Genomic DNA, 57671 nt, shown 5'->3' on the forward strand with positions numbered 1-57671 from the left:
CATTGCTGATTGAAACGTCGCTTGCCTCGGAACATCTACCGATGATGGTCGACCAGGGAGACGCGGATGAATTCTTGATTGAACAACTGAAAACCGAGCGCCTTATCGCCGCCTGTGAAGCAGCGAACTACCCTGCCCAGATCAGGATGCGTGAAGGGTACGATCACAGTTATTTTTTTATCAGCACCTTTATCGAAAACCATCTGCGTTTTCACGCAAAAGCACTGGATTCCCGATGACCTTTCGATGATTCGGGCAACCTGATGACTGGGCAATTGACTCGCAAAACCGCATCAGAGTTTTTTAAATGCTGTCGCGGCGCGTTTGCTGCCGCTTCACATTCCAAGCCCGGCAGGGAATGCCTTCTCCGCTTACTGTATAATTCATCCTTTTGGAAATGTCCTTCTATGGAAGCGGAACAACTTAACACCATTGCCAACCAGCTTACCGATCTCGATAACCGGGCGGCAGAATTGCGGAGGTATCTTTGACTTCGATACCAAACAGACGCGTCTGAACGAACTCACCCGGTTGACAGAAGATCCCGCGATCTGGGACGACAATAAACGTGCGCAGGAATTGGGGCGCGAGAAAAAGATGCTGGAAGACATTGTCATCGGCCTGGAAACCATCGGACGCCAGCTGCACGATGCCCGGGACTTGTTCCAGATGGCAAAAGAAGAGAATGACGATGCCACGCTGGAAAGCATCGACAGCGACATTGCGCAATTGGAAAGAACCGTGGCGGAAATGGAATTCCGCCGAATGTTCTCCCACCCGATGGACCCCAATAACTGCTTTGTGGATATCCAGGCCGGTTCCGGCGGCACTGAAGCCCAGGATTGGGCGGCGATGCTGGAACGCATGTATCTGCGCTATTGCGAACGGCGTGGCTATGCCGCGGAAGTGATGGAAGAATCACCCGGAGAGGTAGCGGGCATCAAGAGCACAAGTATCAAAATATCAGGTGATTACGCCTATGGCTACCTCCGCACAGAGACGGGCGTGCACCGGTTGGTACGCAAATCTCCGTTCGATTCCGGCAATCGCCGCCATACCTCTTTTGCCAGCGTGTTTGTCTATCCCGAGGTGGACGAGACCATCGAAATAGAAATCAATCCGGCGGATCTGCGCGTCGATACCTTTCGCGCGTCCGGCGCGGGCGGCCAGCATATCAACAAAACGGACTCGGCGATTCGCATCACCCACAACCCTACGGGTATCGTGGTGCAATGCCAGAGCGGTCGCTCCCAGCACCGCAATCGCGCCGACGCGATGGCCATGCTGAAATCGCGCCTGTATGAGGCGGAATTACGCAAACGCAATGACGAAAAGCAAGCAATCGAAGACACCAAAACCGACATCGGCTGGGGACACCAGATCCGCTCCTACGTGCTGGACCAGTCGCGCATCAAGGATTTGCGCACCGGCGTTGAAAGCGGCAATACCCAGGCGGTACTCGACGGCGGATTGGACGATTTCATCGAGGCAAGCTTAAAACAAGGCATATAAAGGAGGCCTCATGGGGACGGATGGGATTTCGGAGAATGGCCTGGACGAGACATTCAGCCGCGTCGATGCGGAGGTAAAGCTCGTTGACGAGCGTCGCGCCAAGCTGGCCGCGCTGCGTGAAACCGGGGGCGCCTTTCCCAATGATTTTCGCCGTGACGATTTTTCGTTGGATCTCCACCGGCAATACGGCGAACATTCCAACGAAGTTCTGGAAGCAGAGCCGAAGACCGTAAGCGTAGCGGGGCGCATGGTATTGAAGCGCGTGATGGGCAAGGCGAGCTTCGCCACCATTCAGGACATGCGCGGGCGTATCCAGCTCTACATCACTAACGACAATGTCGGCGCATCGGTTCACGAAGCATTCAAGCATCATGATCTCGGGGACATACTAGGTGCCCAAGGTACGCTATTCAGAACCCGAACTGGCGAGCTGTCGGTGCGGGTAACGAATTTGCGGTTGCTGACAAAGTCTTTACGCCCGCTACCGGAAAAATTCCACGGTCTGACTGACCAGGAACAGAAGTATCGCCAACGTTATCTCGACCTGATCACCAACGAGGATAGCCGCAAGGTATTCCTCACTCGATCACGCGTCATCCAGTCCATTCGCGAGTTTTTTGTCGCGCACGGCTATCTGGAAGTAGAAACGCCGATGATGCATCCCATCCCTGGCGGCGCCGCAGCACGGCCTTTTACCACGCATCACAATGCGCTGGATATGGGCTTGTATTTGCGTATCGCCCCGGAGCTTTACCTGAAACGGCTGGTCGTCGGGGGAATGGAAAAAGTATTCGAAATCAATAGGAATTTCCGTAATGAAGGGATATCCACGCGGCACAATCCGGAATTCACCATGCTGGAATTTTACGAGGCTTATCAGGACCATATCTATCTGATGAACTTTACGGAAACCATGCTGCGGGAAGTGGCGGTAAAAGCTCTGGGCACCACCAGGCTAACCTATCAGGAGCGGGAATTTGATCTCTCACGCCCGTTCGAGCGGCTCACCATCACCCAGGCCATTCAAAAATTTCACCCGCAATATACGGATGGATTACTTAACGACCGCAACGCGCTGGTCACCGCGATGGCATCGAGAAACATTATTTTCAGGCCGGAAGACAGCATTGGCGGATTACAGCTTTCACTGTTTGACGCTACGACCGAGCATCTCCTGTTTGAACCGACCTTCATCGTCGATTACCCGGCGGAAGTGTCGCCGCTGGCGCGGCGTAATGATATCGATCCTACGATAACCGACCGTTTCGAACTCTACATCGCAGGGCGCGAGATCGCCAACGGCTTTTCCGAATTGAACGACCCGGAAGACCAGGCTGCACGTTTTATGGAGCAAGCCAACGCCAAGGAAGCGGGGGATGCCGAGGCGATGCACTATGACGCGGACTACATACGCGCACTGGAATATGGCCTGCCTCCCACCGCCGGAGAAGGTATTGGTATTGACCGCCTGGTAATGCTGTTTACCGATAGCCCAAGCATCCGTGACGTCATCCTGTTTCCGCAATTACGTCCTGGAGACTGAAAACACGGCTGTTTTCGCGCACGTGCTGACGCCGCATGTTCCGCGGTTTCGCCTTCTTACCTGCCGGTGACGCTGCAAACGGGGCCTGATGCCATGCCATGAGGCGATCATGCCAAGCCCGTCACGACAGGCTCCAATGGCCGGGCTCAGGCAATAATGGGCCCCGACATTTCATTGCGCACCCTTCCGGCTTCGATCAACTTGTACTGCTGTAACCAGGCTGCCACGGTTACCCCATGCGTTACGGATATACGACAAGACCAGCGCGATCTCTTCGTCATGCAAGACTTGCGCAAAGGGCGGCATGCCGTAAGGACGCGGGTTGCTTGCGGTGACCGGGGCATAGCCACCGTTGAGGATGCTGCGAATTGCGTTGACTGGAGAAGCCAATGTGACGCCCCGGTTGCCGGCGAGCGCCGGATAAACACTCGGTGCCCCTTGTCCCAAGCTTCCATGGCAATCCTGGCAATGTGTCTCATAGATCTCGCCGCCGCGCCGGAGCTGGCCGTCCACCTCATCGGTCAACTCAGGGGCTACCCCTCTTGAATGCGGAGCGCTTCCAGGCAATGATTTGAGATAGGTTGCCACGGCGCGCGCGTCACTCGCCGCCAAGTGCTGAAGACTTTGGCTGACGACATCAGCCATCGGCCCGGTTGTCACTGCCCGGGATGACAAGCCTGTGGTGAGTAGTTGAACAATCTCCCCGATCGGCCAGTCCGAGGTGCTGGCTTCCTGGAGGGAGGTCAGTGAAGGCGCATACCAGTTCGAGCCCATGATCTGTCCTCCTCCCAGTATATTGCCCTGGCTTGCACCTAGCGGATTCCGGGTTGTGTGGCAGGCGTTGCAGTGCCCGAGCCCTTGCACGAGATAGGCGCCGCGGTTCCATTCATCACTCTTTGCAGGCTCGGGCTGATAAACGCCCTCAGTGAAGAAAAGGACCCGCCAGAGATACAGGAGCGGGCGAACATTGAACGGAAAACTGATCCGGCTGGGCGAATTGCGCTGCTTGACAGCTGGAAGCGATTGTAGATAGGCAAAGATCGCATTGGTGTCCTCGCGTGTGACTTTCGTATAATCCGTATACGGAAATGCGGGGTATAAGGGGCTCCCATCGCGCGCTTTGCCATCATGCAACGCCCGCCAGAAATCCTGTTCATTCCAGAGGCCGATACCGGTTTCCTCATCGGGTGTGATATTAGGTGTGATAAAGGTCCCGATGGACGTGGCGAGGCTGTGTCCCCCAGCGTATGGACGGCCCCCCTGTACAGTATGGCACCCCATGCAATTACCGACTTGCGCGAGATAGGCGCCTCTTGTTTGCTGATCCTGCGCTTGCTGGTTTGCAATGCTGCTCGTCTTTCCCGCTAGCGATTCTTCGCCCATGGGATCAGGAGGCGGGCTCTTCGGTACCAGGTATATGCCGAGACTTATGAGCCCGGCAAGCGCAGCAACGGTAAAGAGTTTCACTGAGCCCCCCCGGGTTGCAGAACGATGCTGCTGCAACGCCTGGCCAGTTCGGCGGGGAGGACTGCTGCCGGGCCCGAACGCTTTAGAAGGGCTTCCGAAACCGGCTGCGCAGCCAGCCATGCGGCAATGGCGATTGCCTCGTCGGTCGTGAGCTGTCTTGCGATTTCCGACATGCAGTCCGGTGTCTGTCCCCGCATCAACCCGCCGTGCTGCCAGTTACCGAACTGAGCCATTATGTAGGCGCGTGGCAGGCCCAGCAGGCCGGGAATAAAAGGCGCTATTCCCATCAGATCCTTACCATGACATTCAACGCATGCGGGGATTTTCCGTTCGGCATCGCCCCGGGTTATCAGCGTGCGAGCCAGCTCCACTTCAGCAGGTGAAGAGTTCATGGGCTCGGGCGGAGGAAAGACCTGGTTCAGTGAAGCGAAATAAGCGGCCATTTCCCTCAGGTATTGATCGGGTAGACCTTCGAGCAGTAAAGCCATGGGCCGGTAATGACGACGGCCGTCGCGAAAATTGCGCAGCTGGTTGTAAAGGTAGCCTTCCGGCTTGCCCGCGATACGCGGATAGTAGGCATCTCTTCCCTCCTTGTCCTCCGGGCCGTGACAGGCGATACAGGCTTTTACCCGTTCTGCCATCGTGTCGGGAGCGTCCACCGGGGGAATATCAGCGGCGACGGAGGGCCCGCTGAAAAACAGGAAAGCGATCAGCGCGCATCGTCTCATCAGGTCCATTCGTTCTCTACCATTCGTCATCACGCGGCGCGCAGTAGCCGTCTTGAACTGTGGCGCTTGCGGCAAGGCTATCGTGCAAATTTCCGTACGACCGCCATCAATTCATCGATTGCTTCATCTCCATTGCCGGACTTGATCGCCCCTTGCATGCAGCCATGGGTATGGTTCTCCAATAACAGCATGGCAACGGCGTCAAGCGCGGATTGCAGTGCGGAAACCTGGTTCAGGATGTCAACGCAATAACGGTCCTCCACAATCATTTTATTGACACCGCGTACCTGGCCTTCGATGCGGTTAAGACGCTTTATCAGCGCTTCCTTGTCCGGCTGCACCACGGTCTGGGGCGCGTGGCATGATTGCTTGCTAGTTGGCGATTTCAAAACCGGCATCCTCGATAGCGTTCTTGAACTGGTTTACGTCGGTTGTTACGGCGTCGTACTGGATCATGACCTGTTTTTGTTCCAGCGAAACGTCCGCACTATCTACTCCAGGTATCTTCTCCAATACGTTCTTCACGCTGTTGACGCAACCCGTGCAGGTCATGCCGTTAACTTTTATGACTTTTGTTTGCATATCATGACTCCTTTGATAACAATAGTATTTAGCGGATCAAGAACCAGACCGCCACCTTTTCAACAACAACGAATTGCTTACCACCGATACCGAACTCATTGCCATTGCCGCCCCTGCAATGACAGGATTAAGCAATCCTATCGCCGCCAGCGGTATTCCCAGCACGTTGTAGATAAAGGCAAAGAAGAGATTCTGGCGAATTTTTCCCAGTGTTGCGCGTGAGAGCGAGATCGCATCGGCCACGCTCATCAGGTCGTCACGCATGAGGGTGATGTCGGCGGCTTCAATCGCCACGTCGGAGCCCCCGCCGATAGCGAAGCTCACATCGGCCGCAGCCAGCGCCGGAGCATCGTTTATGCCATCGCCCGCCATACCGATAAATTTACCGCTCACTTTCATTTTTTTTATTTCGGCCGCCTTGTCTTGTGGCGGCACCTCGGCACGATAGGCGGTAATGCCCGCCTGCTTCGCAATAGCGGCGGCGGTGGCAGCGTTATCGCCGGTCAGCATGATTACTTCGATACCCATGGATTGCAGCCGCCTTACCGCCTGCGCGGAAGTGCCTCGCAACCTGTCGGCAATGGCCAGATAGCCGAGAACTTCAACAGTACCGTTAGAAAGAACCGCCACACCTACAACGGTTTTGCCCTCGGATTGGAGAACAGCTATCGAATTATTATCAATCGAAGCGCCATGTTCCCGCAGAAACTTGGGTGAGCCAAGTATGTATTTCATGCCATCGATGCCGGCGATGATTCCACTGCCGGCGACGGCAGCGAAATCGCTGACGGTTTGCGGCCGGATTTTCATTCCTGTGGCATGCTCCATTACCGCTTTTGCGAGAGGATGTTCCGAGCCTTGTTCCAATGTCACCGCAAGCTGCATTAAGTCACGCTGTGTGACAGAGCTTGCGGGAGCAATATCTGTTAGCGCCGGCCTGCCTTCTGTAAGCGTACCGGTTTTGTCCACGATCAGGACCTGGATTTTTTCCGCATGTTCCAGTGCGGCGGCATTTTTCACCAGTACTCCGGCCTGCGCACCGCGCCCTGTCCCGACCATGACCGCGGTTGGTGTAGCCAGTCCTAGTGCGCAGGGGCATGCGATGACGAGTACCGCGACGGCGTTGACGAGGGCTGGTACAAAATCTCCTGCCAGCCACCATGTAAAAACCAGTGTCATCGCGCTGATGATGACTACCACCGGCACAAATATGCCCGAAATGACGTCCGCCAACCGCTGGATTGGCGCCTTGGAACCCTGCGCCTCTTCCACCAGATGGATGATGGCGGCAAGCTGGGTGTGGGCACCGACGCTGGTAGCGCGGCATTTGAGCAGGCCTTGCTGATTCATGGTAGCTGCATAAACTTTCGACCCTGCCTGTTTCGCGACTGGCAGGCTCTCACCGGTCAGCATCGCCTCATTCACACTGGACAAGCCTTCAATGACGACGCCGTCCACAGGCATGCTCTCGCCCGGGCGCACGATAAAAATATCACCTGCCTTGAGTGTGCCGGCTTCCACCTCCACAACCTCACCATCACGCTCTACCCGTGCAGTTTTGGGTTGCAGCCTGATGAGCGCTTCAATAGCCGCTGAAGTTTTACCCTTGGCACGGGCTTCCATCAGCTTGCCCAATAGCACCAGCGTGATAATCGCCGCACTGGCCTCGAAATAGACATGCTGGTCCAGTGCCAGCAACGTTACCACCGCGCTGAAGAGATATGCCATACTGGTGCCCAGCGCGACCAGCACATCCATATTGGCACCGCCTCCACGCAATGCATGCCATGCAGCGAGATAGAAGCGCTTGCCAATCCAGAACTGTACCGGCGTCGCCAGCAGAAGTTGCAGCCACCGCGGCACAAATTCCGCATGATCGCCCCAGAACATGGGACCCATCTGCAGCATCAGCGGCAGGGTAAGCACAGCCGAGATCCAGAACATGCGAAGCTCCGCATGATACGCGGCGAGTTTCCGCGCTTTCTCCTCGGCCCGGCCAGCTTCAGTGATTTCGCTGGCACCGTAGCCCGCCCTGGCAACAGCTGCGATCAGGTCGTCTACCGCTGCCGCACCGGGATGCAAATTGACACGCGCCATTTCCGAGGCCAGATTGACAGTAGCCGTGACACCGGGTAGTTTGTTCAGCGCCTTTTCGATGCGGCCGCTGCATGTGGCACAGGTCATCCCACTGATACGCAATTGCACCGATCGAGGAACGACATGAAAGCCGGCTTTCTCGATCGAGCGAACCAGTTCTTCCCGCGGAGTGGCAGTGTCATCAAACTCCACGCGTGCCTTTTCGCTCGCGAAATTGACTACTGCATGCACGCCGGGTAGTTTATTCAGATTCTTTTCAATGCGTGTTGCACAGGCCGAGCAGGTCATCCCTTCGATGGGAAGTTCGATATGTTTAAGCGCAAGTGTATTCATAATATTCGCCAAACCTTGTCAATTAGCCAGCACGCCACTCAACGCTGCCGGGCAGCGTTGCTTGATTCAAGATGATTATCCGCTGGCGTTACCTGGTGCCAGCGGGATGACAGCGAGTTAAAGTCGTAACCGGATCCGGTCAGTTTGAGTCCCCGATCCGCCATTATCAGGCCCATCGCGATAACCAGAATGGCGGATGCACGCACCAGCAGGTTGACGATGTCCCGGGACACGGAGCTTGCGATGAGACCGAAACTCAGGAGCGGCACCAGGGTGCCCAACCCAAAGAAGAACAGCATCGTGGCACCTTCCTGGGGGCTACCGGTACCGGCAGCCATGATGTACATGGCTTGCAATGGGCCGCAACCCAACATCAAACCATTTAAAAGTCCGATAGATAAGGGACTGCGCCGCTGGCGCAACTCGTTCGATACGCCCCGCACAACCAATCGGGGTAGACGCAAGGTGAAGTTGCGCAATGCGGGAAATACATCCAGCATCTTGAGACCATAGATGATGACGAAAAGACTGGCCGCGAGTGTGACGATGCCCCGCAGATAGGGAGTGAAGGCCATGACAGAACCCAGCAGGCCCAGGCTGCCGCCAATAACCGTATAAGATGCGGTTTTACCGGTGGCATACATCAGATGAGCGATCGCCGTTGTTCCCGCGGAGCGTGGCGTAATAGCCGCCCCGTAGCCCACTACAAAACCGCCACACATGCCGATACAGTGAAATCCGGTAAAAAATCCGATGGAAAGCAGCATGGCATAGCCGAGTTGAGGGTTCATTTCTCCCACCAAACCCGGAATCATGCTTTTGCCCCAGAACGTCACACCACCCACAAGCAGCAGGAAGAACAGGAAAATCAAACCATTTCGCACGAGGTGATTTGAAGGTTGCGTGGATGCGCTTTCGAACTGATACCCCTTTTCTTCGATTGTGCGGCGAATGCCGCTTTCTCCGATGGACGCGCTGTCGAATTCGACATCGACAATTTGCCTGACATGGTCCGCATTGACTTTCTGCACGCCAGGCAAATGACTTACTGCGTTCTCGATGGTTTCCTCGCAGCCAGTGCAATGCATACCTTTGACTTTCAGTTGAGTTGATTTGGCAGCCATTTGTACGCCATGACGGTTGATCTAACAGTATTTCAGCCTGGTCTGCTTCATAAATCTCTTCATAACTATGGTTTTAATATATACCACCTGGGGGTATATGTCAACATATAAACTCAAAGTCTCAGAGTATTCGCGTCATGCGAGCTTGTCGGGTGATTGATCAGAAAAAACGGAGTAGAAGTACTCATACCGAGGGCGAGACTTCGCCCCATGTTTATGACGTGCCAAGGGGACAGCACTTTGGGTATTTTAGTGAAGCCAGGGGGAAGCGCTTGGGCGGCGATAAGAAAGGTCTCGCGCGTTGGACGTTGGATGACGCGAGTCAAGAGGGGGGACCGCAGCGCATGCATCGTCCAGCACGGCTGTGGGATCTAGGTTTTAATCCTGTTTCTTAAATTTTATTCAAGCTCCTGGTTTCCTGATAAATGGAAATCTAACTGCAATACCCATTATCCTGAAACCACGCCATCGCATCCTCAAGTGCTTCTGCCGCGGGTCGATATCGATAACCCAACTCGCGTACGGCCTTATCGCTGGAATAAAACATCTTCTTTTTTGCCATTCGCAGACTATCCACGGTTGCGCGCGGCTCCACATTCGTGACCGTGGCAACTTTTTCCATCAACCAGGCAGCGGGTAAAATCAATTTGACAGGGAGATTAAAACGCTTTATCTGTTTGCCGCTAATTTCATCTATTGTCTGAAGTATTTGCAACAAGGTCATATCCTCCCCGCCAAGGATATACCGCTCTCCTGGTTTCCCATGTTCGTAGGCCAGCAGATGACCATAGGCAATATCGTCGGCATGCGCAACGTTCAAACCCGTATTCACATAGGCCGGCATGCGGCCGCATAAGGTGTCGAGCACGATGCGCCCAGTCGGTGTAGGCTTGATATCGCGTGGCCCGATCGGGGTGGACGGATTGACGATAACCAGCGGCAGCTTATGCTCATCGGTGATTTGCCGGACAATCTGTTCCGCCATGAACTTTGATCGTTTATAGTGCCCGGTCATTGATATAAGGCTGGAAGGGGTGTCTTCATTGGCGGGAACGCCATTCGAATTCGCTCCCAGAGTTGCCACGCTGCTGGTGTATATCATGCGTTTCATGCCAGCTTCGGCTGCGGCAAGTATCAACGCCTCCGTCCCTTTAACATTAATGTCATACATGGTTTCAGGGTTCGGCACCCAGAGACGATAATCCGCGGCAACATGAAATAAATTATCGCAACCGCTCACCGCTGCTTTCAATGACTGCACAGAACGCAAATCACCTTCCGCAATCTCAACGGGTAATTCATCAAGGTTCCTCCGGTCGCTTCCTAGCCTGACCAGGCATCGTACTTCGTGACCAGCATTCAGCAGGCAGCGGGCGACGGCCGAACCGACGAATCCGTTTGCACCTGTAACCAATGATTTCGTCATGTTAATCACACCCTGCGTGTTGCAAGGTGCTTCTCCACATCATCTTTGCTGAAGCCCAGCGCGGCGGCCACCCGATCAGCATGGCTTACCCGGGATATACCCGGGATCAGACGGTACGTCGGACCATCATGCGAAAACTCGCCCTGCAGGTAACGGCCGATTTTCTTCTCTTGCAAACGCTCGCACAGTTCGTGGTTGTGTGTGACCAGCAACGTGCTCGCCCCAAGTTGATGGAAACCGGTGAGGACATACTCGGACAGTTCCATCTTCTCCTCGAATGTCGTTCCTTCCGAAAGTTCATCCAGCACGACAAGGCTGCGAGCGGTGGAGTTGAAGAAAATCTCGCGTGTACGTTTCAGTTCATGACCGAAGCGCCCCATCCCCTCTTCCAGCCGGCCGGGGTCTGGTACCTGATAGAAAATTCGTTCCGCGAGCACCAGCCGCGCTGTCGTCCCCGGAATGTAGCAGCCGATCTGGCCCAGCAACTGAATCTGGACTGCTGTTTTGCAATAAGCCGTCTTGCCGCCGCTATTCGGTCCAGTAATGACCAGCAGCCGTCCGGCATCGTCAAGGGAAATATCGTTTGGCACGTAATCCGGATTGGTCCTGGCGAGCAGCGGATTTCTCGCCGCCGTAACCTTGAGACAATGGCGTTCGCTTTCCAATATCTCCGGTAGCACCATCTCGCCGCCGAAGACCCGGGAATAACGGTGAAAGGATAGGATCTCGTCGATCATCCCCAGCGTATCCAGCGCGTGCCCCAATTCGGGACTCTGCTTGAACAGCTTGCGCAGCGGATAAATGACGGAATCGCGGTCGGATGCGGCAATTGCAATCAGTAGGACGGGCAGAACCGGCACCGCCAGCACAAGTATTCCATATCCCAGGTAAGAAATTCCAAAACTGGCCAGCATATCCTGGAAGTAATAAAGGGCTGCGCCAACTGCCGCCAGGACGAACAATACTGGAAGCGGCTTGACCATTGATGGCCGGAAGCGCGGAACGGGCAAGTAGCGCGGCTTTTCCTCCCGTGTCTTGAACTTTCCTTCCATGGGGTAGACCGGTCCCTGCATCAGGGAATAGATGCGAGAGTTCCCGAAGCTGCGGATGGCATCAAACAGCCCCCGCAGGTACGCGCTCCGCGGCTGTGGCAAGGTATCCATCGCCTCGACCAGATCCATCGCAAAGCCGGTCCCGTCGACGAACTGATGATAGCCATAACCGTTGAATTCCATTTCATCTTTCCCGCCTCTGGAGCTGTCGATGGCGAGACCGCCGATAAAGGTACCGTAGAGTAGTTGATGGAGCGAGCGCTCTCCCTGCGCCATCCTCTCGATGAAATGCTGCAACGCTTCCCGCAAAGCGGAATCCGATTCCAGCTCGCGCAGCGCTTCCTGCTTTTTTCGCGCTAACGTGGCATCGGTCGCCGGCCGCGCCAGCGAGCGGTAAAGCACCGACTGTCCGACGCGTGTCACCGCGTGATTGCACGAATCAAATAATTGATCGGTTTCGATCGCATCGAAGGTTTTTGCATCCAGAACACCTTGGTCAGCCTCTGTCGGCCGGGTATCTCGCACGCCCGCAAGCCGCTCGCCGGTAGCAAGAATAGGTGGTTGAGGTCCGCATGGATCAGATACGGCTTGGTTGTTCATAGTCGGCCCTAATTGCCGTCATGCTTATATAGCGCAGAATTTTTTTCCGGATTCATTGATGTACACATATTGCTGTACAAAACGTTTTCAAACAGGAAGCTTTTCCCGGATACCGCGTAGATATCCGCGGTGTGGGCCATTTGGATTATTTATGGAAAGGCTAAGGCTACGATACCAGTAGAAAAATAATGCGCTTTCAACTCCATGCCGAAAATCTAACATTCAACCGGTTGCACGTCAACGTTTGCCCAGTTGACATCATGAACAGCCCCACTGGAGTTGCAGCGGAATCGGAACGGCACGAGCAAGGCCGACAGCGGCATTTTCTGCCCAGAAATTTGATCATTGCGCAACGTGATGAGAAGCTGAGCGCGAGTGTTGTCCACTGGAAGAGGAAGCATTGGGAGAACTCCCTTGCAGCAACACATCGTTTATCTGCCGCAGGTCCTCCTCATCCAGTTCGCCCGCCTCCGCCTCCAGCCTCAATCTGGACATGAGAAAATTGTAACGCGCCTGGGCAAGGTCTCGCCGCGCGGAATAAAACAGCTGCTGTGCATTCAATACGTCCACCTCGGTCCGGACACCCACTTCCTGCCCCAGTTTTGTAGAATCCAGCTGGCTCTGACTGGATACCAGCGCCTGCTGCAGCGCCTTCACCTGGGCCATGCCATTGATGACGTTAAGATACTGCTGGCTCACTTGAAGGACACTGTTGCGGCGGGTATTGTTCAGATCCTGAAGTACCTTTTCCTGAGTGGCCAGCGCTTCCCGTACACGCGATTGCACCGCGAAACCCTGGAATATCGGGATACTGAGCTGAAGCCCTATTTCTTTTGAAGTCAGGTCGATCGGGCGTCCGGTTATTGTACCACCCACACCTTTCTGATCACTATATAGCGCGACCAGGTCGAGGGTTGGATAGTGTCCTGCCTTGGCGCGTTCCACATCCTGTTTCGCAAATTCATATACTGCCTGCTGGACTTTCAAGGCAAGGTTATTCTGTTCCGCCACGTTGATCCATTCCTGCATGTTTGCATACTTCAGGGTGAGCAGATCGGAAATCATTGCATCCGGCTGCAGGAGATTGTCCGGCAAGCGGCCAATGATCTGTTGCAACTCGCGCTTTCGCACTTCCAGGTCGTTCCTGGCAGCGATTTCCTGTGAAACCGTTAAATCAAAACGCGCCTGGGCTTCATGTGTATCGACGATGGTGGACGTCCCGACCTGAAAGTTACGTTTGGCCTGCCCGAGCTGCTCCCCAATGGCTTTTTTCTGGGCTTCAGCCACCTCCACGTTTACCTGGGCAGCCAGAATATCGAAATATGCCTGTGCCACGCGCAGGATCAGGTCCTGCGCCGCGATGATGAACTGGGAATCGGCTTGCGCGACTTGAATTTTAGATTGCTCATAAATGACAAAATTTTCTTTGCGGTAAATCGGCTGAGTTGCCGTAATAGTCAGACTTTGATTATCGATAACCACTTCGGAAGGCCGGACAATGCCGGGGACCCCGATGCCCCCGACGCTCTCTATGTCTATGTACTGTCTCCGGCGCACGCCCGCAAGCGTGATAGTGGGAAGCAATCCGGCTCGGCCCTGCGGCAGTTTTTCCTGGGCCGCCAAGTGCGCGGAACGCGCGGAGCTATACTGCGCGTCCTGTTCCAGCGCCTCACGATAAATTTCCATCAGATCGGCAGCGTGCAGAGGCGTATGGATGGCTGCTCCAATTAGTAATGCATAAATGTATTGCGGAATTTTCACTTTGCTCCAGTTGCCTTATTGTTTCGGGCGAAAAAACTACTGCCGGATTGAATCTAAATTCGGCAGTTGGACGAAGTTGATTTCAAGCTAACCCCGTAGCGAATCCACCGAAAAGGTGAGATTCAAGCGGTCCAAAAAAGTTTTTGTGGATTATTGTGAATCATAGCGCCGCTGAAAGAATTGTGGAAATGAGCGGTCAACTGCCGGATTCAGGTTGAAATATAGCTTAAACGATAAATTGTGCCCGGCCTCGCAATCGCCAGCGTTGTCAAAAAATGAATCTCGCGGGTTGTTTTGCGTTTTTTAGCGGAGAAATGCAGGTTTCGAACAGACCGACTGTATTGTACCCGACTGCTTTTTCTCCTTGCGCAACGCAGGTAACAAGCACGGCCTGCATCACCGGTGCATCGCCCACTACCGCGAACAGCCGTCCACCCGCTTTGAGGCTGTTCTGAAATGCTTCCGGCAAAACGGGAGTGGACCCGGTCAATGCGATGACATCGTACGGCCCGTGGGCAGGCCAACCCTGGGCAGCGTCCCCCTGTTCCACCATCACGTTGCCGATACCGTGAGCTTGAAGGTTTTTTTCCGCCATGGCTTTCAGCTCCGGCACAATTTCCACACTGTAAACGTACTCACCTTTCTTCGCCAGCAATGCCGTTAGGTAGCCACTGCCACTGCCCACCTCCAGGATCCTGTCGGTTTTCTTTACCTGCAATTCCTGTAAGATGCGCGCTTCCAGTTTGGGAGCAAGCATGACTTCACCGTATCCCAGCGGGATTTCCATATCGACAAACGCAAGGGAACGATATGCCGGAGGGACAAATTCCTCACGCCGCAGCTCGAACAATAATTTGAGGACTTCCTGGTCCAGCACGTCCCACGGACGAATTTGCTGTTCCACCATGTTAAAGCGGGTTTGTTCGAGATCCATGTCAGCCCTATAGAAATTGTGATCAACAGGCTTGCAATTATTCCACATTTCCATTAGCTTCACAGCAGCAGCTAGGGGTCCGTTTCCGGAATCGTCCGGTAAACCGGTGAGAGAGTCCCTTAACACCTGACACGGGTAATGCCGCCGTAGGGAAGCTGGGATTAGCAGTCCCGCTCGTTTATGGCACTTAAAGACTTAAAGGAGCGTACTATGAATGCAGCAGTTTTGAACCCCGCACAACTTCCCTCCCCGTTTTCCAGTAAAACCGCCCATGTGGATGAAGGAGCGGTCAAGCCCCTGCCTGAATCACGCAAAGTTTATATACGCGGCTCCCGGCCCGATATTCGGGTCCCCATGCGAGAAATCAGTCAGTCCGATACCCCTGCCAACATGGGTACGGAGGAAAATCCGCCAATTTACGTTTATGACACCTCCGGCCCCTACACCGACCCTGCGGCAAATATAGACATTCGCGCCGGCCTGCCGCCATTGCGCGAGAAATGGATTAATGAGCGCGGGGACACGGAAGTTCTCTCCGGGCCTGCTTCGGCTTACGGCAAGCAGCGTCTGGCCGATCCCCAGCTCGCGGAAATGCGCTTTGATTTAAAACGCCAGCCCCGTTGCGGCAGGACAGGGGCGAATGTGACGCAGATGCACTACGCTCGCCGCGGCATCATCACGCCGGAAATGGAATACGTGGCCATACGGGAAAATCAACGCTGCGAGCATCTCGACGCGCAGCGCCGGGAGCTTCTCACGCGGCAACATCCGGGACATGATTTTGGTGCATTCCTGCCCCCGCATATCACGCCGGAATTCGTAAGGGACGAGGTGGCTCGAGGTCGCGCGATTATCCCTGTCAACATTAACCACCCCGAATCCGAACCGATGATCATCGGGCGCAACTTCCTGGTGAAAATTAATGCGAATATCGGTAATTCAGCGCTGGGTTCAAGCATCCAGGAGGAAGTCGAGAAAATGACCTGGGCCATCCGCTGGGGCGGCGATACGGTAATGGATCTTTCCACCGGCAAGAATATTCATGAAACTCGGGAGTGGATCATCCGCAACAGCCCCGTTCCCATTGGCACCGTACCGATCTATCAGGCGCTGGAGAAAGTAAACGGCAAGGCGGAAGACCTCACCTGGGAAATTTTTCGTGATACCTTGATCGAGCAGGCCGAGCAGGGCGTGGACTACTTCACCATTCACGCAGGTGTGCGCCTTGCCTACGTTCCGATGACGGCAAAGCGCTTGACGGGAATTGTTTCTCGCGGGGGCTCGATCATGGCAAAGTGGTGTCTTGCACATCACCAGGAGAGCTTTCTCTATACCCGGTTCGAGGAAATCTGCGAAATCATGAAGTCTTATGACGTCAGTTTTTCTCTCGGCGACGGCCTCCGGCCGGGTTCGATCTATGACGCCAATGATGAAGCGCAATTTGCGGAACTGAAAACCCTCGGCGAATTAACCCAGGTCGCCTGGAAGCATGATGTGCAAGTAATGATCGAGGGCCCCGGCCATGTCCCCATGCATCTCATCAAGGAAAACATGGACTTGCAATTGAAATATTGCGACGAAGCGCCCTTCTACACATTAGGCCCTCTCACCACCGACATCGCGCCAGGATACGACCACATTACATCCGCTATCGGCGCCGCCATGATCGGCTGGTATGGCACTGCGATGCTGTGCTACGTGACTCCCAAGGAACACCTGGGCCTGCCGGACAAGGATGATGTAAAAGACGGCATCATTACCTACAAGATTGCCGCGCATGCGGCAGACCTGGCGAAAGGACATCCGGGGGCACAAATACGCGATAATGCACTGTCCAAAGCCCGTTTCGAGTTTCGCTGGAATGACCAGTTCAACCTCGGCCTCGATCCCGACAAGGCAAAACAATTCCACGACGAAACCTTGCCGCAGGAAGGTGCCAAACTGGCCCATTTCTGCTCCATGTGCGGCCCGCATTTCTGCTCGATGAAAATCACGCAGGACGTGCGCGACTATGCCGCCAGCCAGGGAGTCAGCGAGGGCCAGGCACTGGAAAAAGGGATGGAGGAGAAAGCCATCGAATTTGTAACAAAAGGAGGGGAGATTTATAGCAAAGTGTAACAACCGCAGGGTCCCACCGCTACACCGGTTTCACTTAATGCTTCCAGGAACTTAAGGTCGGAACCAACCCGTTTGTCGGTTCGAGGTACTACTTGTGTGCCAGCGCATTTGCGAATCTTCTCATTTTCCCATGCTGTAGCCGTCAAGGTGCGATAAAAATACAGGCGCAGCATAGTTGGCATGTAGCCATGGGAGAGGTATGGCGGTCAAGCTGGGTTGGCAGTTACAATCCCTGAAAATTGATATCTGAAATTGAATATTTAGTCCCAACCAGGGGTTCGATGCAAATATGCGCAATAATAATAACCAGCCGGTTGCATCGCGACCTGTTTTCCCCATTGGATGGGTTTCATTGGATAGCGTCAACTTGACGTTCCTGGGTTCATCCTTGCTTCTCCGGGGTCAAATGTTTTTCCCCGGATAACCGGGCATGGACTGGCTTCTGCTGCTCAAGGCCCTCATTCTCGGCATTGTCGAGGGCCTGACCGAATTTCTCCCGATTTCCTCCACCGGCCATCTAATCCTGGTCAGTGACTTGCTCGACTTCAACGACGAGAAAGGCAAGGTATTCGCGATCGTGATTCAACTCGGCGCAATATTGGCGGTATGTTGGGAATACCGTGTCAAGATTGGCGGTGTGATAATGAGCATTGGTTCAAGCGAGGATGCAAACCGCTTTGTTTTAAATCTTTTCATCGCGTTTCTACCCGCGGCGATTCTTGGTCTCTTATTCATCAAGGCAATCAAGCACTACCTGTTTCATCCAGTACCAGTAGCAATGGCGTTCATCATCGGAGGGGTTCTGATTCTTTGGGCTGAGCGCAGAAAGCATGTGGTAGACGTCGAACGGGTGGAAGACATGGACTGGAAACATGCGTTGAAGATTGGATTAATGCAGTGCCTCGCGTTAATACCTGGCACGTCACGCTCCGGAGCAACCATAATCGGCGGTCTGTTTTTTGGCTTGTCACGCAAGGCCGCCACCGAATTTTCTTTTTTTCTGGCAATCCCGATCATGTTTGCGGCCACGTTCTATGATGTTTATAAACATAGCGATATCCTTCATTTCGATGATGCTAGCGTATTCGTCACCGGCTTCGTCGCCTCGTTCATCAGTGCATTATTGGCCGTGCGGGGGTTATTGCGTTTTATCAGCCATCACGATTTCACCGTCTTTGCATGGTATCGCATTGGATTCGGGATTATTGTGCTGGTAACCGCTTATTCGGGAATCGTTAAATGGTCGGGGTCAGCAGCAGTAGCTTAATTGTAGAAAGGTGACATTATTTTCTGTCTTGCTGGTCACGCACTTCCGCCTCAGCGCTGGACCCATGGCAACCCTGCAGCCTTCCAGCCGCCTTTGGTACCGCGATGACCGGTTGCGTCCTTGTCGCCTTCAAAGCCCTCAAGAACGTTGTAGCAGTCTGCGTAACCCGAATCGGTGGCAGTGGCTGCCGCCTGATGCGAGCGGCCGCCACTGCGGCAGATGAACATCACCAGCGATTCCTTATCCACCTGGCTTGAGAGATAGTTGAAGAAATCCGGATTGGCCTGCATGCCGGGGTAGGACTGCCATTCGATTTCAACCGCGCCCGGAATTCTCCCTACCCAGTCCCATTCAGCCCGGGAGCGGACATCCACCAATTTGGCGTCCGGAGCTTCCTGCAGCAACGTGAGCGCTTCAGCAGGCAGCAGTGCGCCTTCGTACGGTAAGTTCATTTCCCTAGCGCGTTGTTGCGCCCTTTCGAGTATTGCGGTAATGGTTTCCATATGGATTTCCCATAAAACAATGGTTGAAAAATGTAATGTTATTCCATTTCAAGACCGGTGTTTGATAAAGCTTGAACTTGGCGATTGAGCGGGATGGATGGAGCTATCCCACTCTCTTTACGGAAGTGTTTTAATAATTCAGAAAAAACGCCTCGCGGCAGAATGTTTGACGCGTTAGAGGTAAGGCGGCGTCCGTACTGATATAATTCCCCTTCCACGATGTGCTCTTTTGTAGATATACCTTTATCGGCAGGTGTTTTTTTATCGTATCACTGCAATTCCGGTCTGGAGAGAAAAATGGCGGTAACCGATGTTCTGAAAATGATCCAGGAAAACGAAGTCAAATTCGTTGATCTACGCTTCACTGATACCCGCGGCAAAGAACAGCATGTGACACTTCCAGCTCACGCCTTTGATGCGGACAAGCTGGAAGACGGCCATGCATTCGATGGTTCTTCCATCGCCGGCTGGAAAGGGGTTCAGGCATCCGACATGTTGTTGATACCCGATCCTGATACTGCCAATATGGACCCGTTTATGGACGAAGCTACCCTGTTCATAACGTGTGATGTGGTCGATCCTTCCGATGGCAAAGGTTATGACCGCGATCCGCGCTCCCTAGCAAAACGTGGTGAAGCATATCTCAAATCAACGGGCATCGGCGATACCGCGTATTTCGGCCCGGAACCCGAATTCTTCATTTTCGACTCTGTCACCTGGCATGCGGACATGTCCGGCTGCTCGGTAAAAATCGAATCCGAGGAAGCGGCCTGGAGTTCGGCGGAAAAATACGAAAGCGGCAATACCGGCCACCGTCCTGCGGTAAAAGGCGGCTACTCCTCCGTTCCGCCGATTGATTCCTTGCATGACATTCGTTCCGCCATGTGTCTTGCACTGGAAGAAATAGGGGTGGAAGTCGAAGTGCACCACCATGAAACCGCAAGTGCGGGACAGTGCGAAATCGGGACTAAATACAGCAGTCTCGTAAAGCGTGCCGACTGGACTCAGGTATTCAAATACGTGGTGCACAACGTCGCCCACTCCTACGGCAAAACGGCGACCTTCATGCCCAAACCCATTGTCGGCGACAATGGGTCTGGGATGCATGTGCATCAATCGATCTGGAAAGCCGGACAGAATTTGTTTTCCGGAAATGGCTATGCGGGACTTTCGGAAATGGCGTTGTTTTACATAGGTGGCATTATCAAACATGCCAAGGCCTTGAATGCAATCACCAATCCTGGCACCAACTCCTACAAACGCCTGGTTCCGGGCTTTGAAGCACCGATCAATCTTGCTTATTCGGTGAGCAACCGTTCCGCCGCGGTACGCATTCCTTATGCCAATAGCCCCAAAGGGCGGCGCATTGAAGTACGTTTTCCCGATCCCACCGCCAACCCTTATCTCGCATTCACCGCATTGATGATGGCCGGACTCGACGGCATTCAGAACAAGATTCATCCCGGCGACCCCATGGATAAGAACCTTTATGATCTTCCTCCCGAAGAATCAGCCAGGATTCCAAACCCCTGCGTTTCCCTGGATGAAGCACTGGACAGCCTGGACAAGAATCGCGATTTCCTCACCCGCGGTGGGGTGTTCTCGAATGATATGATCGATGCCTACATCGAGCTCAAGATGGAGGAAGTCACGCGCTTTCGCATGACTACCCATCCAGTGGAGTTTGATATGTACTACAGCCTATAGGCATTTTCATCGGTCCGGGTTTCACCGCGATACTGCATTACTCAAGAAATTTCATCGCTTGGGCCTGCACGAGGCCAACACTTCTTTGGGCCAAGTCAGCAACGTGCTGACTTGGATGCTGAATTTATAGGATGCCTGTAATTCTAAAATACTGATCAGGATCGCAATACCAAAAGGAAATACTTGATGAATATTCTTGCTGCTTCATTGCTTGCCGTTCTCTCATTGACGCTCGCCGGCTGCGGCGAGAAGACTCCGGGGAATATACCCAAAATGCCCAAGACGGAGGCGGAGGCGCCAACCAAACTTGCGGATGAGTTTACGGCTGAAAAGGAAATTCCATCCGTACTGGAAAATACGTTAACACCGGAGGAAAAATCCGCGCTGCTGAAAGATATCATGCCGTCAGCGTCGCCGAATGAACCGACACCAGAAGAAAAATTCCTGAAATTAAGGAAAGATGCGGATGCTGGAGATGCCAAAGCGCAGAATGGACTCGGCGTGATGTACTACACGGGCGAAGCCATATCCAAGGATGCGTCGGGCAAAATCTTGAATAATGACCCTGAAACAGCCGCGGCATGGTTTCATCGATCCGCCGCACAGGGATACGCCGACGCGCAATTCAACCTCGGCTTGATGTATGCCAATGGTGAAGGTGTAACCAAGGATGCCACCAAGGCCGTCGAGCTATTTCAGAAAGCCGCCGAGCAGGGAAATGTCGACGCACAAAATAATCTCGGCGTGATGTATTACGCCGGTGAAGGCGTGCCGAGAGATACGGACAAAGCTGCGGAATGGTTCAAAAAAGCCGCCGCGCAAGGAAACGCTGATGCGCAGGCCAACCTTGATGCAATGAAATAAAAAGAAAATCTAGATTCAACCAAACGAAATCCGATATATAAAAGACTTTGATAATTTCCGCACAATGTGACCGGGCACCGGCCATACATTTGGCGGCAGGCGAATGAATCCTGCCCCTATTGAGCTCATTGGCGCCATTCTGTTTGGCGTCGCGCTGATTCATACTTTCTCAACGAAAGTTTTCGAGCAGCTGGCGCGCGCCCATCCGGCCCACGCCGGTATCTGGCATTTCCTGGGCGAAGTCGAGGTGGTCTTTGGTTTCTGGGCAATGATCCTGATCGCCATGATGCTGATGGTAGAGGGTAAGGAAGCCGCTACCACTTACCTCGAGCAGCAGAGCTTTACGGAACCGATGTTCGTATTCGCAATCATGGTGGTCTCCGGCAGCCGCCCCATCCTGCAATTTGCCATGCTTTGCGTCAAAAAGCTTGCCCGGCTCATTCCCTGGCCGGACGGGAAAGCGTTTTACTTCGTCACATTGTCGTTTGTTCCGTTGCTGGGCTCCTTTATCACCGAGCCTGCAGCCATGACATTAGCCGGATTGATCCTGCTCGAGCGTTATTACTCCAAGGAAATTTCGGCCCGGCTCAAATACGCGACCCTCGGCGTATTGTTCGTTAATATTTCAATCGGCGGAACGATGACATCGTTCGCTGCGCCGCCCGTACTCATGGTGGCCGCCAAGTGGGGATGGGACACCACCTTCATGTTTACCACGTTCGGCTGGAAAGCCGCCTTGGCGGTGCTGGTGAATGCTCTAGCGGTCACACTTTTGTTTCAACGCGAATTATCAAATATGCAAAATGAAGAGAAAACCGAACAGATCGACGTCCCACGGCTGGTGGTCCTTGTCCATCTGCTTTTTCTGACCGGTGTTGTCGTGTTTGCGCATCACCCTGTCATCTTTATTGGGCTGCTGCTTTTCTTCCTGGGCTTTACTCATGCGTATGAGCGCTACCAGGATCCCCTGATTCTGCGTGAAGGGTTAATGGTCGCTTTTTTTCTTGCCGGATTGATTGTCCTTGGCGGACATCAGAAGTGGTGGTTGCAACCCATGCTGTCCGGGATGGACAGTACTACACTCTTTTTCGGCGCCACCATGCTGACGGCGGTCACCGACAACGCGGCGCTCACATATCTGGGTTCGCTCCTGGAGGGAACGAGCGCGGAGTTCCGGTATTCACTCGTCGCAGGCGCTGTTGCCGGTGGCGGCCTGACAGTCATTGCCAATGCTCCAAACCCTGCGGGCTTTTCCATACTGAAAGGTTCATTCAAAGATGAAACCATCCATCCTTTAGGCCTGCTGGCAGCCGCCCTCCCCCCCACAATCGTTGCCATTCTTGCGTTTCAGTTGCTTTGAACCCAGATAATCCATCAGGATGCGAGATGATGGTGAGCCCAAGTCCGGTATTTACCGTTACCTTTCGCGTCGCCGGATTTTAAAGGAAATCGCTGCGAAAGCAGCAAGCAGGACGTCCTGCTCGATTCGTCGCCGCTCAAATCCGCCCGAATCCGTTAAAACCCATAAGGCGTGGGAGGCGTATCTTTCTTAAGAGCGCGCAAATCATTATTCTCGGCTCGCAAGGTTTCAACTTGTTTATGGAGGCGGCTTATCGAAATCCGCTCACGCAGCATTGTCGGCACCGTTACCAAGGCACCGATAAGCGCACCGAGGCCAAAGCACGCCGCGATCACTACCGCGAGCGAAGCATCGACGCGCCACATAAAAAACACCACGCTCACCGACACGGCGTTCTGAACCGCAAACATGACTGTCAGAAGAACAATGATGAGCGCAACGATCAACTGTGATTGCATAACGCCTCCCTCCGGGTAACGGCCAGTGTATAGCATGTCTGAATATTCCCACCTAAAAATGGCTGGAATTGCCGTCACATTGATTGTTCATTGCTGCATATGAATAGCCATGCAGCGTCACGCCTTGCTGCGCCAATCCCGGTCATTTTAACATTCACTCGATTTGAAGCTGTTGTCCAGCGTTATATCTGACGCGCTACACTAATGCTTACCGCATTAATGCAAGCCTGGAGAAAAAATTGAATCAGGACAACACCAAAAACAAAAATTATGGGTAATGTCCGATAAAGAATAAAAACAGGACGATTAAAAGCAAGGCCCAGCCGGGTCAGCTGGCAGCGGAATCGGGAGTGTTATATTGCCAGCCAATAAGCCGTTCTAGCCACGAACTTTGCGGGCGAACCCAATCTCCATCCATTTCTTAATGCGATTGGCATCGCCGATTCGTGAGTTCTTTCCCCAGGAATCAAGCAATACAATAATAACCGGTTTACCCGTTATTTTCGCTTGCATCACCAAGCAGCGGCCCGCCTCGCTGAGAAAGCCTGTTTTTGATATGCCAATATCCCAATTCCTGCTGCGCACCAGATGGTTGGAATTGCTGAATTGCAGGAGATGGTCTTCGTCTCCAAACGCCACCGCGTGGGTAGCGGTCGTCGAAAACTCACGAATGATATTGTAATCATATGCGGCATCCACCATTTTTGCCAGATCCCGCGCAGTGGAAACATTGGCGCTATTCAATCCGGTAGAGTCAACAAAGTAACTATTGCCCATGCCCAGTTCGAATGCCTTGTTGTTCATTGCTTCGACGAATGCTTTGATACCGCCGGGATAAGCACGGCCTAGCGCCGCCGCTGCACGGTTTTCGGAAGACATCAGCGCCAGCCGCAACAGCTCCCGCCGGGTAAGACTTGCTCCTACCCGCAAGCGCGAGCGGGTGTTCTTGATAACATCAATGTCGGCGGATTCCACGATGATTCTCTCACCCAACGGCAGTTGCGCATCGAGTACCACTATCGCTGTCATCAGCTTCGTGATGGAAGCGATCGGCATGATGGTATCCGCGTTCTTGTCGTATAAAATACGTCCATGCTGCGCGTCTAGAATCAGCGCGGCTTGCGATCTGAGATTTAACCCTCCCTGCTGAGCAGAAGCACTACCGATAAATGCGAACATGACGCAAGCCGCAAGAATCATTTTTTTCATTTATCTTTATCCATCAGGGAAGTTAGTCCGCTGCCTGCGGATCGGGAACGGGCGCCGGATAACTTAGCAAATATTGAGAGATAGGGGAAGGACTTTATGTGGATTATTAACAAAAAAATATAACAACGCTCTACTCCTTATCATTACGACCAGGATCACCTGAACTTGAACGAATCGATTCGCGTAACAATTACGCTAAAAATGCGGGCGAGGAGTCTGAAGCTGACAGCAGTCATTACATCCGCGGATCTACTGCTCGTCTAATGTTAAAGCGATACGCTTGCAATTGTCGCTAATCGTCGCCAATCGTCGTTCAGTCAACTCATCAGCAATCGATAGCCTTCGGTAAGCGCCTGTGAAGCGCCTTCAAGCGGCAATGGCCTTGAAAAATAATAGCCCTGCATTTCATCGCACTCGTGTTTTATCAGGAAATCCAGCTGTGCCCTGGTTTCGACGCCTTCCGCCACCACCTTCAATCCAAGGCTATGCGCAAGTTTGATCATGGCTACCGCGATGGTTGCGTCGTCCATATCTGTAGTAACGTCCCGGATAAATGCGCGATCAATCTTGAGTACGTCAAGCGGAAACCGCTTGAGATAGGCAAGACTCGAGTAGCCAGTGCCAAAATCGTCCATCGAGATTTGCACACCAAAAGCTTTCAGATTCTGCAACGCATTGGCAGCCGTCTCGGCCTCTTTCATCAATACCGATTCGGTTAATTCAAATTCCAGCAAATGGGGGTCGATGCCGGTGACTTTCAGAGTTTTTCCAATAACGGCATCAAGATCTTGCTGCTGAAACTGCCGCGCCGAGAGATTGACTGAAATAGGGTGCAACACCAGGCCCTGGCCCTGCCATTTTACTATCTGCTCGCAAACCGTCCGGACCACCCATTCCCCGACGGCCACAATCAACCCGGTATCCTCAAGGACAGAAATGAATTGAAGCGGCGGCACCAAGCCCCGTGCGGGATGCTGCCAGCGCAACAGCGCTTCAAAACCGGTAATTTGACCACTGACTAAACTCGCCTTCGGCTGATAGTGCAGTACGAATTCATGCCGAGCCAGGGCCCCGCGCAGTTGTGTCTCCATTTTCAGACGGGCTACCGCGCGCTCATTCATCTGCGGCAGGTAGAACTGGTAGATCGCGGGTCCCTGCTCTTTCGCTTGAAACATCGCGGTGTCAGCGTTCCTGAGCAGGCTGTCCGCATCCGTACCGTCCCCGGGATAGATGCTGATACCGAGGCTGGCGGAAATATAAACTTCCTGACCTTCCAGCTCGAATAGCAGCGAGAGCGCGGCAATCACTTTTTCCGCCACCAGCGTTGCGTCCTCGGCATGAGCGAGGTTGAAAAGAATAAACGCGAACTCGTCCCCGCCCAGACGCGCGACCGTATCCCCCGTGCGCACACACTGTTGCAACCGTTGCGCGACCTGGACCAGCAGCTTATCGCCAACACCGTGACCCATCGTATCGTTGACGATTTTGAAGCGGTCCAGATCAGCAAACACAACCCCTATTCGCCCTTTATTGCGTTGTGCATACTCCATGGCCTGCCTGAGACGGTCGAGAAACAGATTGCGGTTGGGCAATCCGGTGAGGGGGTCGAACTGGGCCAGATAGGTAAGGCGCTCCTCGGTATTTTTACGATCAATCGCGGTCGCGAGGATATTGGCGAGACTCTGCAGGAAACTGACACTGTCCGGCGTAAAGCGAAGCGCGTCGCGAGAATAGGCGCCCAATACGCCATAGGGACCACCGGCTCCGGAAATAAGCACGCCGACCCCGCTGCGTATGTCATGGACTCTGAGGATCTCAGAGGGCTTGAAGCGCGTTTCTGGACGAAAATCATCGATGATGACCGGTTCACCGTTCGCGAGAACAAACTGATTCTGCGTATTCTCACCGGTGGCGGAGATGTGACGGCCAATCCATCCATCCTGCCAACCCGAACCCGCCTTCAGTATAAAAGAACGACCGTCCGGGGTGAGCCGAAGAATCTTGCAGAAGGCTGCACGGAGGCCTTGCGCGGCAATCGCCGCCGCCTGATTCCACAACTCCTCAATATCAGCGCTGGCGAGCGCTTGTTGCCCGAATGCCGCGATGAGGCCCTGTTGCATCGCGTGTTGCTGAATTGCCAGTTCGGCCTGCTTCCGCTCGGTAATGTCAATGGCAGTGCCCACCACCTTCAGTTCATTTCCCCGTGTACCCCACGTCACAACTTTAGCACTATGGAGGTAACGTATGGTTTCGTGGGCGTGCAGAATCCGAAAATCCATCTGCCCCCGCTCGTTCTCCGCGCTAATCCTTTCCAGCTGCGCTTCCTGTTCAGGCAAATCATCCGGATGAATATAGGATTTCCAGACTTCATAATTGATTGCACGCTCACGTGAAACACCGTAGAGCTCATACATACGATCATCCCATATGATCTCGTCGGTAACTGTATTCCACTCCCAGATGCCTATCGCGGCCGCGTCGGTGGCAAGAGAAAGACGGGTCCTTTCCTCTGTTAAAACCCGCTCCCTGCGAGTCGACTCGGCCCTAAGCCAAACATTTTCTATGACCGTGGGTAATCGCTGAAGGTAGCCCGCGCCCTTTACAACATAATCGGCAGCTCCAAGCTTGAGCGACTGCCGCGCAATTTCTTCTCCCCCTTGCCCGATTACAAGAATGATGGGCAGGTCAAACCCCCGAACTTGGCAAAGCTCCTTGAGAACATCGGTGACAGAAGCTCCTGGCAAGCGATAATCGAGCAGGAGGACATCGGTAATGGCTTTTGGATCAGGCACCGCAAAGCGACGCAAGACTTGCTCGGCTGTCTGAAGTGACTCGATATGGAGGTGTGGAGCGATGGAAGCAAATTCCCGTTTAGCCAGATCGATATCGTAAGCGTTCGGCTCGACATACAGGATTCTGAGAGCGGCGGCCCGCCGAGAGGTCTCTGAACGGAATTTATCGAGCGCTGCACGCAGCACGAGAGCCAGTGTTTCGAGGCAGCCGCTACGTTTTATGACGTAATCATCCGCGCCCGCGCGAAGCAATGCCACCACGGTTTCTTCACTGCCCGAGCTGGTGAGGACCACAACAGGCAGCGGCAGGTGCTGACTGCGAACGTGAGCCAACAGGGTTGTACCACTTCCATCAGGAAGATTAAGGTCGGTCAGGATCAAATCGTAGCGCGGGGGAACATTCAGTTTAGCCGGCACGACAGTCGCCGTTTTCAACCCAATGCCATAAATCGCGTGGAATCGTTCGAGCCGTGCGAGCGCCTCGGTCAACGTCGCAACGACTTCCAGTTGAACATCGGGCGCACGCTTTCGCAGTTCGATTCGTACAAGATCCGCGTCCTGCGCATTATCCTCAAGATAGAGGACGTTCATTATCCGCAATCCGGCGGTTGGAGCGAACTCACGATAAAAATGAAATGCGTGGAGGGGGAAAAGTTATTACGGATCATGACGCCGATCGAGAAGAGCGAAATGGGCGGTGACTGCCGGAATCTGGATCACACATGCCTTGAAGGACCAGGGGTGTTGAGAACAGTCCAGTAAAGTTCGATTTGTCTGGCTACATCAATAAATTTATCAAAATCCACGGGCTTCACGATGTAGGAGTTTGCCCCCAGCGAATAGGCTTCATGAATATCATGGTCCTCGGCCGAGGAGGTAAGAATGACAACGGGAATAACGCCGAGATCGGGATGCGCCCGGATGATTCGCAGAACTTCAAGCCCGCTGATCTTGGGCAACTTCAAATCAAGCAAGACCAGGACAGGCATTGCCTCCCCCGTTTTCCACCCGGCAAAAAAATCAAGCGCTTCCTGTCCGTCCCGTAATACTTCGAGGGGATTGGCCAGATTATGCCGGATGAAAGCGCGGCGTGTAAGATCTACATCCATCGGATTATCTTCAATGAGCAGTATTGGCAGAATAGTATTCATGATTGAACGCTGGGAGTGATTGCTGGAAAATCGGACAAAGGCAGTTCCAGGTAAAAAACCGCGCCGGCACCCAACTGGCTTTCTGCCCAGACACGCCCTCCTATCCGTTCCATGGCTTTGTGTACCATTGCAAGTCCGATACCGGTGCCTGGATACTGTTCGGCACGCTGGAGACGCTGGAATATTTCAAAAATTTTGTCATAAAAGCGCATATCAAACCCGATGCCGTTGTCGCGTACCGAAAGAATGCAATGGCTGCCTGTAGCCTGCGCACGAATTTCTATCGCCGGTTCAGCCGCATATTGGGAAAACTTGAGGGCGTTATCAATCAGATTGCGCAATGCGATTGCCAGGCCGTCCGGGTCGACACTGACGTAAAAATCACCGACTTCGACTGTAAAACGCGCTTTTTTCCAATCGCGGTGACACTGGTCCACCAAACTGGATACAAAGCTGGAAAGCTTTATTGCCGCTGTCGATACCGCTCGCCGTTCGAGCTTTGAATAAGCGAGCAGGTCTTCAATTAAATCCGTCATTTGTTGTGTTGCCGCCCGCACATTTTTCAGAAAGTTCCGCCCCTCCTCATCCAGCTGTTCATAATAATCCTCTAATAAAAGGCGGCTATAACCGTCGATTCCACGAAGTGGCGCCCTGAGATCATGCGAGACGGAATAACAAAAACTTTCGAGCTCCTTGCTCTTTGCCAGGAGCTGTGCGGTACGCTCACCAACTTTGAATTCAAGATCTGTATTTGCATCCTGTAGTCCCTCCTCGTAATTTTTACGCTCAGTGATGTCTTTCATGGTCAGAAACGCTAATTCTTTGCCATCGCCATAATGAGAGACGATCCCGGAATAACTAAAAATACGTTCCCAGTCTCTATCTATGCGTTTAACCCGTAGTTCCAGGTCATCCAGATGCTCACCCTTGAGAATACGCGTCAAGGGCCATTGTTCCGGAGGTAGCGGAACCCTCTCGAGAGTCGATATCTCATAGGCTTTCATCAGGTTATGACTGCCGATCTGCGCTTCTTCGGCGCTACTGATATCATGCATCTTGAGCGCCGCCGAATTCCAGTGCAACAATTGGCCTTTAAGATCGGCGATAACAATGCCTTCGCTCATATTCTCCATCACGACCTGAAGCTGTTTCTCCGTTTCACGCCTGGCCTTCTCCCCCAACCGCTGTTCATTCACATCCGTGTTCGTACCAAGCCACTGCGTCACGGAGCCGTCTGTATTCCTTAGCGGTTCTGCACGGGTCAGGAATATTCGCCATTGTCCATCCGCTCCGCGTAATGGAAACTCCATGTCGAACGCTTGCTTGGCTGCGATAGCTTCGGCCCATCTCTCCATGACTATAGGCAGCGTGTCCGGGTCATGCACCCTCTGCCAGCCGAATCCTTCCATTTCTTCAGGCGTTGCACCTGTATAGTGATACCAGCGCTGGTTGTACCAGAACCTCGACCCATCGGCCTCAGCTATCCAAGCCAGCTGCGGGATGGAGTTGACCATGGTTCGAAAACGCTCATTACTCTCCCGCAGCGCCAATTCGGCGTGACGGCGTCTCGTGATATCGAGCATAATTGCCAGAAATACCGCGCGTCCCGGTTGTGCTAATCGCTGCAGGTGAACTTCAACCGGATAAAGTGTGCCGTCAGCACGCAGGTGCATCGTTTCAAAAACAAGCACCTTTTCCTCACCATGCAGAAGCGGACTGGCCATGGCCCGGAACGACGTTTCATCAAATTCCGGTTTGATGTCCAACGGCGTCATCATCCGCAGTTTATCCATGTCATAGCCGAGATTGCGCTGTGCTCCGCTATTCACATACTCAAAACGCAGAGTCTGGGCATCAAAAAGATAAATCTCATTCAAACTCTGCTCTAGAATGCTGGCTGTTGTGGCCTGCGCCTGTTCCATTTGCAGGGGCTCGGCGGGATCTTGAGTAATCTCGGAACCGCTCGTAATCCTTCCTGCGGGATTTTGGATTGAAGATATCATTACGAAAACTGGAAGCTGCTAACCGGCCTCTTTCCTAAAAAATAACGATGCATATCGCTACCATCATCCACGTGTTAAATTAATTTAATTGGTACAGTTAGTTTGTCGTTTTTATTACGCCGCTCACTCGCATCGCGCAAATACGCTCTGCGCTCCGCCGCTTGGTGGGCGTTCTTCCCACCTGGCTGCTATCACACATTAAATCGCTCATGGCTCTTCTCAAGCGGCAGGTACTCGCATACGCTGCGAGCCTGGCTGGCAGCCACACATAAAGAGCCATGAGACCTTAAAATGAGAGTCCTGAATAGCTGTAAGATTTTACAGCTTGGCACAGCTGAAATTATGACTTGAATAGTCGAGACGAGACGAGACGTTCCAGAGGGAACGACAGAATTTTTCTAACCAACAAGGGGACGAATATCACCCCGTTCGGAGATAAACATGCAAGAACTACAAGCAACCTGGACCGCATTAAAACTCGGCGGGCTAATCATTGTGCCTTTGTCTTTGCTGGCGATAGTCGCCTTGGCCATTATGCTTGAGAAAGCATTTGTCTACTGGCGGTATGCGCGGCTATCGCATGATTTGCTGAACCTCGTCGAGACTTATGGTTTTGCATGGGCCGATCTGGAAAAAATACTATCGGGGCTGGATGAACGCCATTATTACAAGCGGTTCTTCGAAGTGGTGATCGGTAACCGGCACCACCCGTCCTGGTGGACTGAGTCTCGCGCGGCGGATGAGGCCCAGCTGATCGAAACCTCTCTTGCCCGGCGGCTATGGATGCTGGAAACCATCGTTACCGCTGCGCCATTGCTCGGGCTCGTGGGAACAGTTGTCGGAATGATGCGGGCATTCCAGATAATCGGCGGCGAGGGAATCGTCAATCCCACGGCAGTGACGGGAGGCGTCGCCGAAGCGCTCATTGCGACCGTGGTCGGGTTGGTCATCGCATTGATTGCCTTATTTGGATTCAATTACTTCTCTCGCTTGCAATCCCAGACAATGGATGAGATGGAGCGCCTGGGAACGCGCCTGATCGACCACATCCGCCTGGACCAGGAGGACGATAGATCATGAAGCTGCGTAAAACCAGAGCGGTTCGCAAAGGTCGGATCGAAATTATTCCGATGATCGACGTAATGTTTTTCCTGCTTGCGACATTCATGCTGTCTTCGTTGTCGTTGCAAAACCTGGACTCCTTGCAGGTAAACCTGCCTCAAGGGGCAGCCGAAAAACTCAGCACTAAAGCTCCCGTAACGCTGACCCTGACAAACGATAGCCAAATCTTTATTAACCGCATCCCCGTTACATTGGAGACGCTGGCCGACACGCTCAAGCCGTTACTCAAGGATTCAGAACAGAAACTGATCGTATCGGCGGATAACGACGCTCCGCAGGGCATTGTCGTGCAGGCGATGTTGCGCGCGCGCACAGCCGGTGCCCAGCACTTTCTGATCGCGGTAAAACATAAATAACGCTGTCGGCATGCAGTATTACAAGGCGAAGGAGGTTCAAGTCTGGTGGCCATTGCCGCTGGCGGCCCTCCTCTGGCTGATTATTATCTGGGGGTTCGGATTCTTCCTCACCTCTCCCGAAGTGAAACCCGTCACCTCGCCTCCAATCGAGGCAAGCTTTGTAGAATTACCTGAAGAAAAGGCGGAGCAAAAATCGATACCGATTCCCCCGGCGCCGAAGGCACCACCTCAGCCTAGGCCTCAGCCCCGCCTGGGTGCCGAAAAAGCAAAACCAGTGAAGCCTCAGCCTGAAAAAGAGGCCCCAAAGAAAGCATCCCGGGAGGACCGCACACCAGCCCCCAAACCGGAACCCCCGAAAGATCTGACGGACTATATGAAGGAGGCCAAGGAGCGCCGCACGGCGGGAGGAATTTTTGAAGATGAGCCGACGGCACCAAAAAATGTCGAACCCGAGCTTTCGGAGGAAGAGCGCAGAATGGCGAATGTCAAACGCAACCTTCGAGAGCCCGGTACGAGTGGCATATTTCAAATCACCAGAATGGGACCGCGTTCCGCCGAATTTCTGTTTCGCGCCTGGAGAACGGATGTCAGCAATCCGCGGCGCGAAGTCGTTGAAGTCCACGCCGGTCCGGATGGCGATATACATCGCGCTGTTGCCCGGAAAATGATCGAGCTGATTCGCCAGTATCAAAAGGGGGATTTTAATTGGGAATCGTACCGTCTCGGCGCCGTGGTCGTCCTGTCCGCACGCGAAGAAGACAGCAAGGGGCTGGAAGATTTCCTGATACGAGAGTTTTTTGATCCAAGGTATGGACTTCGATAGCGGCCTTCGCATCGCAGCGCCGGCGCCTAATGCGCCCTAACAGGCAGCGTTCCGCTGTTCGCCGGCCGCCTTGTCTTTTTCTTTGCCGCCTTTGAGATATTTATCCAGAAATTCCAGTATCCGTCGATTGGCCTCGATCTGATTCTTTTTCTTCGTGAAGCTGTGGCCCTCATCGGAGAAGACGACATATTCCACAGGGACATTATGCCTCCTGACGGCTTCCACAATCTCGTCACTCTCAGCCTTGGTAACGCGAGGATCGTTGGCGCCTTGAATCACCAGTAAAGGCTTCCGTATTTCATTGGCGTGAAAGAGCGGCGAGGTGGCGACAAGGATGTCTATATCCTTCACCGGGTCGCCGATTTCATGGTAAATCGCCTTGCGGACCGACTCCCAATAGGGGGGGATGCTCTCCAGGGTTCGGAGCCAGTTGCTGACGCCAAAGATGTCCACGCCCACCTTGAAGGCCTCAGGGCGGAAAGCCAAAGCCGCCAGTGTCATGTAACCCCCGTAACTGGCCCCCATGATGCCGATTCGTTCATGGTCGATGTAATCAAGACTGGCGAGATAGGTCTTGGCCTCCACGCAGTCCCACAACGGCTCACGCCCGTGTTTGCGATTAGCGGCGGCAAAGAATGTCTTGCCGTACCCCGAACTGCCACGGTTATTTATCCCGAGAACGGCATAACCGTGATTGACCAGATACTGGATCTGAGCGTTATAGCCCCGCATGGTCTGACCGCCCGGCCCACCATGAACATACACAAGAGCCGGGACCTTATTGATTGCAGAGGCCTCATGCGGTTTGTAATAGATGGAAGGTATCACCATTCCGTCGAACGACCTGAACCGGACGACTTCCGCATCCACCAAGTCTGACGGGTCAATTTCCGGGCTCAGGCTTTGGGTAAGCTGCCTGACCTGCCCAGTGTTGAAATCGTGAACGAACAGGTTATCGGGAGAACAGTCGCCGTTCACATAGAATGCCATGCGTGCGCCGCTCTCCGAAAAGGTTACTCCTCGAATTTCGCCCTCAGGCAGAGCGGGGAGCGTCACGGGCTTTTCCCCCGCGCCGCTGTCCTTCACAACACGGATCACGATGCTGCCATCCTGGTTAACGCCCGTTATCCGGAATCGTCCGTTCCTGGAGAAATAGGTGTAGACGATGTCCCAGTCGGCACTTTCCTGATCCTCGATGGCACCTGTAATCAAGTCGTAAGTACGCAGGCGCTTGAATTCGCTTCCCTCGTTGGTAAGAAAAAATAGCCTTTGAGACGCCGGATCGAAAGTTTCCGCATGAAAACTGATAACACCCTCGTGGCGAGTCAGATGCTTGAACTCCTGTTTGGGAATGTCTAACAGATAGATATCGCTGTCGGAGGCGGTGTTCGATTTGTTGAGCGCGATCCACCGCTCGTCGCGACTGATGGCGCCCAAATCGAATCCTTTCTCATTCCTGAATAGCAAAGTCCGGGTATACGTTTGGGAGTCGTAGCGGTACAGATCAAAGAATTTGGAATCGCGCTCGTTGCTGGAAACAAAAAAAGCGCTTCCGTCCGGGCGCCATCCTGCGAACTGGGCCTTCAGCCCGTCTCCAGGGGTCAAATCTTTTTCTGTGCCATCCATTTCACGCAGAAAGAGATGATTGTTTTCATCTCCACCCCTATCCCGCGTAAACAGGACTCGATCATCGTGGGGAAAGAAACTGACGGAAAAATTGCTCTCCAATGTGGACCGGGTCAGGGACTGTGGCGTGCCTCCGTCTACCGGTAGCGTGTAAGCGTTGAAAATACCGGACGCGTTGCTGCTGAAAAGGATTCGCTTCTCATCAGCGCTAAACGACGCGCCCAATAGGGAAGTCGTCGCCATGAATTGCTCTATGGTATAGCGTTTCATTCGGGGAATGATCGGTTGGCGGCTGTACCGGCCGTCTTGGGCAAGTGCAATATGGTCAACGGGAAATACTTCATCAAAAGATCTTTGGATGTCATAGCGTCAATGCTGGGCTACCAACGGATAAAGCTGCCAGCGACGCCATTATTCTTCTATTCCCGCAACTACTGCGCTACTGGGGCATCCACCTGATCGGGTGTAAACCCGGTAAAACTTTTATCGTTGCCTCCGCTACGAAGAGCCTGTTCCGCTGCGGGCGAGGCAAGCAAAACCGAACCGTACGGGGTGGCAGGATCACTGTTAAACACCACCCAGGAATCTAAAGATGAGTATTTGTTTTTATAGCCCGCGTATTTAAAAATCCGATCGACGCGTCCTCCTCTTTCGTACCGTATCTTCCACGACGTTCTCTTACTGGGGCTGTGGTAATCCAGGCAATAGCCGCTCGATGATTCTGTCCTGATCCCACCTTGATCACAACGGACAGAAGGCTCCCCTGCGCTTTTAATGTCTCCAGGCACATATGTGAAGACTTGAGAGTTGTTCCGAAGTAAACGATTTGCTTCAGCATCGGAGTGCTTCGGTCCCGGCTTACTCCACCGATCCGTTTTACCACGTTTTATCCAGCTGGTGTCCTCGGGCGGCGTATAAGAAAATGCTATTTTCGTGTTGCCGATAGTGAATGTCATTACCGTCAAGATTATTATTGCCAAATTTCTCATTTTGATTTTTTGCTAAAAAGAACCGCTATAAGGATACCGCATTCGCTTTTTTTAAAGAACTATTGGTCTACTTTTCGGTAAATTGCCTGCATTGTCCGCTCTCTTGTCAAGAACGGATAGGGAAAATGGGATTTCCGTTTATTTTGGTATTTATCCCGGCATACCCTCTGCCCCATCGCGGCAGATTTTCCTGAGATAAACAGGTAGAGATGAAACGAAGGAGTTTGGGTTCTCGGTAAAAGAAGTAAGGGCTAAACAAGAAAAAGCCAGGCTACCACTGCTAGGCCCGGCTGTTTCCTCAGGTGGGCAATCCTGTAGCAAGGGAGATCTTCCGCTTTACCTCGAATGCCGGGGAACATTCACCCCGGCGAAACAGAGCAGGAGCGCCGTTCAGCCTGCTCTCTTGCGCCCAGCTGGGCCCGTCCTTGAAGCAGGGTCAATATCCTCCGCCGCCGGTTTGGCCGGATGATCCGGATCCCGTGGATCCGGCCCCCGTGGAACCTGTCCCTGTGGATCCCGATCCTGTTCCCTGGCCTGCCGATCCACCGGTCGTACCGCCGGTCTGTCCGGAAGTAGAGCTGCCGGGTTGACGATAGGTGCCTGGCTCTGGAGCGGGACCTGACTTTTGCCCTCCCCCGGAACCTGCCTTTTTATCGACGGGACCCCCATGCCCCGACATATCCCCGTGCTGCCCGGTCTGGTCTCCCGCGCCTGCCGCATTTGCCGCCCCGGCAGCGCTGAATGTGATAACGCTGGCCAGCATCAGAGATCGAGCCATATTTTTCAGCGTAAAATTTTCCATGATAGCTTCTCCTGTTTATCCGGCGAAATTGCCGTGAAGAGAGAATGCTACCCCCCCGGCCGGAACGTTCCGTACGTTGACGCACAAAGCGGATATCAGGCCAGGTTCGAATTAGGGTGTAGCGCTGGCTACTGAAGCACGCGTGGATGGCTACCTCTCTTCAATGCTTGAATTGCCTCTTCCTCATTTCTTACAATAATGTTTGCCGGGCAGAAGAAATATCTGGCAAGCGCCCGTTGCGCGTAATGCTGGGATATATTTTCGAGTTCCTCCCATTTCGATACCCGCGGCCGTAACCACGTCCCGTCATCGCGGCCAATGGCGTAGAGCCTTTTTTCGGTGACCTGGAATTTAAGTATTAATATTTCCGCTCTCACACTCTCCCTCGCTCCATCGGTCGCACACCGCATGCCCTCGTAGCTTACGTTCATCGCTCCGGTGGGCGATTTGATTACCAAGGTGTAGCGAACTGTGCCATCTCCCACCGCGATGGACGGAGCATCGATGTAATGAAGATTGTCGCTGGCGGGGCCGGCGTCAAATGAGAGCAGAGTCTCCGCTTTGGGGAAAGCAGGCAAGTGTATCTGCAGTTCGGCCCAGGATTTGCCGCTATCAAACTCCCTGTCGAATCCCTTCAACGTCTTCTGGGAGGCGCAAGCTGCGAGCGACAGGAAACATAAGGACAATAGAATTTTTCTCATGAGGAAGAATCGCGGGATCAGTTAACCTATGAACCATATGCGCAAGCGCAGCACTGGAGCAGATTCGGAGCAATTTGTTTTGATGTATTTGCGCCACCTCTTGACGCCAGCACCCCACCGTTTACCTCGATTTAAATCAAGAATTATTTTGAACATTATCGATCAAATGTTACATAAAGGGGTGAGCGACCTGAGCTGTCGATAGGTCGTCACGTAGACTGTCCGATTAAAGTTGTTCCTTAACATATATCCCCCGTCATGCTCTATCTGATATTGATTGGTTTTATCGTTCTCCTGGTTGTCGGACCTTCCTACTGGGTCAAACATACCATGGAAAAATATAGCGAACCCGCCGATCGCTATGCATTCACAGGAGCACAGCTCGCTCGCGACCTGCTGAATCAGGCCAGCTTGCAAGATGTACGTGTGGAGGAGACCGAATCGGGCGACCATTATGACCCAGTGGAAAAAATAGTCCGTCTCTCACCGGACAAATTTAACGGCCGCTCACTGACCGCCATAGCCGTTGCAGCACATGAAGTCGGCCATGCGATCCAGGATCGAGATGGTTACCCGCCCCTTGCCTTGCGTACCCAGCTGGTGCAATGGGCTGCGCCTGCCGAGAAACTGGGCGCCGGTATCCTGATGTTGGCGCCTGTGATGATGACAGCACTACGTTCTCCTGCAACAGGATTGCTATTTCTTGCCGGGGGCATTCTGACACTGGGAAGCGCGGCGCTCGTACACACGCTAACCTTGCCAATGGAGTTGAATGCCAGTTTTGCCCGCGCCTTGCCAATTTTGGAGCGGGGCCGTTATCTGATCGATGGGGACATGCCACATGCCCGGCGCTTACTCACTGCCGCAGCATGGACTTATGTTGCGGCTTCCTTGATGACACTACTCAACATCGCGCGCTGGTTGGCGATTCTGCGCCGATGATTGAAGTTAAAATATGCAAAATGTAAGCGTTGGAATGAGTGATCAATCGAGGCATTCAGGTTACCGATGTTTTCTCATTCCTTTCAGCTTCCTTTAACGCACAACACCGCCTTCAAGGTATGAACCACTTCAACCAGGTCCACCTGATTTGCCATGACCTCATCAATGTCCTTGTACGAGGATGGAATTTCGTCCAGCACCATCTTGTCCTTGCGACATTCAACCCCTTTTGTCTGCTGAACCAAATCGGCCACGGTAAAGGTTTTTCGCGCTTGCGTACGGGACATTTTACGGCCGGCGCCGTGTGAGCAGGAACAGTAGGATTCCAGCTCGCCCTTGCCGCGCACAATATAGCTGCGTTGCCCCATGGAGCCGGGAATGATGCCCAGATCGCCTACCTGCGCTCGTATGGCCCCCTTGCGTGTTACCCAGAGATTGCGGCCGAAATGGCTCTCCTTCTCGACATAGTTGTGGTGACAGTTGATGGCCTCCTGCGTAAGATTAAATTCCCTCGGAATATGCCGCCGCAATGCCGCAATCGCCGAGTCCATCATGACTCGGCGATTCTCCAGGGCGTAATCCTGCGCCCAGTTGACGGCTTCCACATAGTCGTCGAAGTCATCATCGCCTTCAGTCAAGTAGGCAAGATCGCCGTCCGGCAGGTGAATGGAAAATTGCTCCATCCTGCGTTTTGCCTTCTCGATGAAGTAGCTTCCGATCATATTGCCGATACCCCGGGAGCCCGAGTGGAGCATTACCCAGACGTCCTGATTTTCATCCAGGCACATTTCGATGAAGTGATTGCCCGAGCCCAAGGTTCCAAGTTGTGCTTGCGCCTTTTTGATGAGGCTGATTTCGTCCGCCTTGCGGCTTTGTGCAAAGCCGCCGAACCACCGCTTGAAGCTGGGTCCTTTGTGAAGCGCCGAGGTGAGGCTGTCCATTGCTGCCGGCCTGTCGCGACTTCCACCTGCACCCAGGGGCACATCACGCTCGATTTGCCGCCGGATGGCGAGCAATGAATCAGGCAGGTCGGAGGCTTTCAGGGAAAGGCGGACAGCGTTCATGCCGCATCCTATGTCCACGCCGACCGCAGCAGGAATGATTGCTTTATCGGTTGCGATGACTGTACCCACGGTACTGCCTCTGCCAAGATGGCAGTCGGGCATTAATGCGACGCCATTGCGATCTATGAAAGGCAGCCGCGCAAGATTTTTGGCCTGCGCAAGCGCGTCGTCCTCTATGTCGGTCCAGGCCTTGATGGGCCTCGATCCTTCTTCCACGTATATGTTCTTCATAGGGAGTGCTGAAGTGAATGCGGCAGTGATAGAGAGAACACACCTGAATAATTATGCGCTCTTGACACTTTCACCATTTGCATCACGATTTATCATCAAAGTCAGCGGCAAATGTGGATGCCGGTCCTAGGAAACCAAGACAGTCAGACGCCCTTTTTAGGCTGGAGTTTCTCGTTAGTAGCTATCTTTATCTAAAATTTTTCCTGATTCCATCCATAATCCAGATTATAGGGACCAGCAGGTAATCCGTAGATAAATGAACTGGACGAAACCTGGAACGAAAAGGCTTCTTTGTTGCCCTGCTTTTTACGGATACGAAGCCGCTCCCATGACGAAGCCGTGTCGTAAGTTCTTCAGGGCCTAGTGGCGCGCGGCCAACGTTCGGGAAGCAGGAAGGCCTCAGGGCGGAACGATTCACCCGTATCCGGGTGACGCACAGTGCGCTTGACGACAAAATCGAAGAGCAACGGATTCTTGCGGTAGATCTCGTTGAGCCATTGCCGCTCATCGGCTGTGATAAATCCATCCCGTTGCAGCGCACGGGTCTGAATCACGATGTTGAGACCGACGAGCGGATAATCGCTGCCGTTGATGAGCCGATGGTGAAGATCGGGCCGCGCAAGCAGACGCCGCAGGGGCGCATCGAGATGGTTAAAGTACGTGATCGCGGAAATTTCCGCATAGAGGTTTTCTTCATACGCCGGCTCATCCATCATCCGCAGCAACAGGTCGATGCCGGACATGCGACTTGGACCTGATAGTGAATCAGATGCATGAGTTGGAGCATCGAGATCACGAAACGAACCATTGCTTGCGGCATGCAGCGCCACCACTGTTACACCGCGCTCAAGCGGCCGGCGCAGGCGTAGCGGGTTGCTTAGTTCCTGATCCACCGTCTCCACCGCGTGCTCGTAGCCTGTGTGGCTAAGCAGGATCATGTCATGCTCGCGCATTGCACGATAGAACGCATCATGCGCGGAATCAGCCGGATCAATCTTCATTGTGCTGGGCAGCCACTTGACGTAACGCACGCCACGCTTGGCCCAGCGGTGAAGCTGCTCGATCGCATCCGATCGGGCGGGATGAATCGAGACGACCGGAATGAAATTGGCGGCTGACTTCTGCGCAACTTCCCAGACCAAATCATTGGAGACGTAGATCGGCGTGTGATCCGGCTGAGGGTTACCCTCCGCATCATGTGTCCAGTCGAGCGCGTAGAGTAGGAACGACGTTCCATCGGGAAAGTGCGCCGCCAGCCGTTCAAGCCGTTCGATGTAGCGCTGTTCAACATTCTCCGCCCATACGACACCCGCCCCGCTCAGGAAGATGTCGGTGCGAAGCCGGCGAATGGGACTCGACCACGATCTCCAGCTGGGATGAACCTCCCGGGAAATATGATGCACATGCGCATCGGCAAGACGCGACCGATCCAGATTAGCGAACGCCATATCGACCAACGCGGCAGCTTCGGGACTTAATTCTGCCTTAAGATCTTCAGGAACGGCATCAAAGCCCCCGCCGAGCCGGTACGTCAGCAGGTGACAGCCGCCCATGGTGGCAAGCAAGGTGATAAGTAGCATACCCGTGGTTGCGCGCCGTAATCGATCGCAAATTACATCAAATCCATAGAGTTCATGCACAATGGTTTTGTCCATGGCTGTGTTCCGCTCATGCTGCGTTCTCGCATTCTTGATTGCAGGAGCGGTTTTGCGACGTAGTAATAACAGTGTGTATCAAAGCCCACTGATCATTAATACCAAGTGCGTAAGATTAGAAGCGAGAGCAATAACGCAGCCAATAGGAAACGCGACAGACTTGTAAGTATTTAGCCAACCTGAGCAACGATCCTTACAATCCCAGGCAGGACCGGCAATCCATAAGGCTGCTATAACAATAAGTATTCCCAGGACAGTACCAATAACCCAGATGACGCCACTACGGTCTCGGTGCAGTCAGGGATTGGCTAAGATGATGATTCTTTATTGAATCGCTTTGAATGCTAGATTGGCGGAGAGGGTGGGATTCGAACCCACGTGCCAGGTTACCCTGACCATCTGATTTCGAGTCAGCGCCGTTATGGCCACTTCGGTACCTCTCCTTGCAAGGTGAACATTTTACCAGTTTATACCGCGTTTATCTTGCCCTCGTTCACGGCAAAAACATGTCAGAATGTTTCCGTGTTTCGCTTGTCTCTTTTCCATGTCCATCTTTTCCCGCCTGCTTGTTATCCCTATCGTTTGCGGCCTCTTGCTTAGTGCGTGCGATTCGTTTGAGAGGCCAGATGTGCCATTCAGCAAAACCGACGAGCTGGTGGTCATTACGGTGAATAGTCCTGACACCTATTATGAGAATTCCGAAGGCCGCCATGCCGGGTTGGAGTTTGATCTCGCTTCCGAGTTCGCGCGTGACTTGGGCCTGGAAGTAAGGTTCAAGGTCGTCCCAAACATGGATCAGGCCTTATTTAGTCTGGAAAAGCATCAGGGGCACCTTGCGGCTGGTTTGAGCATCAGCGCAAAGCATGCATTACGTGCCCGTTTTGGCCACGTCTACCAGCGCATGCAACCTCAAGTGGTCTACAACACGCTTTATCGTAGACCCAGAAACATCCGCGACCTTGTGGGGAGAAGCATCGAGATTGCAAGCGAAACAACGCATGCCGAGCAACTCAACAAAGTCAAGCAACGGATTCCCGCGCTGGAATGGACTGAGGTGGATATCACCGAGGAAGATCTGCTGGCAAAACTGGCGGAGGGCAAAATCGACTATGTGATAGCCGACTCCACCCAGATCGACATGGCAAAGAATTTCTACCCTAATCTGGGCATAGCCTTTGATTTGGGCGAACCGACCGGCAAGGCATGGGCGTTTTCGCCGTATGTGGAGCGAGAGCTATTGGAGAAAACGCATCAATTCTTTAACCGGATCGAACAAGACGGCACACTGACACGGCTGCTCGACCGCTATTACGGTCATACGCAGCGGCTGGAGCAGGCAGACGTGAGCGGAATCTTGAACAAAAGGCGCACGGTTCTGCCTGATTTGCGTGATCATTTTTATCGGGCTGAAGAATTGACGGGAATCGACTGGCGGTTGATCGCTGCGTTGGCCTACCAGGAATCCCATTGGAACCATCTGGCAACTTCACCCGCCAATGTACGAGGCATTATGATGCTAACGGAAACCACCGCCGACCGCATGAGAGTGACCGACCGTTTGAATACCCAGCAAAGCATACTCGCCGGAGCGCGGTACCTGCAGATGCTGAAGGACAGATTACCATCACGCATCCTGGAACCGGACCGCACCTGGATTGCGCTGGCGGCATATAACCAGGGCCCTGGTCATATAGAAGATGCGCGCGTGCTGGCGCAACGGCTCAAATTGAGCCCGGATACATGGTTGGACTTGAAGAAAACATTGCCGCTATTGAGCCTCAGCAAACATTTCCGCAGCCTGAAACATGGTTATGCGCGCGGCGGCGAAGCGGTTATCCTGACTGAATCCGTCCGGACTTATTACAAAATCCTGCTGAAATATGAACCTCCTTATTCATGGGGTTTTCCAGTCCCCGATGAAATTGCTTCACTTTCCTGAAGGCAGCCAAAACTCCAGTCCCGCCACAAACATATAGAACTTAGGGACGTCAATAAGCGAAGCGCATTGCGCCGCAGGGGTTCCTCAATCCCATAGTCATGGGTATCGTCGCGATTTTGATGCTCATGTGGACTGATTCATTTCGATTCGATCAATGCTGGATTGGTTAAACGTGCGGTGCAATGCGCTTTGCTTATTGCACCCTACAATTGTCTGCAATTGTCATCTTCCCCTCCGTCCCAATAGTCATCGCGAATAATAATTGTTGAGTCATTGAAACAGTCAGGTTATATTGGACCAGCAATTTCTAACCATTTTTTCCAACCTTAGGGAGAGGGCTATGACTTTACGTTTAGGTGATATCGCACCTGATTTTGAGCAAGATTCCTCGATCGGCAAGATTAAATTTCACGAATGGGCAGGCGATTCCTGGGTAGTGCTATTTTCGCATCCCGCCGACTTTACGCCTGTCTGCACTACCGAGCTTGGGTTGACCGCGAAACTCAAGTCCGAATTTGCCAAGCGCAACGTTAAAGCGATCGGGCTATCGGTGGACCCAGCGGAGAAACATGCGGGATGGATCAAAGACATTGAGGAAACGCAAAATACCGTTGTCGGCTTCCCGATTATCGCGGATGTGGATAAAAAGGTCGCGGTTCTGTACGACATGATTCACCCGAATCAGTCGGAAACCATGACCGTCCGTTCGCTGTTTATTATTGACCCGAAAAAGAAGGTGCGCCTCATCATCACTTACCCCATGAGCACCGGCCGTAACTTTGATGAGATCCTGCGCGTTCTTGATGCACTGCAACTGACCGATAATTATTCGGTGGCCACTCCGGGCAATTGGCACGATGGTGACGACGTGATTATTCCCCTTACGATTCAGGATGAAGCAGTCATCAAGCAGAAATTCCCGAAAGGTTATAAGGCGCCGCGCCCCTATTTGCGCATCACGCCCCAGCCGAATAAATAACAGCCCGTCGCGCGGCTTTGGAAGCGCCCGATTCCGGGCGCTTTTTTTTATTCCGAGAAACATCGGTATCGCAAAATCAACATAAAGCGCTTTGTAATCTCACGTTGGTTCGCCGGCGCGCAAATCACTCCCAGGCTCGAACCAGGCTAGCTTCTGATGCAATTTAACGACTTCGCCGACGATAATGAGAGTTGGCGGAGTGAGATTGGCCGATATGGTCAGTTCCGGCAGTGTTTCCAGCGTAGCGGTGAGTACCCGCTGGTTATGGGTGCTGGCCTGCTGCACGATGGCCGCCGGCGTCGTGCCCGGCAGGCCATGCGCAATCAATTGCCCGCACAGCACGGGCAATCCGAGCAATCCCATATAGATCACGATGGTCTGTTTTGGCCGTGCCAGCATGGACCAATCCAGATCCACACTGCCGTCCTTGAGGTGGCCGGTGACGAAGATGCAGGACTGCGCATAATCGCGATGCGTGAGTGGAATACCGGCATAGGACGCCGCCCCAGATGCCGCCGTGATGCCCGGCACCACCTGAAAAGGAATGCCTTGGTCAGACAGGGTTTCAATTTCTTCGCCACCGCGGCCAAAGATAAAGGGATCGCCGCCTTTCAGCCGCAGCACGCGTTTGCCTTCTTTCGCCAGCCGCACCAATAATTCGTTAATTGATTCCTGCGGCATGACGTGATGGCTGCGTTCTTTACCGGCATAGATGCGAGTTGCATCACGCCGCACCATGTCGAGTATCGCAGGCGACACCAGGCGGTCATACACGACCACGTCCGCCTGCTGCATCAGGCGCATCGCGCGAAAGGTCAGCAAATCTGGATCTCCCGGTCCGGCGCCCACCAGGTAAACTTCTCCTTGCGGCATATCGTCGGCTTCGCTTTGCAGCGAGCGCTCAAGATAATCCTGCGCTGCCCGCTCCCTACCGGCAAAGATCATTTCGGCAAACGGCCCCTGCAAAGCGCTTTCCCAGAATATGCGCCGCTTCTCCGGACGTGAAAAATGCAGTTTTACCCGCTCGCGGTAATGTGCGGCGCAAGCTGCGAGACGCCCATACGCTGCCGGTATCATTGTTTCCAGACGCGCCCGCAACAGCCTCGCCAATACCGGCGATGCGCCTCCGCTCGAAACCGCGACCAGAACAGGGGAGCGGTCTATGATGGAAGGCATGATGAAAGAACAAAGATCCGGATTATCCACGACATTGACAGGAATATGCAGTTGCCCGGCGGCTTCGGAAACCTGCCGGTTGATGACTGGGTCCCCGGTGGCGGCAATAACCAGAACAGCATTATTCAGATGATCGGGACGAAAGGCTTCGGCGCGATGCATGATCATTCCCTGGGAAAGCTGCTCAGGCAGCCGCTCACTCAGTTCCGCACAGAGTTCCGGGGCGATCACCGTGATGTGAGCACCTGCGCGCAATAGCAATGCGATCTTGCGCGCAGCCACCTCCCCGCCGCCGACCACCAGGCAATTGCGGTTTTTTATGTTGACGAAGATTGGCAGAAAATCCATTTGCTCATCTCAATGTAACCCTGAATTCGCGCTATTCACCGCTCAACCGCTCGTTTCCGGTTTAGCGTCACTTGACCTTCATCCTTTATCCAGGATAACGGCAAATTGTCTATTCCCTGCTACTTTACCCGAAAATAGTTAGCCATTCGTCACTGAGATGCAAAGTGGGCAAGCGAATGCCTTGTTGCGGATTTGCCTGCCATTGGCATCGAAATAAAGGCTTTTCTCATTCTTCCGCCAGCTGATTTTTCATTACCCCCCTAATTTGCTATGATGCGTCTCTTGCTTAACGCGAATAGCTCCTGATGCCCAACATTGACCTCCATTGTCATTCGACAATTTCAGACGGCTTACTGACGCCTACCCAATTGGTGGAACATGCCGCTACGCGGGCCGTGGACATGCTGGCGTTAACCGATCACGACGATGTGGCGGGATTGGAGGAAGCGCGCCTAGCCGCTGCGGATAAGAGCATTACCTTTATCAATGGCGTGGAAATTTCCGCCGACTGGCGCGGCCAGACCCTGCATATTGTCGGCCTCGGCATAGATCCCGATCATCCCCAGTTGGTACAGGGTTTGAAGTCCATTCGCGATGGCCGAACAGCCCGGGCTCACAATATCGCTACGCAACTTGATAAATTTGGTATTCATGGCAGTTTCGAAGGAGCTTACGCTAATAGTGGAGACGGACGCCTGATCGGCCGTACCCACTTCGCCCGTTTTCTGGTTCAGCAAGGGTATGCCAAGGATGTGCGATCCGTATTCAAGAAATACCTCGTCAAGGGGAAACCCGGATACGTGCCGCATCAGTGGGCTTCGTTGAACGAGGCGGTCGACTGGATCTGCAGCAGCGGCGGCAGGGCGGTGATCGCTCATCCGGCACGCTACAAACTGGGTAAGAGTGCGCTGGACGAGTTGCTATTGGAATTTCGTGCCTTGGGTGGCGAGGCTATCGAGGTCATCACGGCCAGCCATACGCCTGAACAATCTTTGCTGTTTGCGCGCCATAGCCAGCGAATGGGCTTGCTGGCCTCACGCGGCTCGGATTTTCACGGGCCCGGCGAGAGTTATTTCGACCTGGGCCGGATGCCGGATTTACCCGCTGGGTGTACACCGGTATGGCATGATTGGACTAGCGTGATGTAGTGGAGTGAATTCCCTGCCTCTGAAGTTCGATATAAAGGCACGGTTAAAAATTATAATTTGCGGGCTTCCGCTGCGCGGGATACTAATTCCGTTTTAATCCGTTTAATGGCTATATTTCGCTGCTTGCAATAAACAATGATACCTGCATCAACACCTTGCGTTCGTTGCGCCCTGTTAGCAAACGGGTTGCCTGGAATCTGGATTTCTGGAAATGCTCTAAAACTAAAATTAGAAACTGTTTCGCGTGGCCCAATTCTTTTCCATTCATCCCGATAACCCGCAGTTCCGCCTGATCAGGCAGGCGGCGGCTATTGTACGCGCCGGCGGCGTTGTCGCTTATCCGACCGATTCCTGCTATGCGCTGGGCGGTCAATTGGGCGACAAGAACGTCATGACGCGCATTCGTGCGATACGGCAGGTGGATGAGCACCATCACTTTACGCTGATGTGCCGCGATCTGGCCGAAATATCGCATTACGCCAAAATCGATAATAGCCAATACCGGTTACTCAAGGCGAGTACACCCGGCAGCTATACTTTTATATTTCAGGCCACACGGGAAGTACCGCGCCGCTTGCAGCATCCGAAGCGCAATACCATCGGCCTGAGGATTCCCAGTCACGTTGTGGTACAGGCACTGCTGACGGAGTTGAATGAACCGCTGTTGAGCTCCACCTTGATTCTGCCAGGCGACGAGTTTCCACTCAATGATACGGGGGAGATTCGTAACCGACTCGAACACCAGGTTGAACTGGTTCTGGACGGCGGGGCCTGTGGTCTGGAGATGAGTACTGTGATCGACCTGACCGGTGGCACGCCGATGTTGATACGACAAGGCAAGGGAAGTCTCGCGCCTTTCGGAATCTCGAATGGATAGTATTATCCAGAACGTTGCTATTTACGCGTTACCGGTGATTTTCGCCATTACCCTGCACGAAGCCGCCCATGGTTATGTGGCCAAGCATTTCGGCGATCTCACCGCTTACGCGCAGGGACGTGTCAGCCTGAATCCAGTTCGCCATATTGATCTGGTGGGCACTATCCTGTTACCGTTATTGACGCTATTGCTGGGCGGGATCCTGTTCGGCTGGGCGAAGCCGGTTCCGGTCAACTTCTCGGCGCTGCGCCATCCGAAGCAGGATATGCTGTGGGTCGCGTTGGCTGGGCCAGGGGCAAATCTGTTCATGGCGTTGCTCTGGGCGTCTGTAATCAAGCTCGGTCTTACCTTTCCGGAGAGCGGGTTTGCCAGGCCCATGGTATTAATGGGTGAAGCGGGTATCAAGATCAACGTGATACTGATGGTATTGAATCTACTGCCTCTACCACCGCTGGACGGCGGGCGCGTTGCGGCCAGTCTGCTGCCTCATCGAATGGCAAATAATCTAGCGAAAATTGAGCCTTATGGCTTTATGATCCTGCTGATGCTGCTGATCACCGGCGTGCTTGGCGCCATCATCGGGCCTTTTATCGGGATTACGATAGAAATGGTAGTATGGTTTTTCGGGTTGGGTAATTGAATACGCATTGGGGCAAGGAGTTAACCAAGGACAAGCAATATGTTCACTGATCGAGTTTTATCGGGGATGCGCCCTACCGGCGGCCTGCACCTGGGGCATTATCACGGCGTGCTGAAAAATTGGGTGGAGCTGCAGCACCAGTTCGAATGTCTGTTTTTCGTTGCCGACTGGCATGCTCTCACGACGCATTACGATACCCCGGAGGTGATCGAACAGCATGTCTGGGATATGGTGATAGACTGGCTGGCTGCGGGGGTGGATCCGGCACAGGCAACGTTGTTCATTCAATCGCGGGTGCCGGCGCATGCAGAGTTGCACGTGCTGCTTTCCATGATTACCCCGCTTGGTTGGCTGGAACGGGTCCCGTCCTACAAGGATCAGCAGGAAAAATTGACCGAGAAAGAGCTGAGTACCTACGGCTTTCTCGGTTATCCCTTGCTGCAGAGCGCGGACATTCTGATTTACCGCGCTAATCGTGTGCCGGTAGGCGAAGATCAGGCGCCGCATATCGAATTTACCCGCGAGATCACGCGCCGCTTCAATCATATTTTCGGCAAGGAAGCCGGGTTCCGGGAAAAAGCCGAAGCGGCGATAAAAAAGCTCGGCTCAAAAAAATCCAGAGTCTACCGTGAACTGCGAAATCGTTACCAGGAACACGGCGACGATGAGGCGCTGGCGGCGGCAAGGTCATTGCTCGACGGGCAACAGAACTTGAGCATGGGTGACCAGGAACGGCTATTTGGGTACCTTGAAGGCGGCGGCAAAATGATTCTTTCCGAGCCTGAAGTGATGCTTACCCCCGCATCGAGAATGCCCGGGCTGGATGGCCAGAAAATGTCCAAATCCTATAACAACACCATCAACCTGCGGGAGGATGAAGCCAGCGTCATAAAGAAAATCCGGACGATGCCGACCGATCCGGCGCGTGTCCGGCGCAGTGACCCGGGCGACCCCGCTAAATGCCCGTTGTGGCAATTCCACCTGGTTTATTCGAACGCGGAAACCAGGGAATGGGTGCAGGAGGGCTGTACTACCGCGGGCATCGGCTGCCTGGAATGCAAGCAGCCGGTTATCGAGGCTATATTGGCCGAGCAGAAACCCATGCACGAGCGCGCACGGCTGTATGAAGAAGATCCTACGCTGGTGCGCAATATCATCGCCGACGGATGCGAGAGGGCTGACGAACTGGCGCAGGAAACCCTGCGTGACGTCCGAGAGGCGATGGGACTGGATTATTCTTAGGATTTCTAAAAGTTATCGTTCAGTCATGCTTCCTTGTCATTCGCCAGCCGGTCCGGTCCGTCTTGCCCTTAGTCCATTTTTCGCTCCGCTGCAGAGGTAAAGCCATATTGCCATCACTGCGCTTACCCTATTCAGAATGAACGACCTCCTCTCTTCCGCCGCCGTCAGTCCTGTCGCAAAAATTCACGGTGAACCGCTGAGGGAAATGCCCCGGGATTTGTATATTCCGCCGGATGCGCTGGAAGTATTTCTCGACACTTTCCAGGGGCCCCTTGATCTGTTGCTTTATCTCATTCGCAAGCATAACCTGGAAGTGCTGGACATTCCGATGGCTGAGCTCACGCGGCAGTACATGGCCTACGTCGAAATGATGCGTGCCAGTCAACTGGAGTTGGCAGCAGAATACCTCTTGATGGCCGCAGTGCTGATCGAAATCAAGTCCCGCATGCTATTGCCCCGGCCAGCTGCCAGGGCTGAAGAGGATGGTGACCCACGCGCCGAGCTGGTGCGCCGGCTGCTGGAATATGAGCAAATGAAACTTGCTGCACAGCGCCTTAATGAATTGCCTCAGGCCGAACGGGATTTTGCGGTGGCACGGCTATGGACGGATCAGACGGTAGTTAAGCGCCTGCCGGATGTGAGCATGGATGATCTGCGTAATTCCTGGCTTACGCTCATCGCCCGCTCCCAGGCGAATCGCAGGCATCATATTACTCGCGAGAAACTTTCGGTTCGCGCACACATGAGCCGCATTTTGCGCCAGCTGCAGGGGCATCAATTTATTGAGTTCAGGGAATTGTTCAGCCCTACGGCCGCGGTGGCGGAAGTAGTGGTAACTTTTCTTGCGCTACTGGAGCTGGTCAGGGAAAATCAGGTGGAGGTTACCCAGCCTCAAACCTTCGGAATCATCTATGTCAAATCAATCAGTTTCCTTACTACCGTCTAATTCACCCGGTTCATCCACCCCCGATGAAATTAAGCGGATTCTGGAAACCGCATTGCTCACCAGCCAGGATCCGCTGCCGCTGTCCGAACTGAAAAAATTGTTCAACGAAGAACTGAGTGCGGAGATTCTGCGCAGATTGCTTGATGAGTTGCGGCATGATTGGGATGAGAAAGGGGTAGAACTGGTCAATGTCGCCGGCGGCTGGCGCTTCCATGCCAAACCGGAGATGCAGAAATTTCTCGACCGGTTGAATCCGCAAAAACCTCCGCGCTACTCGCGCGCAGTGCTGGAAACCCTTGCTATTATTGCTTACCGCCAGCCGGTAACCCGTGGCGACATAGAGGAAATTCGCGGGGTTACGGTTTCCAGTTCGGTGCTTAAAGCGCTGGAGTCGCGTGGCTGGATAGATACTGTTGGACATCGGGATGTTCCCGGAAGGCCTGCTTTGTATGCGACTACCGCGGATTTCCTCAACGATCTTAATCTGCGTTCCCTGGAAGAATTGCCGCCGCTGGAGGAACTGGGTTCCCTGCTTGAACCCAGGGAAAATGCGGGAAGCACAGAATTATTGTTGCCCACGGAGCCGGTGCCGGCCGATGAAGGTGTAGAGACGGCGCAGCTTTTACAAATCTCTCGGGGAGCAGAGCAGGAATGTGACGTTAGCGGCATTCCTGCTCAACGAGGAAAGGCGAGAAATGAATAAGACGATGCAGAGCTAGGATGCGAACAATTCTGGTGGCAAACCCCAAGGGGGGATGTGGAAAAACCACGCTGGCGACCAATCTGGCCGCTTATCTGGCCGGACAGAACCAGCGGGTAGCTATGTGGGACCTGGATCGTCAGAAATCATCGCTGGATTGGCTCGCGTTGCGTGCGGCCGAGTTGCCGGCGATCACCAGCCTGGATGCGGACCGCAATGAAATTAATCCAGTTATTCCGGATAACAACGACTGGTTGGTGCTGGACTCACCCGCCGGCATACATGGCAAGAATCTTGCTCAGGCATTGAAACTTGCGCACAAGATTGTCGTACCGGTGCAGCCTTCGATATTCGACATGGCCGCCACCCGGGATTTTCTGGACCGGTTGATGGAAGAAAAAGCCGTGCGGAAGCACAAGGCTTTTATTGGTATTATTGGCATGCGCGTGGATCCCCGGACTCGCGCCGCGGCGACTCTGGAACAATTTCTCAAGCAGTATGACCTTCCCATTCTCACTTACCTGCGCGATACCATGGTGTATGTCAACGCCGCTTTCACTGGCAAAAGTATTTTCGATCTCCCATCCTATTTAGCTGAACGCGATCTGACGCAGTGGCAGCCGCTGATTGAATGGGTGGAGACTTAGGGTAAGTTGTCGCTCAATGCACATGGTCCCCCGGGGGTGGCAGTATCTCCTTTTCCCGGTTGAGCTGGGCGACCTGCTGCATCAGCATCTCGGTATCGCGCCAGCCGGGGCCATCGGCGTCCGGAATCCAGCGCGCGCGCAGATAGCCGAAGCGGTCGACCAGGAACTCCATATGGTCGGGCAGCGTGCCCTCACCCAGCAGATCGGGCTTGTTGAGCGTGCGGCGGAACAAGGTATAGCTTTGCACAATCCCGGCGGCTCCCTGCGTGATCACCGGGAAAGGCACGTCGGCGGCAATGGCTGCCAGCTCCTGCGGGGCCAGATCATCCTCCGGCACCGCCAGCAACACCGTATTGGCGGCCTGCAGCGCCGGGGAGAGCCGGCTTAGCGCCTCCAGCCGCTCCCGCGACTGCGGCCACGAGAACAGCACCAGCAGCACATTCTTCTGCCCGCGGAAATCCTTCAGGGTGCCGCTTGCGCCGTCGCTGGCGGAATAGGAGAAATTGGGCGGGCCCATGGCCGGCTGGGGCTGATTGGGGACCACCCTGGGACTCATCAGGCGCGCCTGGTAGCCGCGGGACATGGCATGCAGGAAGTTCACCACGTCCCAGCGATCCTCTTCCGAGAGCTTGTCGGCAAAGGTGGGCATGCCGGTATCGGGAATGCCGTAGGTCAGCCAATGAAAGAAATCCCCCGCAGTATGCTTGGCGGTGTGGGGCTCGGTGAGCATGTCCACCGGCGGCTTGGCGAAGCTCTTGGCCAATACGCCGTTGCCCTTGCCCTGGAGCCCATGGCAAGCCACGCAGTTCTCGGCGAACAGGGCCGAGCCGTTGGCGATGGAAATGGTATCGAACGGCACCGGGGTGCGGCGGTAGGTCTCCGGGTAGGCGTCGATGGCCAGGGGCGGCAGTCCCACCGCCAGGGCCAGCAGCGCCAGCACCGCCGGGATGCCCAGGCGGCGCTTTTTGTCCCATTGGCGCACCCGCCCCAGGGCGACGGCGCCGGTCGACAGGACCAGCAGGGCGACGCCCAGCCAGACGCGGATCATCACGCTCGGCTCGCCCCAGGTGGCGGCCAGGGAGAAGCGGAAGGAATACGGCCAGTTCTGGATGATGGCATGCTTGGCCGGGACGGTGTTGGCCACGATGGTCGCCAGCAGCACGATCCCCAGCGCGAGCACGAATTCGAAGCTGACCCATTTCCTGAGCTTGGCGCCGGCCGCCGCGCCATTATCCGAAGCCGTGTCCGGGGCGGGCATGCCAAGCAGCGGCAGCCAGGTGGAACGGGCGCGCGCGGCAATGATGAGCACCACGCCCAGCAGGGCGATTTTGGCGTTGAGCAGCCAGCCGTATTCGGTAGCAACCAATGCGCCATAGCTGGTATCGACCATGCGGTCGGTAATGATGATGCCGGTTGCGATCACGGCCAGCATGACCGGCAAGGCCATGACGGAGAAGCGCCGGAGCGCCTGGGCGCCGGCCTGGACCGCTTCTTCGCGCGACTGGAACAGTTCGTGGATGCGGGCGATGGCGCCGGTCTGGATGCCGGGATGGGGCGCGCGCGCAGTGGGCTGGGTGCAGGCGAAACAGACGACGAGGAAGGCCGGCAGGGCACCGAACCAGACGCTGGCCAGGATGATGTGCAGGGCGTACGGCAGGACCGATAGCAAGGACAGTTCTTCGGCGGCGGAATGGCTCGCGAGGGAGCCGACCGCCAGGGTGAGGGTGGCGACACTGGCGCACAAGACGTAGCGCCAGCGCGCTGCCGGTGCGCGGCGGATGTAGAGGGCGATGGCGGTGACCAGGACCGCCAGCACGGCGCGCCCCACCCAGATGTGGCCCATGCGGGTGTTCTGGATGAGCGCGAGCCAGGCCTGCGGGCGCCAGGCATTATCGTCCACCCCGGTGGCCTGGGCGGTGGTGGTGGCGAGGATGCCCAGCAACCCCGCCAGCAGGAGGAAGCCCAGCCACGGCAAGGCGCGCTGCAGGCGCGCAACCCACGGGGAGTGAAACGATCCGGCAATGGCAAGGAAGACGCAACTGCCGACCAGGATCATGTTGGACGCAAGCTGTAACCAGCGAAGGAGCGTCGCGATGACCTCGATCATCCTGAATCCGGCAGTAGCGAACTCACCTTATCGGTGAAGGTCAAGTGACGCAAAAGGTCTTTGTGAATCATTGCGCTAAATTAAAAGATGAGCGGTCAACTGCCGGATTCAGGATCACTGTTGTTGCGCTTTGCTCTTTACTGTGAAGTCGTAGGACGAGTCAACCACGTGCCCGTCCACCGATAACACGCGGAACTTGACCGTGTACTTGCCGGAAGCCAGTTCCGGCAACGGCAGGACGATGGCTCTGGGGTCGTCGGCGGCAATATGGGGCTTGACGTCGGTGACAGGAGTCTTGTCGGGGCCGAGAAGGGCCAGCGAGGCGTAGTCCTTTTCGATTTCTTCATTGAACCAGAGCCGCACCTGCCCCGGGGTGACGGTGAGCACCGCGCGCCGCGGGGGCTCTGCCTTGACCAGCATGGCGTGGGCCAGGGCGGGGGCGCTGGGCAGGAACAGCGCCATGGCCAGGATCAGCGCGCCGCCGCGCATGCGGGCAAAAGCCATTGCCATCCATAATTTCATTCTCACTCCTCCTTCATGACACTGCACCCGAGGGAGCAGGTATATGATTTGACTGTCTTGCCGCAGTATGGTTCGAAGCCCCTGATCCCGCCGGGGCTTCGACGGCTAGCCTTCAGGCGGCGCTGATATCCACGGATTTACGCCGGCCGCGCAGGAAGACCACTGCCCCGATGCCGATCGCGGCGACGATGCCGCCGATCAGGAAGGGGGAGACGCCTTTTGGCTCGCCCACCGAGAAGGGGAAGCGCGAGACGTATTCCTCCTGTTTTTCGCGTACGGTGACGAGGCCGACGAATTTGCCGGGCTGGGCAAAGTCATATTCGAAGTTGATGGACCCGTTGGGGTAGACTTTGGCCGGGATATGCAGGATGGTGATGGCATCCAGGTTCTCTTCGGCGCCCGCGGGCGCGCCCGTGTCGCGGATGATGCGCACTTCGGTGGTCAGGGGGCGCAGGGCGTCTTCAATGTAGTCGAGCGCCACGACGGTGCGCCCGGTTGCCGGAATGTCTTCGCAGAATTCTTTTTCCTGGGTGCTTTCCGGCTGGTAGCCGGTAAAGTGCATGGTGTAGGGGCCGATGGTGAGTTTGCAGACGTCGTCGGCCAGGGAGAGGCCGCCGTGGGCCTGGACCGGCGCGGAAAAGGGCAGGCCGAGGGTGAGCAGTAAACATACGACAGCAGGTTTCAGAAATGGTGAGGACATTATCAAAATCGCCTATATGGGTAGGATGAATCGTGGGTCTGCTCATGCGGCTTGGCGAGCGGACCGGTGTGCCAGTTGTGTGTCAGTTGCCTGGAGCCGGCGGGATGCGCCGGCATCTAGGTGCGGCGGGATGCGCGCCAGCGCTGGACCCGTTTCGATTTCATGAGCTTGTACGCAAACAGGGTCAGCAGCAGCAGGCCGATCAAGGGGCCGACCGCGGTGCGGAAGATGTTGGCGTAGTTGATCATCTGTACCCGCAAGGGGTACTGGTAGCGCAAGGGAGGCTGTCCTTCCGCGGTAATGATGATGGTGTACAGTCCCTGGTCCAGGCTGGTCTCTCCCTTGATCACGCCATCGGGGTGGTAGCTCGGGCGCAGGTAGGTCACGGTTTCGTCTTCTGTCTCGCTGGTGCCTCTGATGACCCGCATGCCGATGGGCATGTCCCGCAGCGCCTGGTCTACCAGGTCCACCACCAGGTAGGTGTTCCCGCCCTTGGGAATGTCGGTGCAGTATTGCGCGCTCGGTTCGAATTGGGGCTGGTAGGCGCTTAAATGCACCATGCTGTCGCCAATGCGGCGCACACAACTGTCTTCTTCCAATGCGACCTTTCCATGCGCAGCGGCTGCGCCGGCATACAGTGCCGCAATCAGGATGAGAACCGCGGCGCCTGCCTGTGTCACTTGCCTAACCACGAACGGGTCCTCCCGCTTGGAAACTATGATGATCCACTGTTCAAGCCGCGCCGGTGGCAATACCGGGGCGAAGGTAATCGATTACGCATGCCTCAAAAAAACACCGATCCACCTTTCCGTCTGGCGACGGCGGCGGACCGGTGTCTTTGCCTTGACTGCCCAGCAGCTGTCGGACTTGTGAAGTCCGACAGGTTGCCTAGAGCTTGGTGAAGACCGGGATGACCGCGCCGGCTATGCTGTTGATGTTGCGGTCGCCAGCGTCGTTCCAGGTCATCAGCAGGCCGCCAAAACGGCTCTCCGGATCGCCCAGCAACGCCATCAGCCGCTGTACTTCCCACAGCGCATCCTTCGCTTCCATCTTGACTTCGCGTGTCTCCCCAGGCTGGATCGGTGCCTCATTGTCCATCGACAGGCCGGTGGCCACCAGTTCTTTCGGGTAGTTGCGGTCCAGGTGCTTCAAGCCCACTTTGTTGATGAACCGTACGCCAGCGGTGGTGAATTCGCCAATCCGGTAGGCGCTGTCGCCACTGTTGGTGATGTTCATGGTCACGCGCAAGGCCCGTCCCGGTACGTCGTAGTTGGCATGGGTCACTTTGATGGCGATGGGGTTGGGTTTCACCGGCATCGGTTGCACTTTGGATTCACCCGCCTGGATGGGAACGGTATACGGGTGTTTGTTTTCCGTATAGCGATAGCCGCCCCAGACGATGCCAAAGGTCATGATGAGGACGATCCAGGCCACTTTCTTGTCCATCGGGTCCAGCAGCAGGTCGTCACCATAGGCCAGCAGGACGCGGCTGCGCGGCAGGAACATGGGCCGGGCAACGTAGTAGCCGATCCAGAAGACGCCCAGTCCCAGCCACAGCAGGTGCCAGAAGATGCCGTTGCTGAAGTTGAAGGTCTCGGTGTCGATGGTCTCGCCGGTCAGGAGTTTGATGGGGTTGGTGAAGTCGTCCCAGCTGCCGGTGATGTTCATCCAGGCGGCGGGGCCGGCAATCGGGCCCGCATCCTTGATGTTGACCATGGCGTGCATGTGGTGGCGTCCCGGGATGCGCGCTTTGAGCTTGACTTCGAAGGCGTAGTCGCGCCCGATTTCAAGCGGGCCCGAGATCATGGTGGGCTCGCCGTTCAGCTTGGTGGAGAGCCGCACGAAGACGGGACTTGGGCTGCCAACGTTGAAGAAGGCGCGACCCGGTTTGCCCACCGCGCGCGGCCAGTCTTCGGCTAAGTGGAATTTGCCGGTCATGGTGGCCATGTCGTTGACTTTGGTGGTCTCGGGGCCCCATTTCATGTCGTACCATTGGATGGTGCGCATGCGCAGGAAGGGTTCCTGCGAGCGTTCGCCGTGCGCTGCCGCCGGGCTGATGTCAAGTGCGACGGTGAGCGCCAGGGTGGCCATGCCGGCCAGCCCCAGGACGCTTGATTTGAACAGTTTTTTTGCGTTCATTATTTGATCCCCTCTGGAAACCCTTCTTCGCCGTAGGCGGTGACGTCGTTTTTCATGGTGACTCGCCCTCTGGCGCCTTTGACGTAGTAGAAGGCGGTGCAGTAGAGTTTGCCAAAGTACCACCAGACGCAGAACATGAGCATGGAGACGAAGGCGGCGAAGAACGCGGCAATGACGGTGGTGTGGCCGCCAAAGGTGCGCAATGAGCCTTGTTCGATCAGGCGTACATATTCAGGGGTGCCGGTGCGCACGTACAGGAAGCCTGTGTAGTCGGCCAGCGAGAGCAGGACGCCTTCGGCGACCAGCGGCAGGTGGGTCGGGCCAAAGATGGGCCAGTTGCCAGGGTAGAACAGCAGGCCAAAGGCGCCGCCGCCAACCAGTGCCGTGATCATCCAGTTGCGCGTCAGCAGCAGGACGGTGTCCATGACGAGTGCACCAGGGATCATGGTGGAGGGAAAGACGAAGTTGATGGGGTAGTGCGACCACCAGTAGAAGCCCCAGTAGCGGGTCAGCCATTCACCTACCAGCAGGCAGACGATGCATAAGGTGGCGCCAAAGGGGAGCCGGTAGTTCACCCACAGGTAGTACATGATGGTGGCACAGTAGGTGATGCCAACAATGGGGGTGACGACAGGCCACCATTGCCGGTCTTTCCAGTC

The 57671-nt window shown here is 54.5% G+C and carries 49 protein-coding genes, 1 tRNA gene and 1 riboswitch (2 of these 51 running past the window's edge); of the genes, 21 read left to right on the forward strand and 29 right to left on the reverse strand.

The annotated features are described in order from the left end of the window. The 3 genes from fghA to lysS form a co-directional block, all read left to right on the forward strand. Positions 1–239 carry the 3' portion of an S-formylglutathione hydrolase gene (fghA, locus tag BLP45_RS07895; RefSeq protein ID WP_176754701.1) on the forward strand. Its footprint begins 610 nt before the window's first position, so only the last 239 of its 849 coding nucleotides appear in the window; the start codon falls outside the window, past its left edge; its stop codon occupies positions 237–239. A 168-nt stretch (positions 240–407) separates the two neighbouring features. Then, positions 408–1512, forward strand: a protein-coding gene (gene prfB / locus BLP45_RS07900) for a peptide chain release factor 2 (protein ID WP_218117968.1) whose coding sequence is annotated in 2 segments (ribosomal slippage) — positions 408–488 and positions 490–1512 — 1104 coding nt in all. Because the reading frame shifts where the segments join, the coding sequence is not laid out codon by codon here. A gap of 10 nt (positions 1513–1522) precedes the next feature. Further along, on the forward strand, positions 1523–3055 hold the full coding sequence (gene lysS / locus BLP45_RS07905) for a lysine--tRNA ligase (RefSeq protein WP_090371486.1): 1533 nt from the start codon (positions 1523–1525) through the stop codon (positions 3053–3055). A gap of 171 nt (positions 3056–3226) precedes the next feature. Here lysS and BLP45_RS07910 read toward each other — a convergent pair whose 3' ends face one another. From BLP45_RS07910 to BLP45_RS07955, 10 genes are all read right to left on the reverse strand, one after another. Then, positions 3227–4522, reverse strand: a complete 1296-nt coding sequence (locus tag BLP45_RS07910) for a c-type cytochrome (protein WP_256327744.1) — start codon at positions 4520–4522, stop codon at positions 3227–3229. Next, positions 4519–5259: a c-type cytochrome gene (locus BLP45_RS14795; protein WP_218117969.1), complete on the reverse strand. Its 741-nt coding sequence runs from the start codon at positions 5257–5259 to the stop codon at positions 4519–4521. The genes BLP45_RS07910 and BLP45_RS14795 overlap by 4 nt, the downstream gene beginning before the upstream one ends. Before the next feature lie 68 nt (positions 5260–5327). After that, positions 5328–5639 (reverse strand): metal-sensitive transcriptional regulator, encoded by a 312-nt coding sequence (locus tag BLP45_RS07920; protein WP_371128742.1) that lies wholly within the window; start codon positions 5637–5639, stop codon positions 5328–5330. Further along, positions 5623–5832 (reverse strand): heavy-metal-associated domain-containing protein, encoded by a 210-nt coding sequence (locus BLP45_RS07925; protein WP_090371492.1) that lies wholly within the window; start codon positions 5830–5832, stop codon positions 5623–5625. Before BLP45_RS07925 ends, BLP45_RS07920 begins: the two co-directional genes overlap by 17 nt. Before the next feature lie 36 nt (positions 5833–5868). After that, positions 5869–8262, reverse strand: a complete 2394-nt coding sequence (locus BLP45_RS07930) for a heavy metal translocating P-type ATPase (RefSeq protein WP_090371494.1) — start codon at positions 8260–8262, stop codon at positions 5869–5871. 38 nt (positions 8263–8300) lie between these two features. Next, on the reverse strand, positions 8301–9386 hold the full coding sequence (locus BLP45_RS07935; protein ID WP_090371496.1) for an urease accessory protein UreH domain-containing protein: 1086 nt from the start codon (positions 9384–9386) through the stop codon (positions 8301–8303). Between the two features lie 433 nt (positions 9387–9819). Beyond that, positions 9820–10812, reverse strand: a complete 993-nt coding sequence (hpnA, locus tag BLP45_RS07940; RefSeq protein WP_090371498.1) for a hopanoid-associated sugar epimerase — start codon at positions 10810–10812, stop codon at positions 9820–9822. Between the two features lie 5 nt (positions 10813–10817). Then, positions 10818–12464, reverse strand: a complete 1647-nt coding sequence (locus BLP45_RS07945) for a MutS-related protein (protein ID WP_176754699.1) — start codon at positions 12462–12464, stop codon at positions 10818–10820. 342 nt (positions 12465–12806) lie between these two features. Next, positions 12807–14225: a TolC family outer membrane protein gene (locus tag BLP45_RS07950; protein ID WP_176754700.1), complete on the reverse strand. Its 1419-nt coding sequence runs from the start codon at positions 14223–14225 to the stop codon at positions 12807–12809. A 268-nt stretch (positions 14226–14493) separates the two neighbouring features. Next, positions 14494–15159 carry a protein-L-isoaspartate O-methyltransferase family protein gene (locus BLP45_RS07955; RefSeq protein WP_090371580.1) on the reverse strand — a complete coding sequence of 222 codons (666 nt, stop codon included), beginning with the start codon at positions 15157–15159 and terminating at the stop codon, positions 14494–14496. 63 nt (positions 15160–15222) lie between these two features. Further along, positions 15223–15329, forward strand: a riboswitch (TPP riboswitch). Positions 15330–15369: 40 nt separating this feature from the next. On the opposite strand from BLP45_RS07955, the gene thiC reads away from it, so the two are divergent. Together thiC and BLP45_RS07970 are read left to right on the forward strand one after the other, a co-directional pair. Next, positions 15370–17277 (forward strand): phosphomethylpyrimidine synthase ThiC, encoded by a 1908-nt coding sequence (gene thiC, locus BLP45_RS07960; RefSeq protein WP_090371499.1) that lies wholly within the window; start codon positions 15370–15372, stop codon positions 17275–17277. Between the two features lie 430 nt (positions 17278–17707). Beyond that, positions 17708–18544, forward strand: a complete 837-nt coding sequence (locus tag BLP45_RS07970) for an undecaprenyl-diphosphate phosphatase (protein WP_090371502.1) — start codon at positions 17708–17710, stop codon at positions 18542–18544. A 50-nt stretch (positions 18545–18594) separates the two neighbouring features. Here BLP45_RS07970 and BLP45_RS07975 read toward each other — a convergent pair whose 3' ends face one another. After that, the gene (locus BLP45_RS07975; RefSeq protein ID WP_090371504.1) at positions 18595–19047 is read right to left on the reverse strand and encodes a rhodanese-like domain-containing protein; all 453 of its coding nucleotides are present in this window, start codon (positions 19045–19047) and stop codon (positions 18595–18597) included. Positions 19048–19344: 297 nt separating this feature from the next. Here BLP45_RS07975 and glnA point away from each other — a divergent pair, with 297 nt between their 5' ends. From glnA to BLP45_RS07990, 3 genes are all read left to right on the forward strand, one after another. Beyond that, entirely contained in the window at positions 19345–20754 is a 1410-nt protein-coding gene (glnA, locus tag BLP45_RS07980; protein ID WP_090371505.1) for a type I glutamate--ammonia ligase, read from the forward strand. 186 nt (positions 20755–20940) lie between these two features. After that, positions 20941–21618, forward strand: a complete 678-nt coding sequence (locus BLP45_RS07985; RefSeq protein WP_090371507.1) for a tetratricopeptide repeat protein — start codon at positions 20941–20943, stop codon at positions 21616–21618. 103 nt (positions 21619–21721) lie between these two features. Next, positions 21722–22978, forward strand: coding sequence for a putative Na+/H+ antiporter (locus tag BLP45_RS07990; RefSeq protein ID WP_090371509.1), 1257 nt, complete (start codon positions 21722–21724; stop codon positions 22976–22978). 155 nt (positions 22979–23133) lie between these two features. Here BLP45_RS07990 and BLP45_RS07995 read toward each other — a convergent pair whose 3' ends face one another. The 5 genes from BLP45_RS07995 to BLP45_RS08015 all read right to left on the reverse strand — a co-directional run bounded on the left by BLP45_RS07995 (position 23134) and on the right by BLP45_RS08015 (position 30510). Further along, the gene (locus tag BLP45_RS07995; RefSeq protein ID WP_090371511.1) at positions 23134–23436 is read right to left on the reverse strand and encodes a LapA family protein; all 303 of its coding nucleotides are present in this window, start codon (positions 23434–23436) and stop codon (positions 23134–23136) included. Positions 23437–23814: 378 nt separating this feature from the next. Then, positions 23815–24645, reverse strand: coding sequence for a D-alanyl-D-alanine endopeptidase (pbpG, locus tag BLP45_RS08000; protein ID WP_090371513.1), 831 nt, complete (start codon positions 24643–24645; stop codon positions 23815–23817). A 317-nt stretch (positions 24646–24962) separates the two neighbouring features. Then, positions 24963–28028, reverse strand: a complete 3066-nt coding sequence (locus tag BLP45_RS08005) for an EAL domain-containing protein (protein WP_090371515.1) — start codon at positions 28026–28028, stop codon at positions 24963–24965. 125 nt (positions 28029–28153) lie between these two features. Then, positions 28154–28588 carry a response regulator gene (locus BLP45_RS08010; RefSeq protein ID WP_090371516.1) on the reverse strand — a complete coding sequence of 145 codons (435 nt, stop codon included), beginning with the start codon at positions 28586–28588 and terminating at the stop codon, positions 28154–28156. After that, the gene (locus BLP45_RS08015; RefSeq protein ID WP_256327745.1) at positions 28585–30510 is read right to left on the reverse strand and encodes a PAS domain-containing sensor histidine kinase; all 1926 of its coding nucleotides are present in this window, start codon (positions 30508–30510) and stop codon (positions 28585–28587) included. Before BLP45_RS08015 ends, BLP45_RS08010 begins: the two co-directional genes overlap by 4 nt. Positions 30511–31032: 522 nt before the next feature. Here BLP45_RS08015 and BLP45_RS08020 point away from each other — a divergent pair. The 3 genes from BLP45_RS08020 to BLP45_RS08030 are packed head-to-tail and all read left to right on the forward strand — an operon-like array spanning position 31033 to position 32892. After that, positions 31033–31671, forward strand: a complete 639-nt coding sequence (locus BLP45_RS08020) for a MotA/TolQ/ExbB proton channel family protein (RefSeq protein ID WP_090371520.1) — start codon at positions 31033–31035, stop codon at positions 31669–31671. Next, complete coding sequence (locus tag BLP45_RS08025) at positions 31668–32069, forward strand: ExbD/TolR family protein (protein ID WP_090371522.1); 402 nt, start codon at positions 31668–31670, stop codon at positions 32067–32069. The genes BLP45_RS08020 and BLP45_RS08025 overlap by 4 nt, the downstream gene beginning before the upstream one ends. 10 nt (positions 32070–32079) lie before the next feature. Beyond that, the gene (locus tag BLP45_RS08030; protein WP_090371524.1) at positions 32080–32892 is read left to right on the forward strand and encodes a hypothetical protein; all 813 of its coding nucleotides are present in this window, start codon (positions 32080–32082) and stop codon (positions 32890–32892) included. Positions 32893–32928: 36 nt separating this feature from the next. Here the strand turns inward: BLP45_RS08030 and BLP45_RS08035 are convergent, their stop codons facing one another. The 3 genes from BLP45_RS08035 to BLP45_RS08050 form a co-directional block, all read right to left on the reverse strand. Further along, complete coding sequence (locus BLP45_RS08035; RefSeq protein ID WP_090371526.1) at positions 32929–34788, reverse strand: S9 family peptidase; 1860 nt, start codon at positions 34786–34788, stop codon at positions 32929–32931. A 1155-nt stretch (positions 34789–35943) separates the two neighbouring features. Then, on the reverse strand, positions 35944–36309 hold the full coding sequence (locus tag BLP45_RS14600) for a hypothetical protein (protein ID WP_090371530.1): 366 nt from the start codon (positions 36307–36309) through the stop codon (positions 35944–35946). Between the two features lie 128 nt (positions 36310–36437). Continuing rightward, positions 36438–37010 (reverse strand): CNP1-like family protein, encoded by a 573-nt coding sequence (locus BLP45_RS08050; protein ID WP_090371532.1) that lies wholly within the window; start codon positions 37008–37010, stop codon positions 36438–36440. Positions 37011–37268: 258 nt separating this feature from the next. On the opposite strand from BLP45_RS08050, the gene BLP45_RS08055 reads away from it, so the two are divergent. Next, positions 37269–37952, forward strand: coding sequence for a zinc metallopeptidase (locus BLP45_RS08055; RefSeq protein WP_090371533.1), 684 nt, complete (start codon positions 37269–37271; stop codon positions 37950–37952). 83 nt (positions 37953–38035) lie between these two features. Here the strand turns inward: BLP45_RS08055 and BLP45_RS08060 are convergent, their stop codons facing one another. From BLP45_RS08060 to BLP45_RS08070, 3 genes are all read right to left on the reverse strand, one after another. Further along, entirely contained in the window at positions 38036–39247 is a 1212-nt protein-coding gene (locus BLP45_RS08060; RefSeq protein ID WP_090371535.1) for an RtcB family protein, read from the reverse strand. 353 nt (positions 39248–39600) lie between these two features. Further along, entirely contained in the window at positions 39601–40902 is a 1302-nt protein-coding gene (locus BLP45_RS08065; RefSeq protein WP_090371537.1) for an amidohydrolase family protein, read from the reverse strand. Between the two features lie 350 nt (positions 40903–41252). After that, positions 41253–41345 (reverse strand) — tRNA-Ser (locus BLP45_RS08070). A gap of 101 nt (positions 41346–41446) precedes the next feature. Between BLP45_RS08070 and mltF the strand changes: the two genes are divergently transcribed. Beyond that, positions 41447–42841, forward strand: coding sequence for a membrane-bound lytic murein transglycosylase MltF (gene mltF, locus BLP45_RS08075; protein WP_256327746.1), 1395 nt, complete (start codon positions 41447–41449; stop codon positions 42839–42841). Between the two features lie 340 nt (positions 42842–43181). Further along, positions 43182–43820, forward strand: a complete 639-nt coding sequence (locus BLP45_RS08080) for a peroxiredoxin (protein WP_090371540.1) — start codon at positions 43182–43184, stop codon at positions 43818–43820. Between the two features lie 99 nt (positions 43821–43919). Here the strand turns inward: BLP45_RS08080 and cysG are convergent, their stop codons facing one another. Further along, positions 43920–45344 (reverse strand): siroheme synthase CysG, encoded by a 1425-nt coding sequence (gene cysG / locus BLP45_RS08085; RefSeq protein ID WP_090371541.1) that lies wholly within the window; start codon positions 45342–45344, stop codon positions 43920–43922. A 305-nt stretch (positions 45345–45649) separates the two neighbouring features. On the opposite strand from cysG, the gene BLP45_RS08090 reads away from it, so the two are divergent. The 7 genes from BLP45_RS08090 (at position 45650) to BLP45_RS08120 (ending at position 51544) form a co-directional block, all read left to right on the forward strand. Beyond that, positions 45650–46492, forward strand: a complete 843-nt coding sequence (locus BLP45_RS08090) for a 3',5'-nucleoside bisphosphate phosphatase (RefSeq protein ID WP_090371543.1) — start codon at positions 45650–45652, stop codon at positions 46490–46492. A gap of 244 nt (positions 46493–46736) precedes the next feature. Further along, positions 46737–47369 carry an L-threonylcarbamoyladenylate synthase gene (locus BLP45_RS08095; RefSeq protein WP_090371545.1) on the forward strand — a complete coding sequence of 211 codons (633 nt, stop codon included), beginning with the start codon at positions 46737–46739 and terminating at the stop codon, positions 47367–47369. Then, positions 47362–48009, forward strand: a complete 648-nt coding sequence (locus BLP45_RS08100; RefSeq protein WP_090371547.1) for a site-2 protease family protein — start codon at positions 47362–47364, stop codon at positions 48007–48009. Before BLP45_RS08095 ends, BLP45_RS08100 begins: the two co-directional genes overlap by 8 nt. A 39-nt stretch (positions 48010–48048) precedes the next feature. Beyond that, on the forward strand, positions 48049–49251 hold the full coding sequence (locus BLP45_RS08105; protein WP_090371549.1) for a tryptophan--tRNA ligase: 1203 nt from the start codon (positions 48049–48051) through the stop codon (positions 49249–49251). 136 nt (positions 49252–49387) lie between these two features. Continuing rightward, positions 49388–50197 carry a segregation and condensation protein A gene (locus tag BLP45_RS08110; protein WP_090371551.1) on the forward strand — a complete coding sequence of 270 codons (810 nt, stop codon included), beginning with the start codon at positions 49388–49390 and terminating at the stop codon, positions 50195–50197. Next, positions 50163–50900 (forward strand): SMC-Scp complex subunit ScpB, encoded by a 738-nt coding sequence (gene scpB / locus BLP45_RS08115; RefSeq protein ID WP_090371553.1) that lies wholly within the window; start codon positions 50163–50165, stop codon positions 50898–50900. The genes BLP45_RS08110 and scpB overlap by 35 nt, the downstream gene beginning before the upstream one ends. A gap of 17 nt (positions 50901–50917) precedes the next feature. Beyond that, a complete protein-coding gene (locus BLP45_RS08120; RefSeq protein WP_090371555.1) occupies positions 50918–51544 on the forward strand; it encodes a ParA family protein in 627 nt (208 codons plus the stop codon). A 13-nt stretch (positions 51545–51557) separates the two neighbouring features. Here BLP45_RS08120 and BLP45_RS08125 read toward each other — a convergent pair whose 3' ends face one another. The 6 genes from BLP45_RS08125 to BLP45_RS08150 form a co-directional block, all read right to left on the reverse strand. After that, on the reverse strand, positions 51558–53651 hold the full coding sequence (locus BLP45_RS08125; protein ID WP_090371557.1) for a CopD family protein: 2094 nt from the start codon (positions 53649–53651) through the stop codon (positions 51558–51560). Positions 53652–53765: 114 nt separating this feature from the next. Beyond that, complete coding sequence (locus BLP45_RS08130; protein ID WP_371128744.1) at positions 53766–54140, reverse strand: copper resistance CopC family protein; 375 nt, start codon at positions 54138–54140, stop codon at positions 53766–53768. A gap of 145 nt (positions 54141–54285) precedes the next feature. Continuing rightward, positions 54286–54873 carry a hypothetical protein gene (locus tag BLP45_RS08135; protein ID WP_256327748.1) on the reverse strand — a complete coding sequence of 196 codons (588 nt, stop codon included), beginning with the start codon at positions 54871–54873 and terminating at the stop codon, positions 54286–54288. Between the two features lie 116 nt (positions 54874–54989). Beyond that, a complete protein-coding gene (locus BLP45_RS08140) occupies positions 54990–55565 on the reverse strand; it encodes a hypothetical protein (protein WP_090371586.1) in 576 nt (191 codons plus the stop codon). Between the two features lie 196 nt (positions 55566–55761). Next, complete coding sequence (locus tag BLP45_RS08145) at positions 55762–57012, reverse strand: methane monooxygenase/ammonia monooxygenase subunit B (RefSeq protein ID WP_090371559.1); 1251 nt, start codon at positions 57010–57012, stop codon at positions 55762–55764. Continuing rightward, positions 57012–57671, reverse strand: partial view of a methane monooxygenase/ammonia monooxygenase subunit A gene (locus tag BLP45_RS08150; protein ID WP_090371561.1) — the 3' portion only. 165 nt of this gene lie beyond the right edge of the window; only the last 660 of its 825 coding nucleotides appear in the window; its start codon lies beyond the right edge, outside the window — the gene reads right to left on this strand; the stop codon is at positions 57012–57014. The genes BLP45_RS08145 and BLP45_RS08150 overlap by 1 nt, the downstream gene beginning before the upstream one ends.

The organism is Nitrosospira sp. Nl5 (assembly GCF_900102495.1).
In the GTDB taxonomy this organism is placed as follows: domain Bacteria; phylum Pseudomonadota; class Gammaproteobacteria; order Burkholderiales; family Nitrosomonadaceae; genus Nitrosospira.

What these genes read in the sequence shown, in the direction of transcription:
- lysS (WP_090371486.1), top strand. Translation starts at nt 1,523, where the DNA reads ATGGGGACGGATGGGATTTCGGAGAATGGCCTGGACGAGACATTCAGC.
- BLP45_RS14795 (WP_218117969.1), bottom strand. Translation starts at nt 5,259, where the DNA reads ATGGACCTGATGAGACGATGCGCGCTGATCGCTTTCCTGTTTTTCAGC.
- BLP45_RS07925 (WP_090371492.1), bottom strand. Translation starts at nt 5,832, where the DNA reads ATGCAAACAAAAGTCATAAAAGTTAACGGCATGACCTGCACGGGTTGC.
- BLP45_RS07930 (WP_090371494.1), bottom strand. Translation starts at nt 8,262, where the DNA reads ATGAATACACTTGCGCTTAAACATATCGAACTTCCCATCGAAGGGATG.
- BLP45_RS07935 (WP_090371496.1), bottom strand. Translation starts at nt 9,386, where the DNA reads ATGGCTGCCAAATCAACTCAACTGAAAGTCAAAGGTATGCATTGCACT.
- hpnA (WP_090371498.1), bottom strand. Translation starts at nt 10,812, where the DNA reads ATGACGAAATCATTGGTTACAGGTGCAAACGGATTCGTCGGTTCGGCC.
- BLP45_RS07945 (WP_176754699.1), bottom strand. Translation starts at nt 12,464, where the DNA reads ATGAACAACCAAGCCGTATCTGATCCATGCGGACCTCAACCACCTATT.
- BLP45_RS07955 (WP_090371580.1), bottom strand. Translation starts at nt 15,159, where the DNA reads ATGGATCTCGAACAAACCCGCTTTAACATGGTGGAACAGCAAATTCGT.
- thiC (WP_090371499.1), top strand. Translation starts at nt 15,370, where the DNA reads ATGAATGCAGCAGTTTTGAACCCCGCACAACTTCCCTCCCCGTTTTCC.
- BLP45_RS07970 (WP_090371502.1), top strand. Translation starts at nt 17,708, where the DNA reads ATGGACTGGCTTCTGCTGCTCAAGGCCCTCATTCTCGGCATTGTCGAG.
- BLP45_RS07975 (WP_090371504.1), bottom strand. Translation starts at nt 19,047, where the DNA reads ATGGAAACCATTACCGCAATACTCGAAAGGGCGCAACAACGCGCTAGG.
- glnA (WP_090371505.1), top strand. Translation starts at nt 19,345, where the DNA reads ATGGCGGTAACCGATGTTCTGAAAATGATCCAGGAAAACGAAGTCAAA.
- BLP45_RS07985 (WP_090371507.1), top strand. Translation starts at nt 20,941, where the DNA reads ATGAATATTCTTGCTGCTTCATTGCTTGCCGTTCTCTCATTGACGCTC.
- BLP45_RS07990 (WP_090371509.1), top strand. Translation starts at nt 21,722, where the DNA reads ATGAATCCTGCCCCTATTGAGCTCATTGGCGCCATTCTGTTTGGCGTC.
- BLP45_RS07995 (WP_090371511.1), bottom strand. Translation starts at nt 23,436, where the DNA reads ATGCAATCACAGTTGATCGTTGCGCTCATCATTGTTCTTCTGACAGTC.
- pbpG (WP_090371513.1), bottom strand. Translation starts at nt 24,645, where the DNA reads ATGAAAAAAATGATTCTTGCGGCTTGCGTCATGTTCGCATTTATCGGT.
- BLP45_RS08005 (WP_090371515.1), bottom strand. Translation starts at nt 28,028, where the DNA reads ATGAACGTCCTCTATCTTGAGGATAATGCGCAGGACGCGGATCTTGTA.
- BLP45_RS08010 (WP_090371516.1), bottom strand. Translation starts at nt 28,588, where the DNA reads ATGAATACTATTCTGCCAATACTGCTCATTGAAGATAATCCGATGGAT.
- BLP45_RS08015 (WP_256327745.1), bottom strand. Translation starts at nt 30,510, where the DNA reads ATGGAACAGGCGCAGGCCACAACAGCCAGCATTCTAGAGCAGAGTTTG.
- BLP45_RS08020 (WP_090371520.1), top strand. Translation starts at nt 31,033, where the DNA reads ATGCAAGAACTACAAGCAACCTGGACCGCATTAAAACTCGGCGGGCTA.
- BLP45_RS08025 (WP_090371522.1), top strand. Translation starts at nt 31,668, where the DNA reads ATGAAGCTGCGTAAAACCAGAGCGGTTCGCAAAGGTCGGATCGAAATT.
- BLP45_RS08030 (WP_090371524.1), top strand. Translation starts at nt 32,080, where the DNA reads ATGCAGTATTACAAGGCGAAGGAGGTTCAAGTCTGGTGGCCATTGCCG.
- BLP45_RS08035 (WP_090371526.1), bottom strand. Translation starts at nt 34,788, where the DNA reads ATGAAACGCTATACCATAGAGCAATTCATGGCGACGACTTCCCTATTG.
- BLP45_RS14600 (WP_090371530.1), bottom strand. Translation starts at nt 36,309, where the DNA reads ATGGAAAATTTTACGCTGAAAAATATGGCTCGATCTCTGATGCTGGCC.
- BLP45_RS08050 (WP_090371532.1), bottom strand. Translation starts at nt 37,010, where the DNA reads ATGAGAAAAATTCTATTGTCCTTATGTTTCCTGTCGCTCGCAGCTTGC.
- BLP45_RS08055 (WP_090371533.1), top strand. Translation starts at nt 37,269, where the DNA reads ATGCTCTATCTGATATTGATTGGTTTTATCGTTCTCCTGGTTGTCGGA.
- BLP45_RS08060 (WP_090371535.1), bottom strand. Translation starts at nt 39,247, where the DNA reads ATGAAGAACATATACGTGGAAGAAGGATCGAGGCCCATCAAGGCCTGG.
- BLP45_RS08065 (WP_090371537.1), bottom strand. Translation starts at nt 40,902, where the DNA reads ATGGACAAAACCATTGTGCATGAACTCTATGGATTTGATGTAATTTGC.
- mltF (WP_256327746.1), top strand. Translation starts at nt 41,447, where the DNA reads ATGTCCATCTTTTCCCGCCTGCTTGTTATCCCTATCGTTTGCGGCCTC.
- BLP45_RS08080 (WP_090371540.1), top strand. Translation starts at nt 43,182, where the DNA reads ATGACTTTACGTTTAGGTGATATCGCACCTGATTTTGAGCAAGATTCC.
- cysG (WP_090371541.1), bottom strand. Translation starts at nt 45,344, where the DNA reads ATGGATTTTCTGCCAATCTTCGTCAACATAAAAAACCGCAATTGCCTG.
- BLP45_RS08090 (WP_090371543.1), top strand. Translation starts at nt 45,650, where the DNA reads ATGCCCAACATTGACCTCCATTGTCATTCGACAATTTCAGACGGCTTA.
- BLP45_RS08100 (WP_090371547.1), top strand. Translation starts at nt 47,362, where the DNA reads ATGGATAGTATTATCCAGAACGTTGCTATTTACGCGTTACCGGTGATT.
- BLP45_RS08105 (WP_090371549.1), top strand. Translation starts at nt 48,049, where the DNA reads ATGTTCACTGATCGAGTTTTATCGGGGATGCGCCCTACCGGCGGCCTG.
- BLP45_RS08110 (WP_090371551.1), top strand. Translation starts at nt 49,388, where the DNA reads ATGAACGACCTCCTCTCTTCCGCCGCCGTCAGTCCTGTCGCAAAAATT.
- scpB (WP_090371553.1), top strand. Translation starts at nt 50,163, where the DNA reads ATGTCAAATCAATCAGTTTCCTTACTACCGTCTAATTCACCCGGTTCA.
- BLP45_RS08120 (WP_090371555.1), top strand. Translation starts at nt 50,918, where the DNA reads ATGCGAACAATTCTGGTGGCAAACCCCAAGGGGGGATGTGGAAAAACC.
- BLP45_RS08125 (WP_090371557.1), bottom strand. Translation starts at nt 53,651, where the DNA reads ATGATCGAGGTCATCGCGACGCTCCTTCGCTGGTTACAGCTTGCGTCC.
- BLP45_RS08130 (WP_371128744.1), bottom strand. Translation starts at nt 54,140, where the DNA reads ATGCGCGGCGGCGCGCTGATCCTGGCCATGGCGCTGTTCCTGCCCAGC.
- BLP45_RS08135 (WP_256327748.1), bottom strand. Translation starts at nt 54,873, where the DNA reads ATGTCCTCACCATTTCTGAAACCTGCTGTCGTATGTTTACTGCTCACC.
- BLP45_RS08145 (WP_090371559.1), bottom strand. Translation starts at nt 57,012, where the DNA reads ATGAACGCAAAAAAACTGTTCAAATCAAGCGTCCTGGGGCTGGCCGGC.